At 63.3% G+C, this 49,203-nt stretch carries 47 protein-coding genes, 1 tRNA gene and 1 rRNA gene (1 of these 49 only partly in view); 23 read left to right on the top strand and 26 right to left on the bottom strand.

The window, feature by feature from the left end; genetic code table 11:
- The first annotated feature begins 78 nt into the window (after positions 1 to 78).
- The 4 genes from rrf to BUA69_RS02035 all read left to right on the top strand — a co-directional run bounded on the left by rrf (position 79) and on the right by BUA69_RS02035 (position 5,507).
- Positions 79 to 194, top strand: a 5S ribosomal RNA gene (rrf, locus tag BUA69_RS02050).
- A 459-nt stretch (positions 195 to 653) separates the two neighbouring features.
- A complete protein-coding gene (locus BUA69_RS02045; RefSeq protein WP_052950604.1) occupies positions 654 to 2,870 on the top strand; it encodes a mechanosensitive ion channel domain-containing protein in 2,217 nt (738 codons plus the stop codon).
- Between the two features lie 172 nt (positions 2,871 to 3,042).
- Positions 3,043 to 4,281 carry a lytic murein transglycosylase gene (locus BUA69_RS02040; protein ID WP_082093861.1) on the top strand — a complete coding sequence of 413 codons (1,239 nt, stop codon included), beginning with the start codon at positions 3,043 to 3,045 and terminating at the stop codon, positions 4,279 to 4,281.
- Between the two features lie 221 nt (positions 4,282 to 4,502).
- A complete protein-coding gene (locus tag BUA69_RS02035) occupies positions 4,503 to 5,507 on the top strand; it encodes an alpha/beta hydrolase (protein WP_244468772.1) in 1,005 nt (334 codons plus the stop codon).
- Positions 5,508 to 5,518: 11 nt separating this feature from the next.
- On the opposite strand, the gene BUA69_RS02030 is transcribed toward BUA69_RS02035, so the two are convergent.
- From BUA69_RS02030 to BUA69_RS02015, 4 genes are all read right to left on the bottom strand, one after another.
- Positions 5,519 to 5,929, bottom strand: coding sequence for a VOC family protein (locus BUA69_RS02030; RefSeq protein WP_046135693.1), 411 nt, complete (start codon positions 5,927 to 5,929; stop codon positions 5,519 to 5,521).
- A gap of 74 nt (positions 5,930 to 6,003) precedes the next feature.
- Complete coding sequence (gene bfr, locus BUA69_RS02025) at positions 6,004 to 6,489, bottom strand: bacterioferritin (protein ID WP_046135692.1); 486 nt, start codon at positions 6,487 to 6,489, stop codon at positions 6,004 to 6,006.
- Positions 6,455 to 6,766 carry a (2Fe-2S)-binding protein gene (locus BUA69_RS02020; protein WP_046135691.1) on the bottom strand — a complete coding sequence of 104 codons (312 nt, stop codon included), beginning with the start codon at positions 6,764 to 6,766 and terminating at the stop codon, positions 6,455 to 6,457. The genes bfr and BUA69_RS02020 overlap by 35 nt, the downstream gene beginning before the upstream one ends.
- A gap of 128 nt (positions 6,767 to 6,894) precedes the next feature.
- Positions 6,895 to 8,271, bottom strand: coding sequence for a putative bifunctional diguanylate cyclase/phosphodiesterase (locus tag BUA69_RS02015; RefSeq protein ID WP_143154377.1), 1,377 nt, complete (start codon positions 8,269 to 8,271; stop codon positions 6,895 to 6,897).
- Positions 8,272 to 8,422: 151 nt separating this feature from the next.
- On the opposite strand from BUA69_RS02015, the gene BUA69_RS02010 reads away from it, so the two are divergent.
- Together BUA69_RS02010 and BUA69_RS02005 are read left to right on the top strand one after the other, a co-directional pair.
- Positions 8,423 to 9,232, top strand: coding sequence for an alpha/beta hydrolase (locus BUA69_RS02010; protein ID WP_046135690.1), 810 nt, complete (start codon positions 8,423 to 8,425; stop codon positions 9,230 to 9,232).
- Positions 9,233 to 9,296: 64 nt separating this feature from the next.
- Entirely contained in the window at positions 9,297 to 10,568 is a 1,272-nt protein-coding gene (locus tag BUA69_RS02005; RefSeq protein WP_052950600.1) for an SEL1-like repeat protein, read from the top strand.
- Between the two features lie 3 nt (positions 10,569 to 10,571).
- Here BUA69_RS02005 and BUA69_RS02000 read toward each other — a convergent pair whose 3' ends face one another.
- Positions 10,572 to 11,270 carry a DUF599 domain-containing protein gene (locus BUA69_RS02000; protein WP_046135689.1) on the bottom strand — a complete coding sequence of 233 codons (699 nt, stop codon included), beginning with the start codon at positions 11,268 to 11,270 and terminating at the stop codon, positions 10,572 to 10,574.
- Positions 11,271 to 11,330: 60 nt separating this feature from the next.
- Entirely contained in the window at positions 11,331 to 12,368 is a 1,038-nt protein-coding gene (locus tag BUA69_RS01995) for an aldo/keto reductase (protein WP_046135701.1), read from the bottom strand.
- Positions 12,369 to 12,629: 261 nt separating this feature from the next.
- Between BUA69_RS01995 and BUA69_RS01990 the strand changes: the two genes are divergently transcribed.
- Positions 12,630 to 12,706 (top strand) — tRNA-Met (locus BUA69_RS01990).
- 536 nt (positions 12,707 to 13,242) lie between these two features.
- Here BUA69_RS01990 and BUA69_RS01985 read toward each other — a convergent pair.
- Positions 13,243 to 14,847: a serine hydrolase domain-containing protein gene (locus BUA69_RS01985; RefSeq protein WP_052950599.1), complete on the bottom strand. Its 1,605-nt coding sequence runs from the start codon at positions 14,845 to 14,847 to the stop codon at positions 13,243 to 13,245.
- 75 nt (positions 14,848 to 14,922) lie between these two features.
- Positions 14,923 to 16,449 carry an ABC transporter substrate-binding protein gene (locus BUA69_RS01980; RefSeq protein WP_046135688.1) on the bottom strand — a complete coding sequence of 509 codons (1,527 nt, stop codon included), beginning with the start codon at positions 16,447 to 16,449 and terminating at the stop codon, positions 14,923 to 14,925.
- A gap of 512 nt (positions 16,450 to 16,961) precedes the next feature.
- On the opposite strand from BUA69_RS01980, the gene BUA69_RS01975 reads away from it, so the two are divergent.
- From BUA69_RS01975 to BUA69_RS01950, 6 genes are all read left to right on the top strand, one after another.
- Positions 16,962 to 17,753, top strand: a complete 792-nt coding sequence (locus BUA69_RS01975) for a cytochrome c oxidase subunit II (RefSeq protein WP_046135687.1) — start codon at positions 16,962 to 16,964, stop codon at positions 17,751 to 17,753.
- A gap of 62 nt (positions 17,754 to 17,815) precedes the next feature.
- Entirely contained in the window at positions 17,816 to 19,585 is a 1,770-nt protein-coding gene (locus BUA69_RS01970) for a cytochrome c oxidase subunit I (RefSeq protein WP_046135686.1), read from the top strand.
- On the top strand, positions 19,582 to 20,301 hold the full coding sequence (locus BUA69_RS01965; protein ID WP_046135685.1) for a cytochrome c oxidase subunit 3: 720 nt from the start codon (positions 19,582 to 19,584) through the stop codon (positions 20,299 to 20,301). Before BUA69_RS01970 ends, BUA69_RS01965 begins: the two co-directional genes overlap by 4 nt.
- Positions 20,298 to 21,014, top strand: coding sequence for a heme-copper oxidase subunit III family protein (locus tag BUA69_RS01960; RefSeq protein ID WP_046135684.1), 717 nt, complete (start codon positions 20,298 to 20,300; stop codon positions 21,012 to 21,014). Before BUA69_RS01965 ends, BUA69_RS01960 begins: the two co-directional genes overlap by 4 nt.
- Positions 21,015 to 21,019: 5 nt before the next feature.
- Complete coding sequence (locus tag BUA69_RS01955) at positions 21,020 to 21,376, top strand: cytochrome C oxidase subunit IV family protein (protein ID WP_046135683.1); 357 nt, start codon at positions 21,020 to 21,022, stop codon at positions 21,374 to 21,376.
- 160 nt (positions 21,377 to 21,536) lie between these two features.
- Positions 21,537 to 22,208 (top strand): GntR family transcriptional regulator, encoded by a 672-nt coding sequence (locus BUA69_RS01950; protein ID WP_143154376.1) that lies wholly within the window; start codon positions 21,537 to 21,539, stop codon positions 22,206 to 22,208.
- Positions 22,209 to 22,393: 185 nt separating this feature from the next.
- On the opposite strand, the gene BUA69_RS01945 is transcribed toward BUA69_RS01950, so the two are convergent.
- Positions 22,394 to 23,788, bottom strand: a complete 1,395-nt coding sequence (locus BUA69_RS01945; RefSeq protein WP_046135698.1) for an L-serine ammonia-lyase — start codon at positions 23,786 to 23,788, stop codon at positions 22,394 to 22,396.
- 160 nt (positions 23,789 to 23,948) lie between these two features.
- Here BUA69_RS01945 and BUA69_RS01940 point away from each other — a divergent pair, with 160 nt between their 5' ends.
- Positions 23,949 to 24,554: an alpha/beta hydrolase gene (locus BUA69_RS01940; RefSeq protein WP_046135682.1), complete on the top strand. Its 606-nt coding sequence runs from the start codon at positions 23,949 to 23,951 to the stop codon at positions 24,552 to 24,554.
- Positions 24,555 to 24,572: 18 nt separating this feature from the next.
- Here the strand turns inward: BUA69_RS01940 and BUA69_RS01935 are convergent, their stop codons facing one another.
- Positions 24,573 to 25,019 (bottom strand): hypothetical protein, encoded by a 447-nt coding sequence (locus BUA69_RS01935; RefSeq protein WP_052950598.1) that lies wholly within the window; start codon positions 25,017 to 25,019, stop codon positions 24,573 to 24,575.
- 127 nt (positions 25,020 to 25,146) lie between these two features.
- On the opposite strand from BUA69_RS01935, the gene BUA69_RS01930 reads away from it, so the two are divergent.
- On the top strand, positions 25,147 to 26,928 hold the full coding sequence (locus BUA69_RS01930; protein WP_046135681.1) for a sensor domain-containing diguanylate cyclase: 1,782 nt from the start codon (positions 25,147 to 25,149) through the stop codon (positions 26,926 to 26,928).
- Between the two features lie 61 nt (positions 26,929 to 26,989).
- Here the strand turns inward: BUA69_RS01930 and BUA69_RS01925 are convergent, their stop codons facing one another.
- The 3 genes from BUA69_RS01925 to BUA69_RS01915 form a co-directional block, all read right to left on the bottom strand.
- Positions 26,990 to 27,286, bottom strand: coding sequence for a GNAT family N-acetyltransferase (locus tag BUA69_RS01925; protein ID WP_046135680.1), 297 nt, complete (start codon positions 27,284 to 27,286; stop codon positions 26,990 to 26,992).
- Positions 27,287 to 27,362: 76 nt separating this feature from the next.
- On the bottom strand, positions 27,363 to 27,941 hold the full coding sequence (locus tag BUA69_RS01920) for a tetratricopeptide repeat protein (RefSeq protein ID WP_052950597.1): 579 nt from the start codon (positions 27,939 to 27,941) through the stop codon (positions 27,363 to 27,365).
- Between the two features lie 459 nt (positions 27,942 to 28,400).
- Entirely contained in the window at positions 28,401 to 29,102 is a 702-nt protein-coding gene (locus BUA69_RS01915) for a DedA family protein (RefSeq protein ID WP_046135679.1), read from the bottom strand.
- Positions 29,103 to 29,229: 127 nt separating this feature from the next.
- Between BUA69_RS01915 and BUA69_RS01910 the strand changes: the two genes are divergently transcribed.
- Positions 29,230 to 29,604: a RidA family protein gene (locus tag BUA69_RS01910; protein WP_082093862.1), complete on the top strand. Its 375-nt coding sequence runs from the start codon at positions 29,230 to 29,232 to the stop codon at positions 29,602 to 29,604.
- A gap of 6 nt (positions 29,605 to 29,610) precedes the next feature.
- Here the strand turns inward: BUA69_RS01910 and BUA69_RS01905 are convergent, their stop codons facing one another.
- From BUA69_RS01905 to BUA69_RS01890, 4 genes are all read right to left on the bottom strand, one after another.
- Positions 29,611 to 30,129 (bottom strand): hypothetical protein, encoded by a 519-nt coding sequence (locus BUA69_RS01905; protein WP_046135678.1) that lies wholly within the window; start codon positions 30,127 to 30,129, stop codon positions 29,611 to 29,613.
- A 179-nt stretch (positions 30,130 to 30,308) separates the two neighbouring features.
- The gene (locus BUA69_RS01900; RefSeq protein ID WP_046135677.1) at positions 30,309 to 31,160 is read right to left on the bottom strand and encodes a fumarylacetoacetate hydrolase family protein; all 852 of its coding nucleotides are present in this window, start codon (positions 31,158 to 31,160) and stop codon (positions 30,309 to 30,311) included.
- 99 nt (positions 31,161 to 31,259) lie between these two features.
- Positions 31,260 to 31,694, bottom strand: a complete 435-nt coding sequence (locus BUA69_RS01895; protein WP_046135676.1) for an RbsD/FucU family protein — start codon at positions 31,692 to 31,694, stop codon at positions 31,260 to 31,262.
- Between the two features lie 23 nt (positions 31,695 to 31,717).
- Positions 31,718 to 32,467, bottom strand: a complete 750-nt coding sequence (locus tag BUA69_RS01890; RefSeq protein WP_046135675.1) for a GntR family transcriptional regulator — start codon at positions 32,465 to 32,467, stop codon at positions 31,718 to 31,720.
- A gap of 137 nt (positions 32,468 to 32,604) precedes the next feature.
- On the opposite strand from BUA69_RS01890, the gene BUA69_RS01885 reads away from it, so the two are divergent.
- Positions 32,605 to 34,155 (top strand): UxaA family hydrolase, encoded by a 1,551-nt coding sequence (locus BUA69_RS01885; RefSeq protein ID WP_244468771.1) that lies wholly within the window; start codon positions 32,605 to 32,607, stop codon positions 34,153 to 34,155.
- A gap of 20 nt (positions 34,156 to 34,175) precedes the next feature.
- Here the strand turns inward: BUA69_RS01885 and BUA69_RS01880 are convergent, their stop codons facing one another.
- Both BUA69_RS01880 and BUA69_RS01875 read right to left on the bottom strand, forming a co-directional pair.
- Positions 34,176 to 35,078: an SMP-30/gluconolactonase/LRE family protein gene (locus tag BUA69_RS01880; protein WP_046135674.1), complete on the bottom strand. Its 903-nt coding sequence runs from the start codon at positions 35,076 to 35,078 to the stop codon at positions 34,176 to 34,178.
- A 69-nt stretch (positions 35,079 to 35,147) separates the two neighbouring features.
- Positions 35,148 to 35,339, bottom strand: coding sequence for a hypothetical protein (locus BUA69_RS01875; RefSeq protein WP_046135673.1), 192 nt, complete (start codon positions 35,337 to 35,339; stop codon positions 35,148 to 35,150).
- A gap of 1,083 nt (positions 35,340 to 36,422) precedes the next feature.
- Between BUA69_RS01875 and BUA69_RS01865 the strand changes: the two genes are divergently transcribed.
- Entirely contained in the window at positions 36,423 to 37,604 is a 1,182-nt protein-coding gene (locus tag BUA69_RS01865) for an alpha-hydroxy acid oxidase (RefSeq protein WP_046134457.1), read from the top strand.
- A gap of 166 nt (positions 37,605 to 37,770) precedes the next feature.
- Here the strand turns inward: BUA69_RS01865 and BUA69_RS01860 are convergent, their stop codons facing one another.
- The 3 genes from BUA69_RS01860 to BUA69_RS01850 are packed head-to-tail and all read right to left on the bottom strand — an operon-like array spanning position 37,771 to position 39,491.
- On the bottom strand, positions 37,771 to 38,577 hold the full coding sequence (locus BUA69_RS01860; protein ID WP_046134458.1) for an anti-sigma factor family protein: 807 nt from the start codon (positions 38,575 to 38,577) through the stop codon (positions 37,771 to 37,773).
- Positions 38,574 to 39,080 carry a sigma-70 family RNA polymerase sigma factor gene (locus BUA69_RS01855; RefSeq protein ID WP_046134459.1) on the bottom strand — a complete coding sequence of 169 codons (507 nt, stop codon included), beginning with the start codon at positions 39,078 to 39,080 and terminating at the stop codon, positions 38,574 to 38,576. Before BUA69_RS01855 ends, BUA69_RS01860 begins: the two co-directional genes overlap by 4 nt.
- Before the next feature lie 18 nt (positions 39,081 to 39,098).
- Positions 39,099 to 39,491 (bottom strand): COG4315 family predicted lipoprotein, encoded by a 393-nt coding sequence (locus BUA69_RS01850; RefSeq protein ID WP_046134460.1) that lies wholly within the window; start codon positions 39,489 to 39,491, stop codon positions 39,099 to 39,101.
- Between the two features lie 214 nt (positions 39,492 to 39,705).
- On the opposite strand from BUA69_RS01850, the gene BUA69_RS01845 reads away from it, so the two are divergent.
- Positions 39,706 to 40,803 carry a TRAP transporter substrate-binding protein gene (locus BUA69_RS01845; RefSeq protein WP_046134461.1) on the top strand — a complete coding sequence of 366 codons (1,098 nt, stop codon included), beginning with the start codon at positions 39,706 to 39,708 and terminating at the stop codon, positions 40,801 to 40,803.
- Between the two features lie 59 nt (positions 40,804 to 40,862).
- On the opposite strand, the gene BUA69_RS01840 is transcribed toward BUA69_RS01845, so the two are convergent.
- Both BUA69_RS01840 and BUA69_RS01835 read right to left on the bottom strand, forming a co-directional pair.
- Positions 40,863 to 42,254, bottom strand: coding sequence for a TRAP transporter large permease (locus BUA69_RS01840; RefSeq protein ID WP_143154375.1), 1,392 nt, complete (start codon positions 42,252 to 42,254; stop codon positions 40,863 to 40,865).
- Positions 42,251 to 42,817: a TRAP transporter small permease subunit gene (locus tag BUA69_RS01835; RefSeq protein ID WP_046134462.1), complete on the bottom strand. Its 567-nt coding sequence runs from the start codon at positions 42,815 to 42,817 to the stop codon at positions 42,251 to 42,253. Before BUA69_RS01835 ends, BUA69_RS01840 begins: the two co-directional genes overlap by 4 nt.
- Before the next feature lie 252 nt (positions 42,818 to 43,069).
- Here BUA69_RS01835 and BUA69_RS01830 point away from each other — a divergent pair, with 252 nt between their 5' ends.
- The gene (locus BUA69_RS01830; protein WP_052950427.1) at positions 43,070 to 44,047 is read left to right on the top strand and encodes a PfkB family carbohydrate kinase; all 978 of its coding nucleotides are present in this window, start codon (positions 43,070 to 43,072) and stop codon (positions 44,045 to 44,047) included.
- A 197-nt stretch (positions 44,048 to 44,244) separates the two neighbouring features.
- On the opposite strand, the gene BUA69_RS01825 is transcribed toward BUA69_RS01830, so the two are convergent.
- Positions 44,245 to 45,831 (bottom strand): L-aspartate oxidase, encoded by a 1,587-nt coding sequence (locus BUA69_RS01825; RefSeq protein ID WP_046134463.1) that lies wholly within the window; start codon positions 45,829 to 45,831, stop codon positions 44,245 to 44,247.
- Positions 45,832 to 45,945: 114 nt separating this feature from the next.
- Between BUA69_RS01825 and BUA69_RS01820 the strand changes: the two genes are divergently transcribed.
- Positions 45,946 to 46,875 (top strand): DMT family transporter, encoded by a 930-nt coding sequence (locus BUA69_RS01820; protein ID WP_046134464.1) that lies wholly within the window; start codon positions 45,946 to 45,948, stop codon positions 46,873 to 46,875.
- Between the two features lie 52 nt (positions 46,876 to 46,927).
- The gene (locus tag BUA69_RS01815; protein ID WP_046134465.1) at positions 46,928 to 47,422 is read left to right on the top strand and encodes a hypothetical protein; all 495 of its coding nucleotides are present in this window, start codon (positions 46,928 to 46,930) and stop codon (positions 47,420 to 47,422) included.
- On the opposite strand, the gene nadA is transcribed toward BUA69_RS01815, so the two are convergent.
- The gene (gene nadA / locus BUA69_RS01810) at positions 47,419 to 48,486 is read right to left on the bottom strand and encodes a quinolinate synthase NadA (RefSeq protein ID WP_052950428.1); all 1,068 of its coding nucleotides are present in this window, start codon (positions 48,484 to 48,486) and stop codon (positions 47,419 to 47,421) included. The two genes, BUA69_RS01815 and nadA, sit on opposite strands and share 4 nt — an antisense overlap.
- A 129-nt stretch (positions 48,487 to 48,615) precedes the next feature.
- Here nadA and eda point away from each other — a divergent pair, with 129 nt between their 5' ends.
- On the top strand, positions 48,616 to 49,203 hold the 5' portion of the coding sequence (gene eda, locus BUA69_RS01805; protein ID WP_046134466.1) for a bifunctional 4-hydroxy-2-oxoglutarate aldolase/2-dehydro-3-deoxy-phosphogluconate aldolase. It continues 48 nt past the right edge of the window; only the first 588 of its 636 coding nucleotides appear in the window; the start codon lies at positions 48,616 to 48,618; the stop codon falls past the right edge of the window.

Genomic DNA, 49,203 nt, shown 5'->3' with positions numbered 1-49,203 from the left:
AGCCAAGCCTCCTTGCATGGGAGAGGACTTGGCCATACAGAACAAAAACCAGAATTCACACCGTATGTTTTTCGCTGACCTTGTGGTTCTTGCGAGGAGCCCAGGACCCGATCCCATCCCGAACTCGACCGTCAAATTCCTCTGCGCCAATGGTACTAAGTCTCAAGGCTTGGGAGAGTAGGTCGCTGCAAGGTCTGCCAAAAACATACGGCTCTCAATACAATCTCGAAATTCAAAACCCCCGTCAGCGAAAGCCGACGGGGGTTTTGCGTTTCCAGGACCGGAATTGATCAACGAGAGCGGCTGGGGCCGCAATCACCGCCCGGCGTCGCGAGCCGGTCCTTACGCCGTCGCGTCACAGCGGCGACACGCCGAGGCCGCAAGCTGGATTGCCCGGACAAGCCGGGCAATGACGCTGGGGAAAATTGGGGGTCCAGGTGCATGTCCCGGACGTGGGTAGGATTCAGCAAAGCCGGACGTGGGTAGGCTTCAGCAAAGAGTGGCTGTGCTTGGGCGCAACATTGACGAGCGCGGCGCTCGCGGATTGTTCAGCGTGCAACTGGCGGCGCTGAGCCGGCTTATTTCAACTAGGGGGTTGACCGGACGCCATACACCGCCATGCTCAGGCCAATGTTCCTGACCTAAGTAGTTTCATGCGGTTTATCCTCCTCGTTGCGACATTTCTGCTCTTCATCATGCCAGCGAGCGCGCAGGTGCCCGGATTGCCGATGGCCGGTGCGGCCGCTGCCCCGGCCCCGACAAGCGCCGAAACCGATGCGACAATCGATGAATTGATCCGCATCATCGAGGACGACGCGTCGCGCGCCGTCCTGCTGGAGCGGCTCAAGCAGACGACGGGGGATACGGCTGCGGTCGAGGCCGCGGAAGTGCCGCCCGATCTGTCGATTGCCCGCAAGCTGGCGGAATATACGCAGGCTGTGGCCGAGGGGATTTCGGCGACGCTGCGCATGCTGGGGCAGTTATTCGGAGAATTGCGGGACGGCTTCAGCGGCACTTTCAGCGCCAATCTCGACGAGATTCGCGCGGCAGCCGTGGGTGTTCTGGTGGTCGGCGTGGCGCTGATTGGCGGCTTCCGGCTGATCTATCTGGGCGTCCTGGCGCTGCAGCGGATGATCGGGCGGCGGGTTGCGGGGCGGAACTGGCCGGCGCGGATCGCCGGTGCGATCGGTGGGGCGGCGGTCGATAGCGCCGCGGTCGTGCTGGTCTGGGCTCTCGGTTATGTGGTCGCGCTCAATGTCGTGGGCGCGCCGCGCGGACAGATGGGGATCAATCAGTCGCTGCTGGTCAATGCCTTCCTGGTCGTCGAATTGCTCAAGATGGTGGTGCGGGTCGCGCTCGCGCCGCGGGTGCCGGCCTTGCGATTATTGCCGGTGGGCGATGCCAATGCCGCATATTGGGCTTTCTGGCTGGCGCGGATCATTTCGCTGGTTGGCTATACGTTCATGTTCGTTTCGCCGGTGATTGCCGCCTATGTGACCGTGGGGGCGGCGGGAGCCGTGCAGGTACTGGTCATGGCGACGGCGGTGACCATCGGTATCGTGATCGTCCTGCAGAACAAGCAGGATGTCCGCGACTGGCTGACCATGCTGGCCGAGCGGCGGGGCAATGACGGAATTGGCCAGGTGCTGCTGCTGATCGGGCAGTACTGGCACATGGTGGCGATTGCCTATCTCGTGGCGCTGCTGGTGGTGTGGTTCGCCAATCCGGAACAGGCGCTGCCCTTCATGCTGGCGGCCACGGTGCAATCGGTGATCGCCATCCTGACGGGCGTCGTGATCATCACCTTCATCTCGCGTTTTATCAAAGTGGGGCTGCGCCTGCCCGCCGATGTCAAGGAGCGGCTGCCATTGCTGGAGGCGCGGTTGCACGCCTTTGTGCCCAGGGTCATGCAGGTCGTGCGCCTCCTGGTGCTGGCTGGCGTGCTGATCTCGGTTGGCCAGGCCTGGAAGCTGTTCGACTTCGCCGGCTGGATTGCCAGCGACAGCGGCCAGCAACTGGCCGGGGCGGTGATTTCGGCGGCGATCATCGTCCTGATCTGCATCATGCTTCATATCGGGGTGGCGTCCTGGGTCGAGTACCGGCTCAATCCCAATCACGGCACGCCGCCTACGGCGCGTGAGAAGACGCTGCTCAGCCTGTTCAAGAACGCTTTTACCGTATCGCTGGTGGTGTTCGGGATGATGCTGGCCCTGGCGCAGATCGGGGTCAATATCGCGCCGCTGCTCGCCGGTGCCGGCGTCCTCGGGCTGGCCATCGGTTTTGGTTCGCAACGGCTGGTGCAGGACATCATTACCGGCGCCTTCATTCAGCTCGAGAACGTGATGAACGAGGGCGATGTGGTGGAGGCAGCGGGCAAGTCCGGTGTGGTCGAGCGGCTGACCATCCGTTCGGTGTCCATCCGCGACCTCAACGGCACCCTGCACCTGATCCCGTTTTCCTCGGTCGATCAGGTCTCCAACATGGTCAGGGGCTTCTCGTTCCATGTGGCCGAGATCGGCGTCGCCTATGACAGTGATATTGCAGAGGTCAAGCTGGCGATGCAGGAGGCATTCGACCGGCTGATGCAAACCGAGCACAAGGACAGCATCCTCGACGATCTGGACATGCAGGGCATCATCGCCTTTGCCGCATCTGCCGTGACCGTGCGGGCGCGCATCAAGACCTTGCCCGGCAAGCACTGGTCCACAGGGCGTGCCTATAGCGAATTCGTCAAGATCGTCTTTGCCGAGCGCGGAATCGAGATCCCCTATCCGCACGTCACCTGGGTGCAGGGCGGGGAGGCGCGGGCGTCCGGTCGGGTGCTGTTGCCGTCGCAGCCGCCCGCAGAGCCACCAGCACAGCCGGGTTGACCGCTTTGTGATCGGGGAACCGGCGGCAATGGCTTTGCCTTAAGGCGATCTTAATTTGGTGGGTTAAAATAGTGATACGCGCCCGCTCGCTCAATGGCGAGAGCGCGCCGGGAGGCCCTGGGCGACCCGACCTCTCCCGTGACTGTTGTCGCTGCGTATCACGAGGCCAGCCATGCTGCATTTCTTCGGCCAATCCCTTGGCATTTCCAAACGTCTGTCGTCGCCGGCGCGACTGATGTCGTCGCTGGCGCTCGCCGCGATGCTGTCGATCGCGTCCATGCCCGTCGCGATGGCCAACAGCGCCGACTTCGTCCGCAGTCTGTGGCCGCAGGCGGAAGCGCGCGGGGTGAGCCGGCAGGCTTTCGAGGCCGCGTTCGCGGGGTACAGTCCGATCCGGCAGGTGATGGAACTCACCCGCAAGCAGCCCGAATTTTCCCAGACGGTGCAGCAGTATCTGGGCAAGCGCATCACCGATGCGCAGGCGCAGAAGGGCCGCGCCATGCGGGGGGAATGGAACCAGACCCTGAGCGGGGCGCAGCAGCGCTATGGCGTGCAGCCCGAGATCGTGCTGGCCATCTGGGGCATGGAAACCAATTTCGGTGGCTATATGGGTGGCAATAACACCATCCATGCGCTGGCGACGCTGACCGAGGGCGGTTACCGCACCGACTTCTTCCGCAATGAATTGCTGACTGCCCTGCGCATCGTCTCCGATGGGCATGTGACGCCGTCCAAGATGGTCGGCTCCTGGGCCGGGGCCATGGGGCATACCCAGTTCATGCCCTCGAGCTTCATGCGCTATGCGGTCGATTACAATGGCGACGGTCGCAAGGATATCTGGAACTCGGTGCCCGATGCGCTGGGGTCGACCGCCAATTATCTCAAGGCATTCAATTGGCGGCCGGGCGAAACCTGGGGCTATGAGGTCAAGCTGCCGCGCGGCTTCGATTTTGCCGCGGCGCGACAGATCGAGCGGGCGCAACTGGGTAAGTGGCAAGCCATGGGGATCCAGCGCGTATCGGGCAAACCGTTTCCGCGCCCCAACGATGTCGGCCGGCTCTATCTGCCGGCGGGCGCCAATGGCCCGGCTTTCCTGCTGCTGCCCAATTTCGATGTGATCAAGCGCTATAACAATTCGGACAGCTATGCCCTGGCCGTTGGCCATCTGGCCGATCGGATCATCGGCGGCGGCGATTTCGCTACCCCCTGGCCGGCGGGCGATTACGCCCTCAACAAGAACCAGCGCGCCGAGTTGCAGTCCCTGCTCAACCGGGCCGGGTTCAATGTCGGCACGCCCGATGGCGTTATCGGTCCCAAGACGCGGGCGGCAGTCATGGCCTATCAGAGCCGCGCCGGGCTGGCGGCCGATGGTCATGTTTCCGGGCGCCTGCTGGATGCCCTCAAGCGCTGAGGTTACGTTAACCTTTGGTTAACTCTATCGGCGCAGCATCGCCGGGCTTAAGCAGCAGAGGGCAGGCATCGCCTCGGAACTTGAGGCTCCTGCCCTCGCCCAAGCCCCGGCAATCCCCGCGCGATCACAATGGCGCCAGCCCGATGCCGGCGGTCACAAATTCCCCGGTATTGTCCGTCATGCCGTGGCTCCCTCCTGCTTTCCGTTTGAACCGCCAGCTCATGTCCAAATCTGCATTGAAGTCGCCGCTCCGTATCGCTTTCATGGCGCTGTCCGTCGCGTTCGCGCTGCAGGCGGCGCCGGCCATGGCGCTATCGGTCATGGATCCTTTCAACCTGCCGGCCGCCATGGATGGCGGGACCGCAAAGGTCGGGGATGGAATTGCCTATGCCGATGGGGCCCGCAATCGGCTGGATGTCTATGCGCCCGAGCAGCGCGGGGAGCCAGCACCGGTGGTGTTTTTCATCTATGGCGGCGGCTGGAACCGCGGCGAGCGCAGCGACTATCAGTTTGTCGGCCGGGCGCTGGCGGCGCGCGGCTTCATCACCGTGATCGCCGATTACCGGCTGGTGCCAGAAGTGCGCTATCCCGAATTTCTGGAAGACAGCGCCAGTGCCCTCAAATGGGTGCAGGACAATATTGCCAGCTATGGTGGCGACCCCAATCGGCTGTTCCTGGCGGGCCATTCGGCTGGCGCCTATAACGCGATGATGCTGGCGCTCGATCCGTCCTATCTGAAGGAATATGGCGTCACCTTGCCGATCCGTGCCGTGGCCGGCCTGTCGGGCCCCTATGATTTCTATCCGTTCGAATATGGCGAAGTGCGCGAGGCGTTCGGGCAGGCACCCAATCCCGAGGGTACGCAACCGGTCAATCTGGTCACCAGCGATACCCCGCCAATGTATCTGGCGACCGGCACGACAGACCCGATCGTGCGGATGCAGAATACCGAGCGCATGGCGCACAAGCTGCAGGAGAACGGGGTTTGGGTGACGACCCGCTTCTATGAGGGTTTTGGCCATATGGAGCCGGTGATCGCCATGGGCGCACTGTGGCGCTGGCGGGCGCCGGTGCTCGACGACATGGTGACCTTCTTCAACCGCTTCGGCGCGTTTCCCAGCGGCGTGCCCTATGTGGCGGTTACGCCGGACCCACCGGAAGGAGCGACCGGGACGATGGACAAGGTGATTGGCGAGCTGGACGCGCTGTTCCAGCCGGTGCAGTAGACGGGGCTCGATCAGGCCGGGGTGATCTCGACCGAGGCGGCGCTACGCCTGTTGGGCCCATGGAATACGGCTTCAATGCTGTTGCCGTCGGGATCGAGCACGAAGGCGCCATAATAGCCGGGGTGGTAATGACGTTCGCCGGGCGGGCCATTATCCCTGCCGCCGGCGACGAGTGCCGCCTGGTAGAAGGCGTCGACCATGGCGCGGTCCCTGGCCTGGAAGGCCAGGTGGATATGGGTGGGCACGCTGCGCGCGTCAGCGGCATCGACAAACAGCTCGTCGAGCTGAAACCAGCCTTCGCCGGATTGTTCGATCCGCAGGCCCAGCGCAGCGAAGACGGCGGTGTAGAAATGGCGGGTATTGGCGAAGTTGCGGGCGCGTAGATGCACGTGGTCGATCAGGCGACCGGTATGCCAGGCCATAACGCACTCCAAAATCACAACCGACATGAAAAGTCCGCCCGGACCGAAGTCGGGCGGACTGAAATTGCTGCCGCTTATTCGGCTTCGTCGGCCGAGGCGGAATTGAGCTGGCCGTATTTCTCGACGCCGATCTTGTCGAGCAGTTCGAGCTGGGTTTCGAGGAAATCGATATGGCCTTCCTCGTCGGTCAAAAGGGCCTCGAACAGGTTCTTGGAAACGTAGTCACCAAGCTGTTCGCAGAGCTCGCGGCTGGCCTTGTAGGCGGCACGGGCATCGTATTCGCCGGCCAGATCGGCCTCGAGGACTTCCTTGATGGTCTGGCCGATTCGCAGCGGCGCGACGCGCTGCAGGTTCGGATGACCTTCCAGGAAGATGATGCGCTCGATCAGACGATCGGCATGGTGCATCTCTTCAATGGATTCAGCCCGCTCCTTGGAGGCCAGCTTCTTGTAGCCCCAGTCATCGAGAAGACGAAAGTGGACCCAATACTGGTTGACTGCGCCGAGTTCGAGAAAGAGGGCCTCGTTAAGCCGCTCGATGACTTGTGCTTCGCCTTTCACGACGATCTCCACTCCGTTGCTGCTTGAGTTTGGCAAGGTGGGCCTGAACGTCAATCAGTTCACCCGCCGGGTGCTCGTGCTGGATGTGGTAGTTTTCGGTGACGCGAACGATAATGTCCACCACATTTGGCACGCAGCCGCTGCACTTGGCCCGGCGTTCCAGTTCGCGGTAGACCTTGGCCGGAACCACAAGCTGCCAGGGATCGGCGTTCAGCAGGTCAAGGACGATGTCCTCGATTTCCTTGCTGGTGATCATGTTGCATTGGCAGACGAGCATGGCGCCGGACGGGTTGGACTAACGAGACGGCGGCATACAATCCCCGTCATACATGATTGTCAATGTCAGATATTGTCGCGATGGCAGCGAGCCACCGGTATCGGGGGGGACATGAGCCGGCCTTGCCGTCAGGGGCGGACCGCGAGCCAGTCGGCAAATTGGGGGGCGGGCATCGGCCGGGCCATATGATAGCCTTGTCCCTCCTCGCAGCCGAGCTCGCGCAGCACACCATAAGCGTGAGCGGTTTCAATGCCTTCGGCACAGACACGGAAACCCAGGCCCTGGGCCATCGAGACGATGTGGCGGAGCAGGAAGTCGTTGTCTCCCGGCGCTATCAGCGGGCGAACGAAGGATTGGTCGATCTTGAGCACATCGGCCGGTATGCGCGCCAGGTAACTCAGATTTGAGTAGCCGGAGCCGAAGTCATCGAGCGCGACATTGATGCCGGCGCCGCGCAGGCGGCTCAGCTGGGCAATGGTGCGGGCGGAATTGGTCGCCAGCGTGCCTTCGGTGAACTCGAGTTCGACATGGTGCGGGGCAAGGCCGGCCGCATCGCAGCGGTGCAGCAACTGATCGTCAAAGCCGGCTTCAGCGACATTGACGGGCGAGGCGTTGATCGAGATGCGGAGGTCATGGCCGGCATCGAGAAACTGCCGGTTCTGACGGAGCGCGGTATCGATGACCCAATCGGTCAGTGGCGCGATCAATGCAGTCTGCTCGGCCAGCGGCACGAACTCGGCCGGCGAGATGGGCCCCAGCTCGGGATGGTGCCAGCGCAGCAGGGCTTCGGCCCCATGGCAGGCCCCCGAGGCGAGCTGGATGCGCGGTTGATAGTGCAGGCTGAGCTGTCCGGCAGTAGCGATGGCGCCGGGCAGGTCGGCCAGAATGCGAAAGGCGCGCAGATGGGCGGCGTCGGTTTGGTGATTGTAAAAGGCAAGCCTGGGCTCGATGCGGCGGCTGTCCTGGGCGGCCACCAGCGCGGCGCGCAGAGACTCCGTGCCATCGGCATGGACTGACAGCGGCAGCAGCCCGACGCCAACCTGGGTCTTGACCGGGATGGCCTCGACCTCGATGGCCCCGGCAAAGGCGGCGGCGATAACAGCGGCAATAACCGGGATCTGGGCGGTGTCGTCGACATCCAGCACCAGAGCGAAGCTGAGGACGCTGACGTGAAACAGCCGCGTCTCATAGGGCAAGAGCGAGGCCAGCAGGTCGGCCCCGGCGCGCACGAAATCCTCGGCAAAGGCCATGCCCAGCGCGCGCAGCATTTCGTTGTAATGGCGGGCTTCGGCCAGGGTAACCAGCATCAGGGTTTGCGGCGTGCGAGGGGACAGCAGGGCCGGAAACTGTTCGATGAATTGCAGGCGATTGGGCAGGCGGGTGACATGGTCATAACGCCCGATCAGCGCCATCGCCGCCGCATTGGGCTGCAGCAATGCCTCCAGCGGCATTGTCCTGCCATTGGCATCTGTTTGTTGCGCTGTGCTGCGTGCCGCCTGGCTCACATCCGTGCCCTTTTGCTGGCATCCGCCAGTGCGGGAGCTTTGCCTTATGGGCCCTTAACTTGCGGTGAACCCTGTGGAAAATCCCGTAGGCAGGCGGAAACAATCTTAGCGCTTTACCCGTATCTGTGAGCACAGCGAATTCGGGGCGGGCATGGCCATTTCAATTCTGAGCGTCATTAACATTCTCAGCCCCAAGGACGCTGGCTCGCGCAAGCTGGCACGCGATGTGCCTTATGGCGCAGGGCCACGCCGGCAGCTCGATATCTATGCGCCCAAGCACAAGCTCGGGCCGCTGCCGGTGGTGTTCTTCATCTATGGCGGCGCGTGGAGCGATGGCAGCCGCCGCAATTATGATTTTGCCGGTCGGGCGCTGGCAGCGCAGGGTTTTGTGACGGTCATCGCCGACTATCGGGTATTGCCCGAGGTCGAATATCCCGATTTTCTGGTCGATTGCGCCGCGGCCTTTGCCTGGACGGTGGACAATATCGACCGGTATGGTGGCGATAGCCGGCGCATCGGATTGATGGGGCATTCGGCCGGCGCCTATAATGCCATGATGTTGGCGCTGGATCCGGCCTATCTGGCGGCGGCGGGCCTGAGCGATCGGGTCAAGGCTGTGGTCGGGCTATCGGGGCCCTATGACTTCTTTCCCTTCGATGGTCCGATCTCGCTGCGCACCTTTGGCGCGGTGCGCGATCCCAGGGCGACCCAGCCGATCAATCACATCGCCGGGACGTCCCCACCGATGCTGCTGGCGAGCGGCGACAGGGACACACTGGTCTATCCGCGCAACACGCTGGCGCTGGCGCAAAGACTGCGGCAGGCGGGGGGCGTGGTGGTTGAGACCCACTATGCCCGCTTGGGGCATCCAGGGACGCTGATGGCGTTGGGCCGACCGGCGCGGCGCCTGGCCCCGGTGCTGGCCGAAAGCGCGGCATTCCTGCATCGGCAACTGGGCTGAACAGCCTTGCTGGGGGCAGGCGCGGACGGCTAAACTCGATCGCTCAGGACTGCAGGAGCCACCCATGCGCGCGATCAAACGCCAAATGCTGTGCACCCGCCTGGCCGTGCTGCTGGCAGCACCGCTTGTTGCCCCGGGACCCGCCTGGGCCGGCCCCGATTTCGATGCCTGTGCGGCGCAGGCGGCGAGCCAGTTCGAAACCGGCTTTGAGAGCATCGGCCGCGACACCTTCAGGATCGACGCGACCAAGGCCATCGCTGCCTGCAGCAAGGCGCTGGCTGGCGAGCCCGATTCCATACAGCTCAAGGCCTGGCTGGCACGCGCCTATTTTGCCGCCGGGGAGACCTCAAAGGCGGTGCCGCTGTTCGAAGAGGCGGTTGCGGCGGGCAATGTGGTGGCCCTCTCCATCCTTGGCGACATGCTGACCACCGGTGATGGCATCGAGGCGGATATGGTGCGGGGGGCGCAATTGCTGACCCGGGGCGCCGAGGCCGGCTTTGCTCCGGCGCAGAACAGTCTGGGCCTGTCCTATGATTTTGGCGAGGGCGTCGCGCAGGACTATGGCGAAGCCGCTCGCTGGTATCGGGCCGCCGCCGAGCAGGGGCTGGCCAAGGGACAGTCCAATCTGGGGTTGATGTATCAGGAAGGGCTGGGGGTGCCGCGCGATTATGTGGCGGCGGCGGCGTGGTTCGAGCGCGCCGTGGCACAGGGCGATGCGATCGGCCAGGTCAATCTGGGCAAGCTGCTGCAGGATGGCCTGGGCCAGGCGGTCGATCAGGAACGAGCGGTCGCACTGTATCGCGCTGCCGCTGAGCAGGGCGATGTGCATGGGCAGAACAATCTGGGCTATATGCTCGAAAACGGCCTGGGCGTGCCCGAGGATGTCGCCGCCGCCGCCGCGCTCTATCGGCAGGCAGCCGATCAGGGGCTGGCGCTGGCCAAACATAATCTTGGCCTGCTCTATGAAGACGGGCGCGGGGTGCCGCAGGACTACAAGCGCGCGCTGACGCTCTATACCGAGGCGGCTGAAGACGGCGAAATGCGGGCTGCGGTCAATCTGGGTCTGCTTTATCTGGATGGGCTGGGCACCAATATCGACTATGCCGAGGGGCGGCGATGGACCGAGATCGCGGCCGAAGCCGGCCAGCCGGTGGCGCTCAACAATATGGGCCACATCTACGAGAACGGGCTGGGCGTGACGGCCGATCATGCCAGGGCGCTGGACTATTACCAGCGGGCCGCCGATGCCGGATACCAGCTGGCGGTCGACAATCTGGTGCGGCTCGAAGACGCGGCGGCGCAGGCGGACGTCACCGGCAAGACCAAGCAGAAATAGCCGCTATTGCGACTGTTCCCGGCGGCGCGCTGCCATGACCGCAGCGTTGGCGGCGGTGCGGTGCGCCGACGAGAAGAATTCACGGTGCAGCAGGAGCATGATCGTCACCACGCAGGCGATGATTGCCAGCCATTCCGAGACGAACCATGCCACCGTCGCCACCGAGAAATAATAAGCGCGTACGCCGCTATTGAAGTTCCTGGCGCCCAGGCCGTTCATCTGGGCGATGGCCCGGATTTCATCGGGTGCGGTGCTGCCATCGCGGTCCATGGCGCCCAGCATGATGCAGAAATGGTTGAACTGGCGCAGCGACAGGGTAAAGGCAAAAAACGCCAGCACGAACAGCGCCAGCATCACCACCAGATGCACCAGCACTTCCTGCACGCCATAGATGCGTTCGATCGAGAGCAGCTGCAGCGCATCCATCAGCGCCGGCAATTGGCCGAATACTGCAAAGACTGCCAGGATCAGCAGCACGGCGGTGGAGGCGAGAAAGCTTACCGAGCCCATGATATTGCCGGAGAGAATGGCATCGAACGGGCTTTCGCGCTGGGTCGCATTGGCCACCCAGCGCTGGCGCTGCATGTTCATGATCACCGAGAGCGAGGGGCGCCGCTTTTCGATCAGCGGCACCACGATATTGTAGCCGAGATAGCAGATCAGCGGAAAAAACGTCGACAGCAGCGACAGTGAAATCTGCATGGTTCTCAACTCAGTCTGGGGGTGGCAGCGCGATCATAGCGTGGCGTGGCGAAAACGCTATCAGATGGGGCGGGGATAGCGCCGGTGGATCGCCTCGATGCCATTGAGCACTTCGGGGCTGAGACCGATATCGAGCGCGCCCAGGGCATTGCGTAATTGTTCGGTGCTGGTGGCGCCAACAATCACCGCGGTCATGAAGGGACGCGACAGGCAGAAGGCAATCGCCATCTGCGCCGGGTCCAGCCCATGTTCGCCAGCCAGTGCGACATAGGCGGCGACGGCGGGTTCTGAATATTCGTTCAGCCGCCACAGGCCTTTCTGATAATCGGCGCGGCTGGGCCTGGGGATCACCCCACCCAGATATTTACCGGTCAGGATACCGGCCGCCAAAGGCGAATAGGCGAGCAGGCCGACATCCTCGTGGTGGCTGAGCTCGGCCAGGTCGAGATCGAAGTGACGGCGGATGAGACTGTATTCGTTCTGCACCGACACCAGGCGCGGCAGGTCATGACGCTCGGCCAGCTTGAGCCATTCGGCTATGCCCCAGGTCGTTTCGTTGGAAACGCCGGCATGGCCGATCTTGCCTTCGGCGATCAGGTCCTTGAGCCCTTCGAGAAGGTCGAGGAGGTTGGCCAGAACGTCGGCGGTGTCCTGCCTGTGCGGGGCGTAGGTCCAGGAGCCGTCGAAATTGTAGCTACCGCGCGAGGCCCAATGGATCTGGTAGAGATCGATATGGTCGGTCTTGAGCCGGCGCAGACTGGCTTCCACCGCTTCGCGCAGGGTGCGCTTGTCGGCACGCTGGCCATCGCGCAGGAATTTGGTGCCGCCACCGCCAATCTTGCTGGCCAGGATCCACTGGTCGCGCTTGCCGGTCTTTTGGAACCAGTTGCCGATGATCTCTTCGGTGCGGCCCGAAGTCTGCGGGCTGCCGGGCACCGCATAGAGCTCGGCGGTATCCATGAAATTGACCCCGGCGTCGAGCGCCATGTCGATCTGGGCATGGCCTTCGGCCTCGGTGTTCTGGCTGCCCCAGGTCATGGTGCCGAGACAGATTTCGGTAACCCGCAGATCGGTGCGGCCCAGCGGCTTCAATTTCATGGTGATTTGGTCCTCAGCGTCGGCAAGAGCGGGCAGCATAGTGCAAACCCACCTGTCGGGGCAGGGCTTGGCCACAGAAATGCTGCGTAAAATCATGACACTGCGGGCATTTTCCGCCAGGTTTTGGGGGCGACGTCAAAAAACTGTCACCAGGGGCAATTTAAGCCTTGAGCTATCCGGCCGGACCTCCTATATACCCCTCACGTCGCGGCACCGGCCGCACTGATGACCCCGCCCCATCGGCATAGTTATCTAAATTGACGCGGGATGGAGCAGCCCGGTAGCTCGTCAGGCTCATAACCTGAAGGTCGCAGGTTCAAATCCTGCTCCCGCAACCAAAAAAGCCCAGCATACCCTCGTGGTCTGCTGGGCTTTTCCTTTTCAAGCCTGGAAACTCTGCAAGCAGGCCATGGACTTGAACGTCCACGGACTGTTTATCGGTAGCGGGCGTGATGACAGCTTTGTCGATCATGCCGCCTTGGCGCCATAGGTGGTGCCTTCGTGCGTGTAGATGCCGACGAGTTCGACCCCGTCGAGGGCGGCAATGGCTGCGGCTTCCGGCGCTTGCGTAAATGGCATCGGTAATGGCAACGACACGCGTTGCCAATTGTGCGCAGCGGCCGAAACGGTGATCGGTCTGACAAAGTCGCTGGCTGCCCACAATACGTGCAGCAAAACCAGGGTTACTGCGATCTGTCCCGGCCCGGTGGACAGCCCGTGTCTGCATCAGCGCGGCCCGCAATAGCGATTTCGGAGGCGAAACGGCGCAACGATGGGCTGTGGACGCGATGCGGCGTGGCGCGCCCACAGGCCAGCGGGGACGCACAACCAAAAGCCATGCCGATATCTAGGTCGGGCTGAACGAACCGATCGATCAAGATACCGCGTCAAGTCGCAGCGACTTGGTGCGGTCGCTGTTGATGACGATGTGATCCGGCTCGATAGTCAGCGTATATACCCATGGCAGTATCCAGGGCGCGAAACGCCATTGGTCATGCGCGGGCTTTGCCGCCGGATGGACGATGTAAAAATTGTCCTCGAGATAGGCCAGTTCCAGCGTCGCCGCCCCCATCGGCGAACAGACATATAGACATTGCACGCCCGCTGAATTCATGAAGATGCGCGCATCGAGTTGCTCAGCTGCTGCATGGTAGCGGCCAGGGGCGAGGGGTGGTCGATCGTTGGCGGGCGCGGATGTGATCTTGCGGAAGGCGCGCTGCCTCCCGAACTTGGTGGCGACAATCTGGTTGGGCGACTGAGATGAGAGCGTGAAGGGCGGTATCGCCACATTGGGGGTCCAGCCCGCTTCAGCCGTGCCAATGAGCGCCGATGAGCCCATGCTCGTAACGAGGTCGCGCCCTGCGCCATTGTCGTTGATCACGAACAGGTCGTTGCCCCCGACCTCGCGGTAATGGCCGCATTCAAGGCTGCAAGCCGAGCGGTCTTGAATTGTCGTGCCGGCGATCAGCGCTGAAATTGCAGCACCCATTGCGAATGGGGAGAATTCATCGTGATTGGCCAGGATCAGGAGCGAGGCGTCGGCCTGCGGAAAACGGATGGATAACGAGCGAGATCCAGCGATCCACCCGCCATGGCCGACGCCCCGTCCAAGCCCGTCGCCTGACCAGACCAGACCCATGCCATAGGGGGAATCGACGGAATTGATCGTCGCTCCCGGGGCTTCCATACGGGCAATCAGGCCGGGATCGCATAGGGTTGGCTGCCGCAGCTCGGCAAGCCAGCGCTGCATGTCATTGCCAGTCGAAACCATGCCGCCTTCCCCGCCAATTGCAATCCCCCATGTCGATTTCAGCCACTCGCCCTCGTGCCGGCGGTGATGCGTGGCAAGGTTTGGCAGAATGACGTCATCGCGCGCCATCAGTCGCGTGCTGGGCATTCCCAGTGGCCCGGTAATGCGCTCCCGCAGCAGCGCATTGAAGGATTGTCCGCTGGCAATTTCCAAGATCTCTGAGAGCAGAAGGAAATTGGTGTTGCTGTAAACAAGGTCCTCGCCGACCGGAAAATTCAGGTCGCGGCTGAGCGCGGCCAGCTGCACCGACAGCGCGCGCGACGACGGCGACAGGATGGGCACGCCGGAGATGATCAGCATTTCCAGAATGTCTCGCAGCCCGCTGGTATTGGAGGCCAGGTGCCGCAGCGTGATCTTGGTTCCGTAATCGGGAAGGAATGGCAGATAGTCGCGAATGTCATCCTCAAAGGACAGCTTGCCATCGGCCTCCAGCATGAGGGCGAGCAGAACGGTGAACTGCTTGCTCTGCGAGGCGACGCGCATGACGCTGTCAAAGCCAAGCGGCACGGAATGGGCCAGGTCGGCCATGCCGACGGCGCGCTCATAGACGCGCGTGTCGCCTGCTGTGATCGCCGCCAGCACACCCGGCGACGTGCCTGTGTTCCATGGCGCGAGAAACCCGTCGAGCGTTTCGGTCAACAGGCGGAGTGGTGCATTGCCGACGTTCAAGGTCTTGCTCCAAAAATGAAAACGACTGGGCAACCGAACACTCGGTCGCCCAGATCTGTTGATTGAAGGCCAGGTTTATTCGGTGATGTAGGCGTTCCAAAAAGCGGGCCATGGGCTGGGTTCAAACCCGCCGAGCGATTTGGACTTTGACGACAGGGCGGAAAAGTCACCGATCTTGATCACCGGGGCCTGCTCGAAGTACAGCGCCTGCAGATCGGCAAACTTTTCAACACGCTCTTCGGTCGTGAGCGCAGCGTCGAACGCCAGGAGGGCAGCTGCCTTTTCGGGCGTGTCCCACCAGCCGCCCGCCGTTGGCGAGAAGATGAAGTTGAGCGACGGCTCAGGCAGGAACGGGCTGTGGGTAATGAACACGTCCCAAAGTTCGGGCTTCTTGTTCCGTTGAACCAAGGTTGCCCATTCAACGACCTGCATGTCGACCTTGAAGCCCGCCAGTTCCAGATAGGCCTGCGCAACCTGGGCCATCTTGTAGTGGAACGGATATTGCTGGCTGGTCAGGATGCGCAGGGGCTGCCCATCATATTCGGATTGAGCCAGGAACTCGCCTGCGGCCTCCGGATCACCGACATTGTAGCTCTCAATGCCCACTTCGCTGCGCCACACATAGCCCTCGGGGTAGAGTGGTCCGTCGACGCTGTAAAATTGAGTGTCGCCAAATGCGGCTATCAGCATGTCAGAGGTATCAAGGGCGGCCTGAACGGCCTTGCGCGCCATCGGGTCGGCGAGCACGCCTTCTTTGGTGTTCATTACAAAGATCGGCCAGCCGAAATGCTGGAGTAGCAACGCCTCGCTCTTGCCTTGCTCGAGGCGAGGATAGGCTTCTACCGGCAGTGAATCCACATAGTCGTACTCGCCGGCGACCGAGGCCTCGACGCGCGTATTGGCGTCGGGGACCGGCAGGAAGCGAATTTCGTCAAGGTAGGCGTGGCGCGCACCGGCGAACTTGGAAGGATCTTCGCTGCGCGAACTATAGTCATCGAAGCGAACCAGCTGAATATACTGATCGGGCAGGTGTTCCTGCAGCTTGTAGGGACCGGTGCCGGTCACCTTTTCGAGCGGAACTGCAACGTCTTCCTCAGGGATAATGATGGCTGCGGCATTGTTGAACGCCAGCAGCGACAGAAGCGGCGCATAGGGGCGGGTGAGGGTAATCCTGATGGTGAAATCATCGATTGCCTCAATGGCTTCGATAGCGGCCGCCGCCTGCTTGCCACGCGAGGCGACTTCGGTCCACCGCGTGAGGGAGGCGAGCACATCGCTCGATGTCATTGCCGAGCCATCGTGGAAGGTGATGCCTTGGCGCAGCGCGATGGTGTAGACGGTGCCGTCCTCCGAAATTTCCGGCAGATCGACAGCCAACAAAGGCGCGACTTTCCAGTCGGCGTCAAATGTATAGAGCGTTTCGAAAATGTGCTGGGTAATCGTGCCTACAATATCCGTGGCACTGACCATCGCGTCCAGCGTCGGCGGTTCGCCGATGGTGGCGATGTCGGCGACGCCGCCGTGGGATTGAGCTGATGCCCCCGGTGCCGTCGCTGCCAACGCGATCAGTGAACAGGTCAGTGCCAGGCCTAAACGCTTCATATCGTCCCTCCGTTTATTACATAATAATGTAATATATGCTTTAATACGGATATGGTGCGATACGCTTTTGGCGAGGGTCAAGGTCGTCTTTGGTATAATCTGGGTGGTGGTCATGCTGCAGGATCCACCCCAGGCCCGGCACAGCGGGCGTTGCGGGACGTCCGCCATCAAGCGTTTCTGACCCTGCAGGGCGCTGCACGCGACATAGGCAGCGCGACAGCAGCCCAGCCGTGAGACGCGCGGTCCCCTGGATGCGCGCTATGCCAGGCACCCCTGCGGCAAGTTGACATTTCGAGTCGGTGGTGAAATTCTTCAAGGGGCTGCGCGGCTTGGTAAAGCACGGCAGCCAATTGCGTCGTGTCTGTTCCTGCGTTGGGTCACCAGATCTGGTGATGCGAGGGGCGTGGCCATGCGAACGACAGTCATAATCTATTGCCTAGGCTGGCCGGGAGATCGTTTGTCTCCGCTATGCGCTGCCCATCGAACTCTCCCAGGCCGGAGGTGAGGGTGCGATGGTCATTGCAGTTGTCCTGGTGCTCATTGTCGTGGGATCGGTGCTGTTCCACTTTCTCAGCCCCTGGTGGTTCTCGCCGCTGGCGTCGAACTGGAACTATATCGACGATACAACGGTCCTGACATTCTGGATCTGCGGCGCGGTGTTTTCGGCGCTGCTGCTGTTCGTCGCCTATTGTCTGTTTCGCTTCCGCCACACGGAAGGCCGCAAGGCTGCCTACGAACCCGAAAACAAGCGGCTGGAGGGGTGGCTGACCGCAATCACCGCGGGTGGCGTCATCGCCATGCTGGCGCCGGGCCTGCTGGTCTGGGCGCAGTTTGTTCAGGTGCCTCCGGCCGCCACCGACGTGGAGGTGATCGGCCAGCAATGGTTATGGAGCTTTCGCCTGCCGGGCGCCGACGGCCAATTGGGGGCCGCGGACAACCGGCTGGTCAGCCCGGACAATACGCTGGGTGTCAGCCCGACCGATCCGGCCGGGCAGGATGATGTGCTGATCGAGGGCGGGGAACTGCTGATCCCGGTGGGCCGGCCTGTTCGGTTCCTGCTGCGCTCGATCGACGTATTGCACAATTTCTATGTCCCCGAATTCCGGGCCAAGATGGACATGATACCGGGGTCGGTCACCTATTTCTGGGTGACGCCAACGCAGCCCGGAACTTACGAAATTCTTTGCGCGGAACTCTGCGGCGTGGGGCATTCCTACATGCGCGGCGTGGTGACGGTCGTCACCGAAGAGGACTATCAGGCATGGCTTTCAGGGCAGGCGACATTTGCCAGCCTGAGCCTGTGAGCCCGTTCACGAGGTGATGCTGGGACAGCAGAAGGCGCAGAAGGAGATTTGAGGAGGACCCGATGACCGGCATCTCTCATGATGCGAGTGCAAGCGTGCCGCCCGCTGAAATCGAGGACATGGCGCTTTACCACCCCCGGAGCTGGTGGACGAAGTATGTCTTCTCGCAGGATGCCAAGGTCATTGCCGTACAATATGCGGTGACGGCCCTGAGCATCGGCATGGTGGCGCTCGTATTGTCCTGGTTGATCCGTCTGCAGCTGGGATTTCCGGGCCTGATCGAATTCATCGATGTCGACCGCTACTATCAGATCATCACCATGCACGGCATGATCATGGTCGTGTATCTGCTGACGGCGCTGTTTTTGGGCGGCTTCGGCAATTACCTGATCCCACTGATGGTGGGCGCGCGCGACATGGTGTTCCCCTACGCCAATATGCTCAGCTTCTGGCTGTATTTCGTGGCCGTCATGCTGCTGGTGATCAGCTTCTTCGTCCCGGGGGGGCCGACCGGCGCGGGCTGGACGCTCTATCCCCCGCAGGCCATCCTCTCCAACACGCCCGGCCAGCAATGGGGCATCATGCTGATGCTGGTGTCGTTGATCATCTTCATCATCGGCTTCACGCTGGGCGGCCTCAACTACACGGTCACCGTGTTGCAGGCGCGGGCGCGGGGCATGACGCTGATGCGCCTGCCGCTGACGATCTGGGGCATTTTCGTCGCCACGGTGATGGCGCTTCTGGCGTTCCCGGCCTTGTTCGTGGCAGCGGTCATGATGCTGTTCGACAAGTATCTGGGCACCAGCTTCTTCATGCCGACCCTGGTCGAGATGGGCGAGCAGCTGCGCTATGGCGGTGGCAGCCCCATCCTGTTCCAGCACCTGTTCTGGTTCTTCGGGCACCCGGAAGTTTACATCGTCGCGCTGCCCGCCTTCGGCATCGTTTCCGACCTGATCAGCACGCATGCCCGGCGCAACATCTTCGGCTATCGGATGATGGTGTGGGCAATTGTCGGCATCGGTGTGCTCAGCTTCGTGGTTTGGGCCCATCATATGTATGTCAGTGGCATGAACCCCTATTTCGGGTTCTTCTTTGCCACCACCACCCTGATCATCGCCGTACCGACTGCCATCAAGGTCTACAACTGGGTCCTGACCCTCTGGCGCGGCGACATTCACCTCAATGTGCCCATGCTCTTTGCGCTGGGCTTCATCGTCACCTTTGTCAATGGCGGCCTCTCCGGCCTGTTCCTGGGCAATGTCGTGGTGGATGTGCCGCTTTCCGATACGATGTTCGTGGTGGCGCATTTCCACATGGTCATGGGCGTGGCGCCGATTCTCGTCATCTTCGGGGCGATCTACCATTGGTATCCCAAGGTGACCGGCCGGATGCTCGGGGACCTGCTTGGCAAGTTCCACTTCTGGGTCACCTTTGTGGGCGCCTATCTGATCTTTTTTCCCATGCACTATCTGGGGCTGATGGGGCTGCCCCGGCGCTATTTCGACACGGCCGACATCATGATCATGCCGGCTTCGGCGCACACGCTGAACGCCTTCATCTCGATCATGGCCTTCATCGTGGGCTTCGCCCAGATCACCTTCGTGTTCAATCTGGTCTGGAGCCTGCGTCACGGCAAGCCGGCGGGTCCCAATCCATGGCGCGCGACCACCCTGGAATGGCAAACCCCGCAGACCCCGCCGGCACACGGCAATTGGGGCGACGAGCTCCCCCTGGTCTACCGCTGGGCCTATGATTACAGCGTTCCCGGCGCCAAGCAGGACTTCATTCCCCAGAACGAGCCGGGCACGCTGACCAGGGGGGGCACAGCATGAGCGCCATTCTGGGCTTCATCGCCATCGTGACCCTGATTGCCGGGTGGTGGCTGTCGCAGCAGGGGCTGACAGCCAAGCCCTGGTTGCAGATCGACCAGGCCGGCGGGGTGGCTGCGGGTGATCCCCGGCCCGCGGCGCCGGCGCAGGTGGGCCTGGGGGTCTTCCTGGCCGTGGTGGGATCGCTCTTTGCCCTGCTGGTCACCGGCTATCTGCTGCGCTCGGAAGGGCTGGACTGGCGCGACATGCCACTGCCCTGGATCGTGTGGCCCAATACGCTGATGCTGCTTGGTACCGGGCTGGCGCTGGAATGGGCGCTGGGGGCGGCCAGTCGCGGCGATATGGCCCGCATGCGGGCCGGCGTCCTGGTGGCCGGCGGCGGCGCGTTGCTGTTCCTCATTGGTCAGTTTGCCGGCTGGAGGATGCTGGCGGCGACCGGCAATTTCGTCAATTCGGGGCCGGCCGACAGCTTCTTTTACCTGATGACGGCGGCGCATGCTTTGCATGTGATCGGGGGCATGGTCGCGCTCGCGGTCACATTGGAGCGGATCCGGCGCAACGAGCGGGCCGAGCGGATCCGTCTCAGCGTCGAGCTCAGCGCCACCTATTGGCTGTTCATGCTGCTGGTCTGGATCGTGCTGCTGGGCGTGTTGTCGGGCTCGGCCGGCGAGTTCCTGGCGCTGTGCGGCCAGATCCTGTCCGAGGGGAGGCTGCCATGACAAAGCCTGCAGTGCCATCGTCCCAGGGGGGCGCAGCGTCGGGCTGGCGCGGTATCGTTGCCGACTGGTCATCCGACCAGCGCTCGTTCAAGACGGCGAGCTGGGGCAAGGTGATGATGTGGGTGTTCCTGCTGAGCGACACCTTCATCTTCGGCTGTTTCCTGCTGTCCTATATGACGGCGCGCCTGTCGACGACCGCGCCCTGGCCTAATGCCAGCGAAGTGTTCTCGCTGGAGATTGCCGGCCAGCATATGCCGTTGCTGCTGATCGCCATCATGACCTTCGTGCTGATCACCTCGAGCGGGACAATGGCGATGGCGGTCAATTTCGGCTATCGGCGCCAGCGCAGGAAGACCGCGCTGCTGCTGCTGCTGACCGCCGGCCTCGGCGTGATGTTTGTGGGCATGCAGGCGTTTGAATGGAGCAAGCTGATCGCCGAGGGGGTGCGCCCGTGGGAGAACCCATTCGGCGCCCCGCAATTCGGCGCCATCTTCTTCATGGTCACCGGCTTTCACGGCACCCATGTCAGCATTGGCGTCATCTTCCTGCTGGTGATCGCCCGCAAGGTCTGGCGTGGCGATTTCGATACCGGCCGCCCCGGCTTTTTCACCACCCGCAGAGGACGCTATGAGAGCGTCGAAATCATGGGCCTGTATTGGCACTTCGTCGATCTGGTCTGGGTGTTCATCTTCGCCTTCTTTTATCTGTGGTGAGCCAAATGAGCCATTCTGCGACTGCCGCACCGCCCGCCAGCAGCCATGAGGAGAACCAGCAGCACCCGATCCGGCTGTATCTGGTCGTCTGGGCGTGGCTGTTCATACTCAGCCTCGGCTCCTATCTGGTCGACATCGTGCAGTTCCAGGGCCTGCTGCGCTGGAGCCTGATCGTGACGCTGATGCTGCTCAAGGCCGGGCTGATCGTTTCGATTTTCATGCATATGCGCTGGGAGCGGCTGGCCTTGAGCTATGCCATCCTGGTGCCGCCGGTGCTGCTGCTGGTATTCGTGATGATCATGACGCTTGAGGCCAACCACACGCAGCTGACCCGGATGCTTTTCCTCAATGGCGGCACATGAGCCATCGGCGCGCACGGAGCAGGTAAGCTGGCGGGATGCGGCGTTGTGGCACCTGAAATGGCCGCCAGAACCGGGTAGGTGAAGACATGCACAAATCGTTTCTGTCCAACCTGCCGGCGGTCCCCGGTGCGAAAGCCAATATAGCCGCGGGGCCCTGCTGATGGCGGTGCCGAGCGCGGTCGCGGGCCTGTTGCGCCGGCCGGCCCGGCTGGGCGATGAGGTCTATAGCGCCATCTTTGCGCGCATCATGTCCCTCGACATTGCCCCGGGCACCAAGATCACGGTCGACGCCATGGCGCGGCAATTGGGTGTCTCGCAGACCCCGATCCGCGAGGCGCTGACGCGCCTGGAAGCCGAAGGACTGGTCATCAAGACCCACCTCGTCGGCTATAGCGCCGCGCCACAGCTGAGCGCCCGGCAACTGGCCGATCTCTATGAGTTGCGGCTGCTACTGGAACCCTTTGCCGCCCGCCGCTGCGCCGAGACGGCCAGCGACGCGGTGGCAGGGCATCTGGAGGCGATGGCCGCCGAAATGGAAGCACTCGCCCTGCAACAGGGGCTGGAGCCCTATGCCCAGTTCGCCCAGCTCGACATGGCCTTTCACGACCAGATCGTGGTCAGCGCCGGCAACGAGCAGGTGGTGGAGGCGCTGGCGCGGCTGCACACGCATGTGCATCTGTTCCGGCTGGTGTTCGAGGCGCAGGTGACGCGCGAGACCATTGCTGAGCATCAGGCGCTGGTATCGGCGATCCGGGCGCGGGATGGCGATGCGGCTGATATGGCGATGCGCCGCCATATCGAACGCTCGCGGGAGCGGTTCGAGGATCGCTAGGCGCTACGGCCCCGCGGGGCGACCAGCGTCGCTACTACCCGTGCTCGCCGATATCACCTCATCCACAGAGACATTCCCGCGCAGGCGAATGACCCGGTGATTGAAGCGACAGCCTTGGGGTCAGCCGCAGCCCAAAAAGGCAGCCCCGCGCATGCGGGTATCTCCTTGTCTGCGTCCAACCGAACTCAACACGCCACCACGTTCACCGCCAGGCCGGCCAGGCTGGTTTCCTTGTAGCGTTCGGACATGTCCATGCCGGTCTGGCGCATGGTTTCGACGCAGGCGTCGAGCGGCACGGCGTGGGTGCCATCGCCCTTCATCGCCAGCGAGGCGGCGGTGACGGCCTTGACGGCCCCAAAGGCATTGCGCTCGATGCAGGGGATCTGCACCAGCCCGGCAACGGGGTCGCAGGTCATGCCCAGATGATGTTCGAGGGCGATTTCGGCGGCGTTCTCGATCTGGAAGGGCGTGCCGCCCATGATGGCGCAGAGCCCGGCCGCGGCCATGGCCGAGGCGGAGCCGACTTCGCCCTGGCAGCCCACTTCGGCGCCTGAAATCGAGGCATTGTGCTTGATGATGCCGCCAATCGCGGCGGCGGTCAGCAGGTAATCGCGCACCGCATTCTGGTTGGCGGTGGCGTCGAATTTGAGAAAGTAGCGCATCACCGCAGGGATCACCCCGGCGGCGCCATTGGTCGGCGCGGTGACGACGCGGCCACCGCCGGCATTCTCCTCATTGACCGCCATGGCGTAAAGGCTCAGCCAGTCATTGGCCATCAGCGGGGTCAGTTCATTGCGTTGCCATTGCGCATCGAGTTGCAGGAAGATCGACCGGGCGCGGCGCTTGACGTTCAGCCCGCCGGGCATGACCCCGTCCTGCAGCAGGCCGCGATCGATGCAGGCGCTCATCGTCGACCAGATTTCGTCGATGCCGGCATTGAGCGCCTGGCGCGAGCGGGTGACTTCCTCATTGGCGCGTTTCATTGCTGCAATCGACAGGCCCGAACGCGCCGCCATATCCAGCATGTCGCGGGCATTGGCGAAGGGATAGGGCACATCGGCCTGGGCCGGCGAGGCGTCCTTGAGCGCCTCCAGTTCGGCGTCGCTGACCACAAAGCCGCCGCCGACCGAATAATAGATCCGGCGCAGCAGCAATTGCCCGTCTTCGTCGAAGGCGGTGAATTGCAGACCATTGGGATGGCCGGGCAGGGGGACCTTCTTGTCAAAGATCAGGTCGCGCACCGGGCGGAAGCGATAGGGCGGATGGCCGGGCGGATTGACCATGCCCGAAGCCTCGACCTCGGCAATCATGGCGTCCATCGCATCGGGATCGATCCCGCGCGGGTTTTGTCCACACAGGCCCAGGATCACCGCGCGGCCACTGCCATGGCCAATGCCGGTATAGGCGAGCGAGCCATGCAGGCTGGCGATGATCGCCGCCGGGCGGGCGCTGCGGGCGCGCGGCCAGATATCGGCCTTGAGCTCATCGAGAAAACGGTTGGCCGCCGTCATCGGCCCCATGGTGTGGGAGCTCGATGGGCCGATGCCGATCTTGAAGACGTCGAATATCGAAAGGAACATGGGCCCATTGTGCATGGCCAGGTTTGCAAGGCAACTCGACTTCTGCAGCAGGATGCCCGTTATTGTTGCAAAATCGGCAACAGTGCGGCGCGCGTAAAGCGGTTGCGTGCCGGGCCGCTGCCGCCGATATCTGGAGCCGACCCATTGGTGGAGAGCTTTCATGGCCCATTATCACTATCGCGAAGCGTCCGGCGCGACGCCGAACGCGCCCCTGTTGCTGCTGTTTCACGGCACTGGCGGGGACGAGAACCAGTTTTTCGACCTCGGCAATGAACTCCTGCCGGGCGCACGCATCGTGGCGCCGCGGGGCGATGTCTCCGAACACGGCGCGCTGCGCTATTTCAAGCGCACCGGCGAGGGTGTCTATGACATGGCCGACCTGGCGCTGCGCACCAGGCAAATGGCTGACTTCATTGGCGCGCGGATCGCCGAAAGCCAGCCTTCCAGGGTGGTCGGGCTGGGCTATTCCAATGGTGCCAATATTCTGGCTGCGGTGCAGTTTGCCGCGCCCGGCCTGCTTGATGCCTCGGTGCTGATGCATCCGCTGATCCCGTTTGTCCCGGCGCCAGCGCCGGGCCTGGCCGGTCGCAAGGTGCTGATCACCGCCGGCCGCCGCGACCCGATCGGGCCGGCCAGCGCCACCCAGGCACTGGCGGATTACTTCGTCGGCCAGGGCGCCGATGCCAGCGTGTTCTGGCACGATGGCGGCCATGAATTGCGTGGCGAAGAGCTGGGTGCGGCCCAGGCATTTTTGGCAGGCGTGTAGGGGCAGGGCACCGGCCTGTCACACCAGTCCATGCGCCTTCATTGCCGTCTCCTCATCCGGCGTCACATAGGCGAAGATCCGCGGCTCGCCGCTGGCGATGGTGACGAAGTAGAGGTTGCGGAAGCGCACATTGCCGCTATTGCCGTCCTTGTTGAGATAGCCGAAATCCCAGTCGACATGGGCGATGGCGTGCAGGTCATCCAGCCTGGTCACATCCACATGGGTGACGATCATGTGCCTGCCGCCGACGGCGCGGTAACGGGCAAATCCCTTGGGGATCATCTGCCTGAAAGCGGCATCATTGGCGCCGCCGAAGACGCCGCTGGGGCTCGATTCCACGAAATAGGGGGCGAATGCCGTGACGATGGGCTCGAAGTCCTCTGCGGCGGGATCGTGCAGGGCGGCGTTGCTGGCGTCGCCATAGGCCTCGAACAGGGCGCGGGTCTGGGCCTCGAGATCGCTCATGGTCTTGCTCCGTTGCGCAATTTCATGGGTTCAACGCGCCCGCGGGCCGAACGTTCACAGGCGCCGGCGCGCCGAAATTAACGCTCTCTAGAGAGCTCATCCTTAGGGTTGGGACAGGGATGGGCGGATGACTTCTGGCCCGTGCGGGGGCGAACAAATCGGCACGTTGAGACAAAGGATCGGGGCCAGCCTGCGCACACGGGTGCTGCTGGCAGTGCTGCTCGGCTTTGCCGTGGTGGCGATCCCGGCCTATGCAGCCTTTACCTGGATCGTCAATTCCACCGTTATCCAGCTCGGTACGCTGTTTGCGGAAAAGCAGGTGCTGTATGATCGTTATCGGGGCCTTGAGGCCCTGATGCGCGAAGTCACGCTGGCCGAGACACTGGCCGGTACGCAGGCGATCCGGGACTGGGCGCGCGACGAGAACGACCCCGAAAAAGCGCGCCGTGGCATTGCCGAGCTCGAGCATTTCCGGCAGTCCTTTACCGACAAGAGCTACTTCTTCGTCGTCGGGGCCTCGGGCAATTACTATTTCAACGACGCCGCCAATGCCTATGCCGGCGACCAGTTCCGTTATCAGCTGGATCCCGGAAATCCCCGCGACGGCTGGTATTACAATACCAGCGCGCTGGGCGATGGCTGCCATCTCAATGTCGATAATGACGATACGCTGCGCGTCACCAAGGTTTGGATGAATTGCGTGGTCCGCGAGGGCCAGCAGGTGCTGGGCATTCTGGGCACCGGGATCGACCTGACAGCCTTTATCCGCGAAGTGGTCAATGTGCCCCAGGTGGGCGTTACCGCAATCTTTGTCGATCGTGAAGGCGCGGTGCAGGCGCATCGCGACCGCGACCTGGTGGATTTCCATAGCCTGACCAAGGCGGTGGGCGACAGGAAGACCGTGTTCGCGATGTTCGAGCGGCCGCAGGATCAGGCGGCGCTGCGGGCGTTGATGCGCGATGTGGCCGCCGGCGAGACGCTGGTCAAATCGCAGTTCATGCATATGGGCGACAAGACCGTGCTGGTGGGCGTCGGTTATCTCGACCGGCTTGGCTGGTACAATGTCACGATCATGGATATCGACGCGATCATCGATCGCGGCCTGTTCCTGCCCATTGGGCTGCTGCTGGCGGCAATGATGGGACTGGTCGCCGCCATGCTGGTCGTGGTGTTCAAGCTGCAGGTGCTCGACCGTCTCAAGGGGCTTGAAGCTGCGGTGCGGCGCGTCGAGGCCGGCGATTTCAGCGCTGTCGCCGGGCTGCAGAAGGGCGATGGCGACGAGATCGAACGGCTGTCGCAGGCGTTCGGCGAAATGGCCGGGGCGGTGCGCGATCATACGCGCCAGCTGGAAAGCCGGGTGCGCGAGCGGACGCGTGACCTCGAGCAATTGGCGTTTCGCGATGTGCAGACCGGCATTGCCAATCGGCGCGGCTTCCTGACGGCCTTCGAGGCCGTCTCGCCCAATCAGCACCATGGCCTGTTGCTGATCGATATCGACCATTTCAAGTCGATCAACGATACTTTTGGACATGCTGCGGGCGATGCGGTGATCATCGAGATCGCCCGGCGCATCCGCGAGGCGGTGGGACCAGCCAATAGCTGTGCCCGCTGGGGCGGCGACGAATTTGTCGTGCTGTTCAATGGCTGCGTCGCCACGGCGCTGGGCAGCACGGCCTTCGGATTGATGGCGCAGATTTGCGATGCGCCAGTGCTGCTGCCCGATGGTCAGCTGGTCGCGGTTACGGTCAGCGTCGGCGGCTGTCTGCTGGAGCCGGGTGAAACCATCGAGAGAGCCACCGATATGGCCGACGCGGCGCTCTACACGGCCAAGGAGCAGGGCCGCAATCGGGTGACGATCTTCGACCCACAGGCCGGGGCCGCAAACAGAATGGCCCAAAACGCCCGCTAATGCGCTCCGCCGCTGCGCCGGCCCGATGGCCGTTGGCGGCGCAGCTGCCGCCATGCCGCTTCTAGGCGCGCAGGTCGGCCCATTCGGGATGGCGGCGGAACTGGGCGACCACATAGGAGCAGATCGGCACGATCTTGAAGCCCTCGGCGCGCGCATCGGCAATGGCCGCGTTGACCAGGCGCGCCGCGACCCCGCGGCCGCCGAATTCGGGCGGAACACCGGTATGGTCGATGCGCAGCGTGCCGTCGGGGCCCTTGCGATAGGTCATTTCGGCCTCGAAGCCGGGCGCCAGGGCAATCCTGTAGCGCCCGCTGCTGGGGCCGTCCTGACGCTCCACAACATAGTCGACATCACTCATGGTCTGGTCCGGGCTCCGTTGGTGAATTGGCAGGGATATAGGCATGGCCGGGCGCTGGGCCAAGGCGGGACCATGCTCAAATCCGGGTGACGCCGTCGAGCAGTTCGGGAAACAGCGCCCGCTCGACGAGAAAGGGATGGATGGCGAGGGCGGCGGCCATGTCCCGGAGCGCCAGCGCCTGCTTGCCCTGGCTGCGATAGATCATGGCGCGCCCCACCAGCGCGCCAAAATGGCGCGGCTCGAACTGCAGCACCTTTTCGATATCGGCCAGGGAGGCCGCATAGTCGGACATCAGATAGTGGAGGGTGGCGCGCTGGTTCCAGCCTTCGGCATATTCCGGATAGTCCACCACCAATTGGTTCAACAGGTCCATCGCCGTCGGCAGGTCCATGCCACTGCGCAATACCAGGATTTCGCGCATGCGCGCCGCCAGGGGCGGGTCGGCCGGACTGGTCCAGGCGATCCAGATTTTCTGATCGATAGCGCGCGCCGCAGCGGCACCCGGCGCGATGCGCAATTGGGCAAACAGCTGGTCGAGAATTTGGGGGTCGCGTTCGTCCTGGGCGCGGGTCATCCCGGTCAGGACCAGCAAAAGCAGGATCGGGCCCAGAAGAGCCGCGATCAGGTCCGGACGTCTGCCGATCCATGGGCGCATGATGGCTGAGCTTGGATCGGATTTTGGGGAAGGGCAAGACAGGAGTTTGTGAGGGAGCCTAATGGGTTGTCTGTTGTAGACCGCAGCCGCATCGGCGGTCTCCGTGCAATAGGCATCGTGGTCTGGATCGCCGCCCTCTCCCCCATCGTCATCACCGGGCTTGTCCCGGTGATCCATCGTCCTGCCTATGCGGAGGCTTGGATTGCCCGGACAAGCCGGGCCATGACGGCGTGGAGGGATCGAGGGGGCACATCAGGCGGCTGGCGCAGAATAAAGTGCGGGGCGGAGAGTGCTAATGGCCACTTCCGCTCCATCCCGCCACCACCACCGCGCTGCCCCCGGACTTGATCCGGGGGCCATTCTCAATCCGGCACGCGCGACGAGTGGCCCACGGGTCAAGCCCGTGGAGAGCATTGTGAGTGGGGAGAGCCGCAGTATGCGAGGGGAGCGCCCGCTGCCTTAATGCGCGGCGTCGCCATTGCCCCAGCGGGCCTGGATGCTGCGGCCGAGGCCGCCCAGGACCGGGGCGAAGAACAGCAGGATGCTGCGATAATAGTGCACGAGGATGAACAGCGCGGCCAGGATCAGCGTGCCGAAGACGATGACCAGTTCCAGCGACAAGCCGATGGACTTCAGCCAGGCGGTCAGCAGCATGCCCGGCAGGATATGAGCGGCGGCCCAGACAAAGGCCGAGGTGACGTTGATGACGGTGAAATGGGCATAGCGCATGCCCATGATGCCGGCGACGCCGGGGATCACCGCTTTGACGCCGGGAATGAAGCGGCCGATGAACACGGCCTTGCCGCCATGGCGGGCAAAGAATACCTCACCGCGGGTGATCAGGTCCTTGTGGTATTTGAACGGCCACATGTCCTTGATCGTATCCTTGAGGAAATGGCCAATGGTGTAGGAAATAGCGTCGCCGATAATGGCGCCGATCACCGCAGCGAAATACACTTCCCAGAAGGGCAGGCGGCCTTCGGCGATGATGCCGCCGGCCAGCAGCAGCACGGGGGTCGAGGGGACGAACAGCCCGAGGATGAACACGGCCTCGCCGATAGCCACGGCGAAGATGAACCAGAAGGTCAGCCAGAAATTGCCCGATATGGCGTTGAGGAAGCCCTCAAGGTGGGCCGAAATGGCATGGAAGAACTCGAACATATACGGCTATGATTCTCCGCGACCAATGATCCATAGCGACCGCTGGTGATTGACTTATGACTACCCGTTCGCCGAGGCTCACGCATCGTCCATCTGGAGTGTATCCATGTCCATGCCGCTGCACCACATGATTGCGTCCGGTCCCCGCCCGGTCGCGCCATTCTCCCATGCGGTGGAGGCCGATGGCTGGGTTTTTGTGACCGGGCAGATGCCCACCGACCCCGACGCGCCGGATGCGCCATTGCCCGAGGGCATCGAGGCGCAGACCCGCCGGGTGATGGAAAATCTCAAGCTGGTGCTGGGCGGAATTGGTCTGGGCCTGGAGAACGTGACCTTCGCGCGCATCTACCTGACCCAGTTCGAGCGCGACTATGGCCTGCTCAACCAGACCTATCTTCAATATTTCGAGACCGGCAAGCTGCCGGGCCGCACCACCATCGGCGTCACTGCGCTGGCGGTGGGTGCTCTGGTCGAAATCGACCTGGTGGCCCGGCGGCCGTAAGCGGGGTCAGGCGCCGCGATTGTCCCGCTTGGCCTGGGCGGTCTTGGTCGCCTGGGAGACGCGGCCCTCCTGGGTGACGCTGCCGACCTTCTTGGTCTTGGCGCTGGCCTTGGCCTTCATGCCGCTGCTGGCCTTGGGGTTGGTGGCGGGGCGATCGGGCGAGCCGGCCGCCTGTTTCAGCGACAGGGCGCGCTGCGAATTGGCGATCAACTCTTCGCGGCGGCGCCGCGCCTGGCGCCGGCTGTGTTCCTTGTTGGTGCGGGCCAGGGCCTCGCCAAAGATCGAATAATGCCGGCGCTGGTTGGCCTCCACCTTTTCGGTGCCGCCGGTGCCGCGGCCCTTGATGGCGCGGCGATGACCGGCGATGGCGGAACTGGCCTTGTTGCGGCGCTCGCGCAGGCGGCTGGTGAGTTGGCGCAACTCGTCCGGGGTCAGTTCGGCAAGGCCGGGGTGGCGGGCTTGTTCGACAAGGTCGGCATCGTCCTTACCCAGGATATGTCGCAAATCGGCTTTGGTAACGGCCATTGGCTAGCTCCTCCTTGTTAAGAACCTGATGGTGCTCCCGTATGGGGCGCCATGGCAAGGTCACAAGGTCACCAGCATAATCGGGCGAGGCTATGGCATCGGCCAAGACAGAGGCGGCGCGGCGACGGTCCCATCGGGTCCGCTGCCGCGCCGCAAGCAAGGCGTCCGGATCGGTCAGATCAGGCGGTGTAGGCCTTGACGTTCTGGGTCTGCTCGCCAAGGCCATCAATGCCCAGGCGCATGACATTGCCGGGCTTGAGCCAGACCGGGTTTGGCTTGATGCCCATGCCCACGCCCGGCGGGGTGCCGGTGGAGATGATATCGCCGGGCTGCAGGCTCATGAACTGGCTGACATAGGCCACCACATGGGCGACGCCGAAGATCATCGTCTTGGTGGAACCGTTCTGGAAGCGGTGGCCATCGACTTCCAGCCACATGCCCAGGTTCTGCGGGTCGGCAACTTCATCCTTGGTCACGACCCAGGGGCCGATCGGGCCGAAAGTGTCGCAGCCCTTGCCCTTGTCCCAGGTGCCGCCGCGTTCGGTCTGGAAGTGGCGTTCGCTGACGTCGTTGATCAGGCAATAGCCGGCCACGTGGTCCATGGCGTCGGCTTCCTCGACATAGCGGGCCTCCTTGCCGATGACGATACCCAGCTCGACTTCCCAGTCGGGCTTGATCGAATTCTTGGGGATGATCACGTCGTCATTGGGGCCGATGATGGCGCTGGTGGCCTTCATGAAGATGATCGGCTCTTCAGGAATGGCGGCGCCGGTTTCGGCAGCATGGTCGGCATAGTTGAGGCCGATGCAGATGAACTTGCCGACATTGCCGACGCAGGGGCCAATGCGCTGGCCGGCATCGAGCTTGGGCAGCACGCCGATATCGGTGGCGCGGATCTTGGCCAGGCCCTCGGGGGTCAGGGCCTCGCCGCCAATATCCTGCACAATGGCGGAGAGATCGCGGATCGAGCCGTCTTCGGCCAGGATGGCGGGCTTTTCAGCGCCCTTGGCGCCAACGCGGAGCAATTTCATGGATCGGTGTTCCCTTTACCTCGTTTCCGCATGGCTTTAGCGGCTAACATGTTAGGCTGTCGAGTGCGACCTTGGCCTTATCGGTTCGGTCGCCGTGATTTAGCCGTCGGGGCGCACAATGCCCTTCTTGAGCAGGATATTGCCGTAAAGCCGGCGTTCGCCGCTCTGCACGATGGCATAGGCGTTTTTGACCCGCTCATAGAAGGCAAAGCGCTCCAGCGTCGCCATTGCCATTTTCGGCTCGTGCCGGGCGATGATGGTGTCGAAGGCATCCATGATCGGCTCGCGCTTGCCGGGGTCACCCACCACCTGCATGCCGAAGGCGGCATCCTCGACGAAATCGTCGAGCGGCAGCAGTGTCAGCACGGCGTCGAGCACATCGGTGGCGCTGACGCCATCGAGCCGCACCAGGATCGGCCCGGCGGCATCGGCGGGATAATTGGCATCGACAATGGCGATTTCGTCGCCATGGCCCATGGCGCGCAGGATCGCCAGGAGGTCGGGGCTGAGAATGGGCGGAATGGTCTTGAGCATGGTGTCTCTTTCCAGGGGGCGGACTAGCCGAAGGGGAAGCTGTCGCTATCGCTGCCCAGCGTATCGCCATCGGCGAACAGGCCGGGATGTTCGCGGGCAAAGGCGAAGAGCTCGACCATCACCGCGTCGATATGGGCGCGAATGGCGCGGGTCGCCTGGTCCTGGTTGGCGGCCAGAATGCCATCGAAGATCGCCTGGTGTTCGGCAATGGTCAGGGCCAGGCGGCGCGGGGTGATGATCAGGCGGCGCGCCCGGTCGAGATTGGCGCGGGCCGAATCGATGATGCCCTTGATCTTGGTGAAGCGCATCGAGCGGTAGATGATGTCGTGGAAATCGACGTCGATCTGGTGGAAGGTTTCGCTGTCGTCGCGGCTGGCGGCTTCGCGCTGTGCCGCCATATTGGCGTGCAGCGCCGCAATGACCTCGGCGTCATGCCTGCCGATCAGCACGCGCAGCGCCTCGCTTTCCAGCGCCTTGCGGATCAGCATGTATTCACGCACGTCGGCAATTTTCACCAGCGAGACGGTGGAGCCGCGCTGCGGGGCGATATCGACAAGGCCTTCGGCCTGCAGCCGCGCCAAGGCTTCGCTCACCGGAAAGCGCGACACGCCGAGCTGCTCGCAGATCGCTGTCTTGTCGATATTGACGCCGGGTGCCAGCGCCATCGAGACGATGGCCTGGCGGATCGCGGTGGTGACATCGACGGTGACGCTGCCGCGCGTCAGCGCGGAGGGGCGAACCAGAAAATGATAGGGACTTGCTTCCGTTTTCATGCTAACATGTTAGTGAGACCAATAGCGCATTACAACACGATTGCGCGGGAGGCCCCGGCATCGCCCGGTGCCATCTGTGCAGGCAAATCGCGTCCCCGTAAAGCGCATGCAGCCCCATCTCCCCGAAAGCGTGCCCGATGTCCGAAACGATGATCCGCCCCGAAGCCAGGACGCTGGTGCTGAACCCGTCCGACAATATCGCGGTGGCGCTGGCCAATCTCGATGCCTGCACCCCGACGGCGCAGGGGGTGACCACCACCAGGCGCGTGCCCAAGGGCCACAAGTTCGCCACCCGCGCGGTGGCGTCGGGCGAGGCCATCATCAAGTTCGGCCAGATCATCGGCTTTGCCAGCACCGATATTCCGGCTGGCGAATGGGTGCATGAGCACAATTGCGGCATGGGCGGCGCCGATGGCAGCCTGCATCACGACTATGCGTTTTCCGAGGGCGCCGTGGCGCCGCAGATGATCCCGCCGGCCGAGCGCGCCACGTTCCAGGGTTATCGCCGCGCCAATGGTTCGGTCGGCACCCGCAATTATATCGGCATCCTGACTTCAGTGAACTGCTCGGCTACCGTCGCCAAGTTCATCGCCGAGGCCATCAACCGTTCGGGCATTCTCGCGGATTATCCCGAGATCGATGGCGTGGTGCCCTTCGTGCACGGCACCGGCTGCGGCATGGAAAGCCGCGGCGAGGGCTTTGACATCCTCAAGCGCACCCAATGGGGCTACAGCTCCAACCCCAATCTGGGTGCGGCCATGCTGGTGGGGCTGGGCTGCGAAGTGTTCCAGATCGGCCGGATGAAGGAGCTCTATGGCATCGAGGAGGGTGAGACCTTCCAGACCATGACCATCCAGGAAAGCGGCGGCACCAGGAAGATCATCGAATGGGGCGTCGAGCGCCTCAAGGAAATGCTGCCGGTGGCGGCGCGGGCGAAGCGCGAAACCATCGACGCGTCGGAGCTGACGCTGGCGCTGCAATGCGGCGGGTCCGATGGCTATTCGGGCATCACCGCCAATCCGGCGCTCGGCTATGCCGCCGATATCCTGGTGCGCAATGGCGGCACCGCCATCCTCAGCGAAACCCCCGAAATCTACGGTGCCGAGCACCTGCTGACCCGCCGCGCGGTCAGTCGCGAAGTGGGCGAAAAGCTGATCTCGCGCATCCATTGGTGGGAAGATTACACCGCCCGCAACCATGGCGAGATGAACAATAATCCATCCCCCGGCAACAAGCTGGGCGGGCTGACCACGATTCTGGAAAAGTCCCTCGGCGCCACCGCCAAGGGCGGCACGACGCCTTTGACCGCGGTCTATGAATATGCCGAAAAGGTGCGCGAAAAGGGCTTTGTGTTCATGGACACGCCCGGCTTCGATCCGGTCTCTGCCACGGGGCAGGTGGCCGGTGGCGCCAATATCCTGGCCTTCACCACCGGGCGCGGCTCGGCTTATGGCTGCAAGCCGGTGCCCTCGATCAAGCTGGCCACCAATTCGGACATGTATGCCCGCATGACCGGCGACATGGATATCAATTGCGGCGATATCGTCGAGGGCGTCTCCATCGAGGACAAGGGCCGGGAAATCTTTGACCTCTTGCTGCGCGTCGCTTCGGGCGAAAAGACCAAGTCGGAAGAGCTCGGTTATGGCGACAACGAGTTCGTGCCCTGGCAGGTTGGCGCGACCATGTAGTCGCGCTGTCCACGCCTCTTTCAGGGCCGCTGCACGCCTGTCGCCAGCACCGGGATTGAATAGAGGCACTTGCTGGCGGTGATGTAGAGCCTGTTCCGCCCGGGCCCGCCAAAGGTCACGTTGGACGTCTTGTCGCCGGTGCGGATGCGGCCCAGCAGGGCGCCGGCGGAATTATAGACGTTCACGCCAATGCCGGTGCTGGTCCAGACATTGCCTGCCGCATCGAGGCGGAAGCCATCGGGCAGGCCGTGATCGATATCGGCGAACACCCGAGGCTGGCTCAGCCGTTTACCGTCGACCGCAAAGGCGCGGATATGGCTGGGCCAGTCGGGATCATGGCTGCGCCCGGTATCGGAGATGTAGAGCGTTGACTCGTCCGGTGAAAATGCCAGCCCATTGGGCTTGGCGAAGTCATCGGCGACGACGCTGAGTGAACCATCCGCCGGATCGAAGCGATAGACATAGCAGCCGTCCTGTTCCTGCTCGGACTGGTAGCCCTCGTAATCGCTCAGAATGCCGTAGGGTGGATCGGTGAACCAGATGGTGCCGTCGGACTTGACCACCAGGTCATTGGGGGAATTGAGCCGCTTGCCCAGATAGCGATCGACCAGCGTGGTCACACTGCCATCCGGCTCGGTCCGCAGCAGCGCCCGCGCCCCGTGCGAGCAGGACAGCAGCCGCCCGCTCAGGTCGCGATAATTGCCATTGACGAAATTGGAGGGGCTGCGGAAATCGGAAACCCCCAACCCCGGCACGAAACGCAGCAGGCGGTTATTGGGAATATCGGACCAGACCAGATAGCCGCCATCGCCAAACCATACCGGCCCCTCGGCCCACAGGCATTGGTCGTAATGGCGCTCCAGCACCGCATCGGGCCGCACCAGTTGCGCAAAGGCGGTGTCGATTACCTCAATGGCCGTCATGCTGTCTTCCCCCCGAAGCCGGCATTTGAGGGCAGGGGGAGCGCGAAGGCAAGTCTCAGCCAATGGGCGTCAGCTTTGCCGCTGTCCAATCCAACGCCCGCCGAACCGGCCAGCCATCATGCCTAGGACATAGATCACAATGCGCATCCAGAACTCGCCGCCACCGGCGAATGTCTGGGCAATGATAACGGCGACCAGCAGGCCCACGAACGCGCCGATGTCGCCATACCTGTCTGCCTTCGGCTTATCGCGCCACGCCATATCTTATCCCCCAAAACCGGCAGTCCTAGGCCAGGCGCGCGCCGCTGGCAATGGCGCCGCCGCACGGTGCTTCCCCACCCACCGGCCGGCATCAGTCGGGTGACGCCGTGGGCGCGGCGCGTCCCCTCCCGCATGCTCAACCCAATCGCCACCCTGTCCGCCGTCGTCAATCCGTCGGCCGGCCTCTCCCGCTTGTGGGGGTGGGGTCACCAAACCAGGTCCTCAACGCCGTCGGCGCCCACCCCCAAAACCGCCCCCTCAGTCTGCGTCCCCTCCCCCTCGAGGGGGAGGGTCAGGGTGGGGGTGCTGCGATTGTCGCGAGGCGGGAGTGTGTGGAGCGCACAGCACCCCCACCCTTGATCCCTCCCCTCAAGGGGGAGGGAGATGACTGCAAATTCGTCATTAATCCGTCGGCCGGCCTCACCCCCTTGTGAGGGGGTTACCAAACCAGGCCCACCAGCCGTCATCCCGGCGAAAGCCGGGATGACGCGGTGTGTGTGGCGGCACCGCGTCGGTCTCCCCCAAAACCGCCCCCTCAGTCTGCGTCCCCTCCCCCTTGAGGGGAGGGCCGGGGTGGGGGTGCTGCGGTTGTCGCGAGGCGAGAGCGTGCGGGGTGTGCCTTCCCCAACCCCCACCTTCCCCCCCAAACTTTTTCCCCTTCTTTCCCCCCTTGCGCCTTCTTGCCCCCATTCCCGCACTTCTACTGCGCGGTCGCGACGAACGGTCGGTGCGGGGAATGCCGGTGGGGTTGGGGTCGTCCTTTCCCGGTGGGCGACACCGTCAGTATCGGCTGAAAAACCGCCGCCCCTGGTTCGGTCCCGCAAAAAATACCGGCGCGATGGCGAGACCCTGGTTTCATTCCATTGCGACTACCGCATCGAGACCAAGGTCTCGCCATCCCCGCAGCAAGCGGGGCGAAATGCCCAGCACTTCCGTTTGGAAGTGCCAGCACTTCCGTTTGGAAGTGCCGAGCACGTTCACCCGCCCGTCCCTCGACGCGCGGCGATCATCCATGCGCGCGGCCGCATTGACGACTAACATGTTAGTTGCTAGGGCAGGGCATTCTCTGGGAGCGCGCCGGCCATGTCCTCACTCGACACTATTCTGACAATCGAAGAATTGATGGCCCGCGCCCGGTGCCGGGTGCCCAAGATGTTCTTCGAATATGCGGATTCGGGCAGCTATACCGAAAGCACCTATCGCGAGAACGAGAGCGATTTCGCCAAGATCAAGCTGAACCAGAAAGTGGCGGTGAACCTTGAGGGCCGCAACCTCAAGACGCAGATGCTGGGCAAGACCATTGCCATGCCGGTGGCGATCGCCCCGGCAGCCACGGGCGGCATGCAGGTTGCCGATGGGGAGATCAAGGCGGCAAAGGCGGCCGAGAAATTCGGCATTCCCTTCACCCTCTCGACCATGAGCGTCTGCTCTATCGAGGACATTGCCGAGAATACCAGCGCGCCATTCTGGTTCCAGCTCTATGTGATGCGCGACCGCAAGTTCATCGAACGGCTGATCGACCGGGCCAAGGCCGCCAATTGCTCGGCGCTGGTGCTGACCATGGACCTGCAGATCCTGGGGCAACGCCACAAGGACATCCATAACGGGCTCGCCACCCCGCCCAAGTTCAACGCCTATAGCCTCTGGCAGATGATGCAGCACCCGGGCTGGTGCCTGGGCATGCTGGGCACCAGGCGCCACACCTTCCGCAACATTGTCGGCCATGTCGATGGCGACCATGACCTGGCCTCGCTCTCGGCCTGGACCGCCTCGCAGTTCGATCCGACGCTGAGCTGGAAGGACGTGGCCTGGGTCAAGGAGCGTTTTGGCGGCAAGGTCATCGTCAAGGGCGTGCTCGATGCCGATGACGCCCGTCAGGCGGTGGATCATGGCGCCGATGCGGTGATCGTCTCCAATCATGGCGGCCGCCAGCTCGACGGCGCGCCCTCCACCATTCGCGTGCTGCCCGAAATCATCGACGCCATCGGCTCGCGCACCGAAGTCTATCTCGATAGCGGCATCCGCAGCGGCCAGGACGTGCTCAAGGCCCTGGCGCTGGGCGCCAGGGGCACCTTTATCGGCCGCGCCATGCTCTATGGGCTGGGGGCAGGCGGCGAAGCCGGCGTGACCCGGGCCCTCGAAATCATCCGCAAGGAACTCGACACGACAATGGCCCTCTGCGGCGAGCGCGACATCGCCAATGTCGGCCTGCACAATATCTATTCGAATGACATCCCGCCGCGGAACGCACCGAGGCGGGGCTGAGCTCCGCTTCCATCCACCCACCGGGTCATTCCCGCGCAGGCGGGAATCCACTCTTGGCGCTTGAAGTCAGAATGGATTCCCGCCTGCGCGGGAATGACTCCGTGGGTGAGTAGCCTCCGTGGACAAATGTGGTCCGTGGGCGCGGCGGGCCCGAACCCTAAGCCACTTATCCCCGATACGGCCGGGCCGCGGTAACATCGCCCTCGGTCAATTGCCGATAGACGGCTTGCGACAGGGCCTTCATGCGCTCGGGGGGGAGGGTGCCGACCACGGTGCAGGTGATGCGGGCATTGGCCCAGTAAAAGGCTTCGGCGCCGTCGTAATTGGCGAATTGATAGGCTGGCTGGCCCTCGGGCAGGGCGGCGGTGACATAGACGGTGACCCGCTCGCTGGCCGGGCTTTCATACATCAGCTGGGCGGCGCGACCGCCAATGTCGTGGGTGCCGGGCAGCAGCCGCCCACCGACGAGGGTAAAGCCTTCGGCGCTGAGATCGGGGGCGTCGAGCGGGGTGGCGAGGCGATTGGACAGCCAGGTGGTCAGGTGTTCGCCATCGCTGGCTGGCACTTCGACAGCATGGCGGTTTTCGGCGATGAAGACGTTGTGGGCATTGACCGCGTCGGCGATCAGCACGGTGCTGGCGCCGGGCGCGGGCTCGAAGAGTGGGCGGGCGAACCAGCCGACGCCCAGGCCAAGCCCGACCAGCACCACGGCCGCAGCGGCCCAGCCGAGCGAGCGATTGCGGTGACTGGCAATCTCTGCCGCCAGGCGACGGGGGCGCAATCGGGCCGGCACCGGCTCGGCAGCGACGGGGGCGAACAGCGTCGCGATCGCGTCGGTCTGGCGGCGCCACAGCGCGACTTCGGCGGCGGCATCGGGATTGGCCGCAAGAAAGGCTTCGACGGCCTCGATCTCATCGGCGGGCAATTGCCCGTCGGCATAGGCCATCAGGGTGTCCTGGGGCACGGCGCTCATTTGACCGTCCTCAGATGCGGCTCGGCGCTGGTCCCGGTCATGGTGCGCAAGGCGGCGCGGGCGCGGCCGAGGCGGGACATCAGCGTGCCGAGCGGAACCCCGACGATTTCGGCGGCCTCGCCATAGGAAAGGCCTTCGAGAGCGATCAAGAGCAGTGCCTCCTTCTGGTCGAGTGGCAGGGTTTCGATGGCGCGGGCCAGTTCGGCCAGCGCGATATGGCCCGGCTGCGGCGCCGGGGTCGAGGGTTCGGCAATGCTGTCAAAGGCCACGGTCTCGCCCCGCCGCCGGGAGGATCGCAGTCCGTTGCGATAGAGGTTGAGCAAGATGGTGAAGAGCCAGGCGCGGACCGGGCCGGTGGGCCGGAACAGTCCGCGCCGGGAAATGGCGCGTTCCAGGCAATCCTGCACCAGATCATCGGCCAGATCGGCATTACGCGTCAGCGCCCTTGCATAGCGCCGCAGCGCTGGAACGCAGGCTTCGATCTGATCGAGGAAATCGCTCAAGATGGCGCTCGGTTCGGACTATTCGATTGCAAGATGCCAGACGCCGCCGACGCCGTCACCGGTCACGTCGCCCGGAGCCTTGTCGTCCTTCCAGAAATACAGCGGCATGGACTTGTAGGCCCACATCTTGGTGCCGTCGGTGCGGTCCACAATGCTGAAATCGCCTTCCGGCGCGGCAGCGGCATCAGCCATCAGCGGCGGCCAGTTGACGGCGCACTTGTCGTAGCAATTGGTGACGCCGGCCGTGTCCTTGTCAAAGATGTAGAGGGTCATGCCGTTGGCGTCGGTCAGTACCTGTTTGCCGCCGATATCGACGGATTTGACCGCGCCGCCCAGATAGTCCTCGGCAAAGGCGGGCATGGCGAGAATACCGAGCGCGGCAACGCCGGCGAGGAGCAAGCGAATGTTCATGGAAATTCCTCCTGTAGCGGGGGCGTTATACCCCTGCACACAGATCAACACCGGGGCGGCCCGATTAATCCCGCTCCCACAAAATAATCCTGCCCGGGTGGGGCCGGTCACAAGATACTGGACAGCCAGCCAAGGGACTGGTTGTTTAGCCGCAACTGGCAAAAGCCAGCCGGCACACAAAAAACCGTGCTTCACGGGAGGAAACTGACAAGTGATGAAGAGACGTGAATTCTTCAAATCGGCATCCGTCGCTGCCATTGGCGCGGCGGCGGCTACCACACTCGCAACGCCCGCCATTGCCCAGGGCACCATCAATTGGCGCATGGTCACCACCTGGCCCAAAAACTTCCCCGGCCTCGGGGTTGGCGCGCAGAACCTGGCCGATCGCATCACCAATGCCTCGGGTGGCCGGCTCAATGTGCAGGTGTTTGCCGCCGGTGAAATGGTCCCCGGCCTGCAGGCGCTGGACGCGGTGATCGACGGCTCGGCCGAAATGAGCCACGGCACACCCTATTACTGGCAGAACAAGAGCCAGGGCCTGAGCTTCTTCACTGGCGTGCCCTATGGCATGACCAGCCGCGAGCTGACGGCCTGGGTGCGCTATCTCGGCGGCCAGCAGATCTGGGACAAGATCTATGACCAGTTCGGCCTTCAGGGGTTCCTGTCCGGCGATACCGGCACCCAGGCTGGTGGCTGGTTCCGCAATGAACTGACCGGCGTTGCCGACCTGCAGGGGCTGCGTTTCCGCACCCCGGGTCTGGGTGGCCAGGTCTGGAGCAAGCTGGGCGCTTCGGTGACCAATCTTGCGGCGGGCGAGATCTTTGCGGCCCTGCAGTCGGGCACGCTCGATGCCGCCGAATTTGTCGGTCCCTATAACGATCTGGCGCTGGGCTTCTACCAGATTGCCAAGAACTACTACTTCCCCAGCTTCGTCGAGCCGGGCCTGGCCACCGAAGTGGCTGTCAGCAAGACCAAGTATCAGGAATTGCCCACGGATCTGCAGGAGATCGTCAAGGTCTGCGCCCAGGCCTCCTATGACGACGTCGCTTCCGACATGTATGCCAATGATCCGCGCGCCCTCAACGCGCTGGTTAATGAGCATGGCGTGCAGGTTCGCCGCTTCCCCGAGGAAATCCTGGAAGCCGGCGCCAAGGCCTCGATGGAACTGATCGCTGAAATCCGTGAAGGCGGCGATGCGCTGACCAAGGAAACGGCCGAGAGCTTCATCTCGGCATTCAACCTGCTGCGGACCCGCACCGAAGGGACCGACATGCCGTATCTGGCGGCGCGCGAAAAATACATCAAGTACTGAGTTCGCCCAGGCGCGAATGCGAAAGGCCCGGGATTATCGCCCGGGCCTTTCTTTTTGGATCAGTTGTAGATCAACCGGGGCAGCCAGGTGATCAGGCCGGGGAACGCGAACAGGAGCGCGAGGCCGATCATCTGCAGGAACACGAAGGGGAGCACGCCCCGATAGATCATCCCGGTGGTCACGCGTGGCGGCGCGACGCCACGCAGATAAAACAGCGCAAAGCCGAAGGGCGGGGTGAGGAAGCTGGTCTGCAGGTTCACCCCCACCGCGACACCCAGCCAGATCGGATCGACGCCGAGGGCCAGCAGCACCGGCGCGGTGATCGGGATGACGATGAAGATGATCTCGAAGGTGTCGAGGATGAAGCCCAGCAGGAACATGATCAACATGACGATGATGGTGGCGCCGACCGCACCGCCCGGCATGTTGCTGAGGAATTCATGCACCAGATTGTCGCCGCCCATCATGCGGAAGACGATGGAAAACACCGCCGCTCCGAACAGGATGATGAACACCATCGAGGTGATCGTCGCCGTCGAGATCACCGCCTGGCGCAGGATGGCGAGGCCGAACTTGCGGTTGGCGACCGCCAGGATCATGGCGCCGACCGAGCCGACCGAAGCGGCTTCGGTCGGGGTGGCGATGCCGGCGAGGATCGAGCCGAGAACGGCGATGATCAGCACCAATGGCGGCACCAGGGCCACCATGACTTCGCGGGCAAGATCCTTCTTTTCGGCCGCGGGCACGGGCGTTGCCGGTGCCGATTTTGGATCGGTGACGGCCTTGAAGATGACCCAGGCCAGGTAGAGGCCGACCAGCAGGAAACCGGGAACCAGCGCACCGGCAAACAGGGCGCCGACCGAAACCGGTTCGGGGGCAAAATTGCCCTTTTCCATCTGCACCTGGGCATTGATGCCCGAGAGCATGTCGCCCATGAAGATCAGGACCGTCGAGGGAGGAATGATCTGTCCCAGCGTGCCCGAGGCGCAGATGACGCCGGAGGCGAGTTTGGGATCATAGCCGGCCCGCAGCATGGCAGGCAGCGAGATCAGGCCCATGGTGACCACGGTCGCGCCGACCACACCGGTCGATGCCGCCAGCATGGCGCCAACGATAATCACCGAGATGCCAAGCCCGCCGCGCAGATTGCCAAAGAGCTTGCCCATGGTCAGGAGCAGGCGCTCGGCAATGCCGGATCGCTCGAGCATCACGCCCATGAACACGAAGAGCGGCACCGCGACCAGGGTTTCGCTGGTCATCAGGCCGATATAGCGGCCGATCAGCGAGCCGTAATTGGACGGGTCGTAGACGCCGAGCAACCAGCCGACGAGACCGAAGATAAGGGCCGTGCCCGCGAGTGAGAAGGCGACGGGAAAGCCGATGAGCAGGACGCCGATGACGCCGACAAACATCAGGCAGGCGAGGATTTCGCCAATCAGGATCTGGCTCACAGGGCAGTCTCCAGGTCCACGTCACGCTTGTAGCGGAGATGCTCGGGCAGGAGGTCCTGCTGGTCCGCCAGAACGAGGATGGCGCGGAGTGCCATGGCCAGACCCTGCAGCCCAACCAGGACACCGAAAACGATGATGAAGCTCTTGAGCACGAACAGGCCCGGCATGCCGCCGATATTGCCTGAGGCTTCGTAATAGCTCCAGGAGCGGGCCACGGCGGGCCAGCCATAGTGGAAGACCACGTAGATGAAGGGGAACAGGAAGACGATGACACCGAACAGATCGGCCATGGCCTTGCGTTTCAGCGAGGCCGGCCGGTAGAAAATATCGACCCGTACGTGATCGTCACGGAGCAGGGCGTAACCGGCGACGCCGGTAAACATCGCGCCGCTGAGCCAGACATAAAGGTCCTGCATCCACAGCGTGCTGGTGTTGAAAAAATAGCGCTGCACGACGACGGTAAAACAAACCAGAACGCAGGCCAGCGCCAGCCAAGATAGAGTTTCGCCAACCAGTCGGTTCACACCGCTGATGGCCCTGACAATCCATGCAAGTATTGGCACTGAAGGCCCCTCCCTAAGTCTTCCCACGTGCCTGCTGGTATCGTCCCGCTTGCGGCCAGTGGCCAAAAAAACATGCGCAGGATCGCGCCATCAGGTCAACACGGCTTCCAGGGCGACAAACACGATAATGGATCGGGGGTTCTCGGCGCCCAGGCGGCGGGCGAATGCTCACGGCGCTGGTGACAGGCCCGGCAAAAATGCTATGTGCCTGCCCATATCCGGACACTGGTTCCGGGCCGAGGAGGAGCATCGATGTTTGTGGTTGGTGGGGAAAGTCTGATCGATCTCAAGGCCGAGGTCGCGCTGCCGGATGGCGCGCTGATCGGCCGCGATGGCGAGAACCAGATCGTGATGACGGCCCATCAGGGCGGCTCGCCTTATAATTGCGCCATCGCCCTGGCCAAGCTGGGCAATCCCACCGGCTTTCTGTGCCCGATCTCTGCCGATGCGTTTGGCGACTACCTCCTGGGTCCACTGCAGGCCGCCGGGGTCACGACGCTGCTGACCGAGCGGGTGGCGGAATATACCACGCTGGCGGTGGTCAATTTTGATGCCAATCGCAATGCCCGTTACGGTTTCTACCGCTCCGCCGATGGCGCCATTGTGGCAGCCAAGGCAATTGCGGCGCTGCCGGAAAATCTCGATCTCTACCAGATCGGCGGCTTCTGCCCGATCAAGCCGGACGAGGCGGCGATCTGGCTCGAGATCGTGGCCGCAGCGGCTGCCAGGGGCGCCACGATTTCGATCGACCCCAATGTGCGGCCAAGCCTTGTCGATGATTTCGCCGGCTACAAGGCGCGGCTGTCCAGCTTTCTTGACACTGCCCATGTGGTCAAAGTCTCCGAGGAAGACCTCGAAGCGCTCGATGCAGCCAAGAGCATCGAACAGCACGCGGCAGATCTGCTCGCCCGCCCCAATTGCGAACTGGTGGTGGTGACGCTGGGCGACCAGGGATCGCGCGCTTTTACCGCCGCGGGCAAAGCGCAGGCCGCGATCTATGCGCCGCCGGAGTTCGGCGACACCGTGGGTGCCGGCGATAGCCTGATGGCCGGCATTCTGTCCTGGCTGCAGGAGCGCGGACTGCTGAAGCCCGGCAAATTGTCCGGGCTGGGCGCTGGCGCCCTGTCGGACATGCTGCGTTTCGGCGCGGTCGTGGCCGGCATCAATTGCGGCCGCAAGGGTTGCAAGCCCCCAACCCGCGCCGAGGTCGATGCGGTGCTGACGGCCTGACGGCGTCGGCATCGGCCAACAGGCGCGTGTCATCTAGCCCACGGTGTCATTCCGGCCCACGGGACGCTTCGCGCCCGAGGACAGGCTCCGGCCGGAATCCATGCTGAGTGCTATCCCGACGCTGGGTGTTGCCGTGAGCCACGGACATGGATCCCGGCCTGCGCCGGGATGACATCGTGTCCATGATGGCATTCTCGCTAGGCTTCCGCCCGGATCGCCAGCGCTTCGTCGAGCGTCATCGTGGTGTGGTGCTCCCAGCTCTCATCGGTGTTGGGATAGTCCTTGCGGAAATGCCCGCCCCGGCTCTCCGTGCGCTTGAGGGCGGCCGCTGCCACCAGCGTGGCCGAGGTCGTCATGTTGAGATAGGCACTGGTGACCTGCTGGGCGCTGGCTTCGAGGTCGGCAATGCGGCGCAGGGCCTGCCTGAGCCCGGCAGCGTCGCGCTCGACGCCGACCAGGTCAGTCATCACCGCGCGCAGTTCCTGCACCGCCGGCAGGTCACGCAACACCTGCTCGGCCTTCACGCCCTCGGTTTCGTCCCATTCGATGCCCTTGAACGGCAGCAGAGTGCGCACCGGCTCCAGCCCGCCAATGTCCTCGGCAATGCGCGCACCATAGACCGTGGCTTCGAGCAGCGAATTGGAGGCCAGCCGGTTGGCGCCGTGCAGACCCGTGCAGCTGGCTTCGCCGCAGACCCAGAGCCCGGGCAGGCTGGAGCGGCCGCGCTCATCGACCTTGACGCCGCCCATGTGAAAATGCGCGGCCGGCGTCACCGGGATCATGCCGGCGACCGGGTCGATTCCGGCATCGAGGCAATATTTGGCAACCGTGGGGAAGCGCGTGAGGATCGCCTCGCCCAGCACCTGCCTTGTATCGAGAAACACCCGGCGACCGGCCTGGATTTGGCGGAAATTGGCGCGGGCGACCACATCGCGCGGCGCCAGCTCGGCATCGGGATGGATGGCGGGCATGAAGCGCTCGCCCAGGTCATTGACGAGGATCGCGCCCTCGCCGCGCAGGGCCTCGGTGGCGAGGGGCGCCGGGTCGGCGCCGGTGGCAATGGCGGTGGGGTGGAACTGCACGAATTCGGCGTCGGCAATGAGCGCGCCGGCCCGTGCCGCCATGCCCATGGCGTGGCCGCGCACGCCGGGCGGATTGGTGGTCACGGCATAGAGCCCGCCCAACCCGCCGGCCGCCAGAACGGTGGCGCGGGCGCGGATGAAGACCGGCTCGGAATAGCGGTCGCCCAGCCGGCGGCAGAACACTCCGACAATGCGGCCATTGTCACGGGCCAGGCTGAGCGCGGTAATGCCCTCGACCACGCGGATCGAGGGGGTGCGGCGCACGGCGGCGACGATGGCCTGCATGATGGCCCAGCCAGCGCGGTCGCCCTCGACCTTGACGATGCGGTTGGCAGAATGGGCGGCTTCGCGGCCCAGTTCAAAATTGCCGAAATCGTCGCGGTCAAACGGCGTGCCCCAGCGCGCCAGGTCTTCGATGCGGGCAGCGGCCTCGGCCGTCACCGACTCGGCGATACCGTGATCGACAATGCCGGCCCCGGCCATTTCGGTGTCGACGGCATGGGCATGGGAGCTATCGCCCGCGCCGACGGCCGCGGCGACACCGCCCTGGGCCCACGCCGAAGAAGCCCCGGTACCCAGCGGCTTGGGGGACAATACGGTGACCGGCCGGGGCGCCAGTTTGAGCGCGCAGAACAGGCCGGCGAGCCCGGCGCCGACGATCAGGGCGCCGTCGGCATTCAGACTATTGTCGAAGGTGGTCATGGGAGGGAACGCCGCGCTCGCAAAAGGAGGTGCAAGAACCGCATAGACGGATTACAGCTGTCAACCGCCGAAGGCGTGGAGCCGTCGGTCCACCCCTTTCGAGTTCCCGCTCCGATGTCCGCCCCCAGTCTTGCTCGTGCTGCCGAAACCGCCTCGCTCAAGGGCATGGTACTCGGTGTCCTGGCCTATTCCATGTTCGCGTTTCACGATGCGCTGGTCAAAGGCATCATCATGGTCATGCCGATCGCCCAGATCATGTTCGTGCGCAGCCTCGTTATCGTCCTCGGGTGTCTTTTGGTCGGGCGGGGCAAGCTGATTGCCGACCTCGCGGGGTCGACAAATATTGCCATGATGCTGATGCGGGCAATGCTGACCCTGGCCGCCTGGGCCATGTTCTATTCGACGGGCCGTGACCTGCAATTGGCCGAAATGACGACGCTCTATTATGTGGCGCCGATCATCACCATCCTGCTTGCCGTGGTGTTCCTCAAGGAACGCTTGACGATGGCGCGGGCCGGTGCCGCAGCGATCGGTTTTTTTGGTGTGGTGGTGGCCTGCAATCCCGGCGGCATCGCCATCGGCCTGCCGGCGCTATTGGTCTTGCTCGCCGCCCTGTGCTGGGGGGTAGCCATGATCCTGCTACGGACGATTTCCAAATCCGAGCGGTCGCTGACGCAGATATTCTTTCTCAACCTCGTGCATCTGTCGGTCATGGGACTGGTCTCGATCTGGCTATGGCAGCCGATGGGGTGGCGCGAGCTGGGTTTCATCGCTGCCGCTGGCATCATTGGTGGCATTGGCCAGTTTGTGCTGGTCGAGGCAGCGCGGCAGGTACCCGCCAGCGTGCTGGGAACGGTCGAGTATAGCGCGCTGTTCTGGAGCTTCCTGCTCGGCTATCTGTTCTGGAGCGAACAGCCGGGCCTGCTGGTCTATATCGGCGCGGCGCTGGTGGTTGCGGCGGGGCTGGTGCTGGCCTGGAGCGAACGGCGTGGCCGGCGCGTCATCGGCACCGTCCTGCCGGTAGTCGGTGGTGATTTGACTTAGGCAGCATTGCGTATGAGATTGCCGCTTCTGGTTTCTTACCCTGGGTAGGGCATTGAGCGGCAGCCAAAGCGACGATCCGGGCAATCCCAAATACTGGCGGCAGCTTTTCGGCGAGGCCGCAGAACCGTTTACTGCGGATCTGCGCGAACCGACCTCGATCGAAACCCTGCGCCAGCTGCACCAGCATGTTCTGGAAAACTACGACTTTGCCTGCGCGGCAACCGGCGTAAAATTCCTGCCCGGCGTTCAACCATGGGCGCTGCGCGACGATGTGCTGGTCGTGCCGATCAAATCGCCCATGGCCGGCGGGCCATTGCATGTCAGCAATTATCTTTGCCTCTCGCGGGCAGCGGCCGACGCATTCAGCCTTGGCCATCTGGCCGTCGGCCCGCATCTCGAACTGATTGTTGATCTCAGCCGGATCGATCCGGAGCTGGTCGAGCGGCTCAATGCCGATGGTCGGCTTCGGGAGCCGCAGGAAAAAGCCCGGCCGGATCCGGAAAGCCTGAGCTTTCACCGCGCCGAGATATTTCTTGCGTCCCCTTAATCGCCCTTGCGGCTCATCTCGATCATGCGTTCCACCGATGCCCGTGCGGCGGGGATGATGGCGGGATCGACCAGCACTTCCTCGGTCATGGTGTGCAGGCTCCACAGCACATTCTCGAGGTTGATGCGCTTCATGTGCGGGCAGATATTGCAGCCGCGCAGGAAATCGACGCCAGTGGTTTCGCTGGCGACATTGTCCGACATCGAGCATTCGGTGACCATCACCACGCGCGGGGGCTTGTTGGATTTGACCCAGTCGATCATCGCCGCGGTCGAGCCGGAGAAGTCGACGGCGTCGATCACTTCTGGCGGGCATTCGGGATGGGCAATGATCTTGGCGGTCGGATAGGCGTGACGCAGCTCGGAAATGTCCTCGGCGGTGAAGGTTTCGTGCACCTCACAGGCGCCGGCCCAGGTGATGATCTTCTTGTGGGTCTTCTTGGCCGTGTTCTGCGCCAGGAACTGGTCGGGGATCATGATGACCGTATCGCCATCGACGCGATTGACGATGTCGGCAGCGTTGGACGAGGTGCAGCACACATCGGTCACGGCTTTGACGGCGGCCGAGGTGTTCACATAGGTCACCACCGGCACGCCCGGATACATCTGGCGCATGGCGATGACGTCCTCGGCCGTGATCGAGGAGGCCAGGGAGCAGCCGGCCCGGCTGTCGGGAATGAGCACGGTCTTTTCCGGGTTCAGCAATTTGCTGGTCTCGGCCATGAAGTGCACGCCACATTGCACGATCACTTGCTGGCGCACCTTGGTGGCTTCGACGGCCAGCTGCAGGCTGTCGCCAACAATGTCGGCGACACCATGATAGATCTGCGGCGTCTGGTAATTATGGGCGAGGATGACCGCATCCTTTTCCTTCTTCAACCGGTTGATCGCAAAGATCAGCGGCGCATAGAAGGGCCATTCAATCTCGGGAATCTTGTCCTTGACGCGCTCGAACACCTTTTCGGTGGCGCGCTCGATGGACTTGGAAAACTTGAGATCGAAGCTTTGGCCGAGGATGGCCCGTGCCTCGTCGAGCGGGGTGAGCGCATTGATCGTCTGAACCATGGGCGTAACCCTCCCGATAAGTGTGGCGGAACCTAAGGATTATTTGGCGGCTTTTCAATGAACGGGGTTGCAGGTTTTTTGCCAAGCTCCTAACCGTTCGTGCATAGTTTTCTGCCAGCGAGACCCGATATGCCCCAAGACGCCGCAGCGATCCGTTCCATCCTGTCGTTGGCGCCCGTGGTGCCGGTCATCATCCTTGATGATGTGTCCCAGGCCCGGCCGCTGGCCGAGGCCCTCGTTGCCGGCGGCCTGCCGGTGCTGGAAGTAACGCTGCGCACGCCCAATGCGCTCAAGGTCATGGAAGAAATGGCCAAGGTTACCGGCGCCATTGTCGGGTCCGGCACGGTGCGCAGCGCGCTGCATATGCAGCAATCGGTCGATGCGGGTTGCCGCTTCATGGTGTCGCCAGGTATCTCGCCGCGCATTCTGGATGCTGCCGACGATATCGGCATTCCGCTGCTGCCGGGCATTGCCACGCCGAGCGAGGCGATGACGGCGTCCGAGCGCGGCTATAGCTTCCTCAAGTTCTTCCCGGCCGAAGCCAATGGCGGGGCGCCGGTACTGAAGGCTTTTGCTTCGCCGCTGCCTGACATTACCTTTTGCCCCACCGGTGGCATCGATCCGGCCAAGGCCAAGGTCTATCTCGGCCTTTCCAATGTGATCTGCGTCGGCGGTTCGTGGATCATGCCGGCCGATGCACTGGCTTCTGGCGATTAT

It is taken from the genome of Devosia limi DSM 17137, assembly GCF_900128975.1.
Lineage (GTDB): Bacteria > Pseudomonadota > Alphaproteobacteria > Rhizobiales > Devosiaceae > Devosia > Devosia limi.
The sequence above is the reverse complement of the archived record's forward strand: the minus strand, read 5'-3'. Positions and strand labels throughout refer to the sequence as shown.

Bases quoted from the DNA above. Each gene is read 5' to 3' on its own strand.
- BUA69_RS02045 (WP_052950604.1), top strand. From the start codon at position 654: ATGCGGTTTATCCTCCTCGTTGCGACATTTCTGCTCTTCATCATGCCA.
- BUA69_RS02040 (WP_082093861.1), top strand. From the start codon at position 3,043: ATGCTGCATTTCTTCGGCCAATCCCTTGGCATTTCCAAACGTCTGTCG.
- BUA69_RS02035 (WP_244468772.1), top strand. From the start codon at position 4,503: ATGTCCAAATCTGCATTGAAGTCGCCGCTCCGTATCGCTTTCATGGCG.
- BUA69_RS02030 (WP_046135693.1), bottom strand. From the start codon at position 5,929: ATGGCCTGGCATACCGGTCGCCTGATCGACCACGTGCATCTACGCGCC.
- BUA69_RS02020 (WP_046135691.1), bottom strand. From the start codon at position 6,766: ATGCTCGTCTGCCAATGCAACATGATCACCAGCAAGGAAATCGAGGAC.
- BUA69_RS02010 (WP_046135690.1), top strand. From the start codon at position 8,423: ATGGCCATTTCAATTCTGAGCGTCATTAACATTCTCAGCCCCAAGGAC.
- BUA69_RS02005 (WP_052950600.1), top strand. From the start codon at position 9,297: ATGCGCGCGATCAAACGCCAAATGCTGTGCACCCGCCTGGCCGTGCTG.
- BUA69_RS02000 (WP_046135689.1), bottom strand. From the start codon at position 11,270: ATGCAGATTTCACTGTCGCTGCTGTCGACGTTTTTTCCGCTGATCTGC.
- BUA69_RS01995 (WP_046135701.1), bottom strand. From the start codon at position 12,368: ATGAAATTGAAGCCGCTGGGCCGCACCGATCTGCGGGTTACCGAAATC.
- BUA69_RS01980 (WP_046135688.1), bottom strand. From the start codon at position 16,449: ATGAAGCGTTTAGGCCTGGCACTGACCTGTTCACTGATCGCGTTGGCA.
- BUA69_RS01975 (WP_046135687.1), top strand. From the start codon at position 16,962: ATGGTCATTGCAGTTGTCCTGGTGCTCATTGTCGTGGGATCGGTGCTG.
- BUA69_RS01970 (WP_046135686.1), top strand. From the start codon at position 17,816: ATGACCGGCATCTCTCATGATGCGAGTGCAAGCGTGCCGCCCGCTGAA.
- BUA69_RS01965 (WP_046135685.1), top strand. From the start codon at position 19,582: ATGAGCGCCATTCTGGGCTTCATCGCCATCGTGACCCTGATTGCCGGG.
- BUA69_RS01960 (WP_046135684.1), top strand. From the start codon at position 20,298: ATGACAAAGCCTGCAGTGCCATCGTCCCAGGGGGGCGCAGCGTCGGGC.
- BUA69_RS01955 (WP_046135683.1), top strand. From the start codon at position 21,020: ATGAGCCATTCTGCGACTGCCGCACCGCCCGCCAGCAGCCATGAGGAG.
- BUA69_RS01950 (WP_143154376.1), top strand. From the start codon at position 21,537: ATGGCGGTGCCGAGCGCGGTCGCGGGCCTGTTGCGCCGGCCGGCCCGG.
- BUA69_RS01945 (WP_046135698.1), bottom strand. From the start codon at position 23,788: ATGTTCCTTTCGATATTCGACGTCTTCAAGATCGGCATCGGCCCATCG.
- BUA69_RS01940 (WP_046135682.1), top strand. From the start codon at position 23,949: ATGGCCCATTATCACTATCGCGAAGCGTCCGGCGCGACGCCGAACGCG.
- BUA69_RS01935 (WP_052950598.1), bottom strand. From the start codon at position 25,019: ATGAGCGATCTCGAGGCCCAGACCCGCGCCCTGTTCGAGGCCTATGGC.
- BUA69_RS01930 (WP_046135681.1), top strand. From the start codon at position 25,147: ATGACTTCTGGCCCGTGCGGGGGCGAACAAATCGGCACGTTGAGACAA.
- BUA69_RS01925 (WP_046135680.1), bottom strand. From the start codon at position 27,286: ATGAGTGATGTCGACTATGTTGTGGAGCGTCAGGACGGCCCCAGCAGC.
- BUA69_RS01920 (WP_052950597.1), bottom strand. From the start codon at position 27,941: ATGCGCCCATGGATCGGCAGACGTCCGGACCTGATCGCGGCTCTTCTG.
- BUA69_RS01915 (WP_046135679.1), bottom strand. From the start codon at position 29,102: ATGTTCGAGTTCTTCCATGCCATTTCGGCCCACCTTGAGGGCTTCCTC.
- BUA69_RS01910 (WP_082093862.1), top strand. From the start codon at position 29,230: ATGATTGCGTCCGGTCCCCGCCCGGTCGCGCCATTCTCCCATGCGGTG.
- BUA69_RS01905 (WP_046135678.1), bottom strand. From the start codon at position 30,129: ATGGCCGTTACCAAAGCCGATTTGCGACATATCCTGGGTAAGGACGAT.
- BUA69_RS01900 (WP_046135677.1), bottom strand. From the start codon at position 31,160: ATGAAATTGCTCCGCGTTGGCGCCAAGGGCGCTGAAAAGCCCGCCATC.
- BUA69_RS01895 (WP_046135676.1), bottom strand. From the start codon at position 31,694: ATGCTCAAGACCATTCCGCCCATTCTCAGCCCCGACCTCCTGGCGATC.
- BUA69_RS01890 (WP_046135675.1), bottom strand. From the start codon at position 32,467: ATGAAAACGGAAGCAAGTCCCTATCATTTTCTGGTTCGCCCCTCCGCG.
- BUA69_RS01885 (WP_244468771.1), top strand. From the start codon at position 32,605: ATGTCCGAAACGATGATCCGCCCCGAAGCCAGGACGCTGGTGCTGAAC.
- BUA69_RS01880 (WP_046135674.1), bottom strand. From the start codon at position 35,078: ATGACGGCCATTGAGGTAATCGACACCGCCTTTGCGCAACTGGTGCGG.
- BUA69_RS01875 (WP_046135673.1), bottom strand. From the start codon at position 35,339: ATGGCGTGGCGCGATAAGCCGAAGGCAGACAGGTATGGCGACATCGGC.
- BUA69_RS01865 (WP_046134457.1), top strand. From the start codon at position 36,423: ATGTCCTCACTCGACACTATTCTGACAATCGAAGAATTGATGGCCCGC.
- BUA69_RS01860 (WP_046134458.1), bottom strand. From the start codon at position 38,577: ATGAGCGCCGTGCCCCAGGACACCCTGATGGCCTATGCCGACGGGCAA.
- BUA69_RS01850 (WP_046134460.1), bottom strand. From the start codon at position 39,491: ATGAACATTCGCTTGCTCCTCGCCGGCGTTGCCGCGCTCGGTATTCTC.
- BUA69_RS01845 (WP_046134461.1), top strand. From the start codon at position 39,706: ATGAAGAGACGTGAATTCTTCAAATCGGCATCCGTCGCTGCCATTGGC.
- BUA69_RS01830 (WP_052950427.1), top strand. From the start codon at position 43,070: ATGTTTGTGGTTGGTGGGGAAAGTCTGATCGATCTCAAGGCCGAGGTC.
- BUA69_RS01825 (WP_046134463.1), bottom strand. From the start codon at position 45,831: ATGACCACCTTCGACAATAGTCTGAATGCCGACGGCGCCCTGATCGTC.
- BUA69_RS01820 (WP_046134464.1), top strand. From the start codon at position 45,946: ATGTCCGCCCCCAGTCTTGCTCGTGCTGCCGAAACCGCCTCGCTCAAG.
- nadA (WP_052950428.1), bottom strand. From the start codon at position 48,486: ATGGTTCAGACGATCAATGCGCTCACCCCGCTCGACGAGGCACGGGCC.